The 57,671-nt window shown below is 59.5% G+C and carries 51 protein-coding genes (2 of these 51 running past the window's edge); 38 read left to right on the plus strand and 13 right to left on the minus strand.

From position 1 onward, the window contains the following. The 3 genes from EV660_RS08800 to EV660_RS18615 form a co-directional block, all read right to left on the minus strand. Positions 1–372 carry the 5' portion of a hypothetical protein gene (locus tag EV660_RS08800; protein WP_071479847.1) on the minus strand. Its footprint begins 147 nt before the window's first position, so only the first 372 of its 519 coding nucleotides appear in the window; it begins with the start codon at positions 370–372; its stop codon lies beyond the left edge, outside the window. Then, positions 362–1,126, minus strand: coding sequence for a helix-turn-helix transcriptional regulator (locus tag EV660_RS08805; protein ID WP_071479846.1), 765 nt, complete (start codon positions 1,124–1,126; stop codon positions 362–364). The genes EV660_RS08800 and EV660_RS08805 overlap by 11 nt, the downstream gene beginning before the upstream one ends. Before the next feature lie 240 nt (positions 1,127–1,366). Continuing rightward, positions 1,367–1,513 carry a hypothetical protein gene (locus tag EV660_RS18615; protein WP_168800670.1) on the minus strand — a complete coding sequence of 49 codons (147 nt, stop codon included), beginning with the start codon at positions 1,511–1,513 and terminating at the stop codon, positions 1,367–1,369. 438 nt (positions 1,514–1,951) lie between these two features. On the opposite strand from EV660_RS18615, the gene EV660_RS18620 reads away from it, so the two are divergent. The 26 genes from EV660_RS18620 (at position 1,952) to EV660_RS08935 (ending at position 33,949) form a co-directional block, all read left to right on the plus strand. After that, a complete protein-coding gene (locus tag EV660_RS18620) occupies positions 1,952–4,135 on the plus strand; it encodes a hypothetical protein (RefSeq protein WP_157798895.1) in 2,184 nt (727 codons plus the stop codon). 97 nt (positions 4,136–4,232) lie between these two features. Continuing rightward, entirely contained in the window at positions 4,233–6,230 is a 1,998-nt protein-coding gene (locus EV660_RS08815; protein WP_071479844.1) for a hypothetical protein, read from the plus strand. Positions 6,231–6,259: 29 nt separating this feature from the next. After that, positions 6,260–8,500: a type I secretion system permease/ATPase gene (locus EV660_RS08820; protein WP_232727359.1), complete on the plus strand. Its 2,241-nt coding sequence runs from the start codon at positions 6,260–6,262 to the stop codon at positions 8,498–8,500. Next, positions 8,493–9,833 carry an HlyD family type I secretion periplasmic adaptor subunit gene (locus tag EV660_RS08825; RefSeq protein WP_071479843.1) on the plus strand — a complete coding sequence of 447 codons (1,341 nt, stop codon included), beginning with the start codon at positions 8,493–8,495 and terminating at the stop codon, positions 9,831–9,833. Before EV660_RS08820 ends, EV660_RS08825 begins: the two co-directional genes overlap by 8 nt. 178 nt (positions 9,834–10,011) lie before the next feature. Further along, positions 10,012–10,959, plus strand: a complete 948-nt coding sequence (phnD, locus tag EV660_RS08830; protein ID WP_071479842.1) for a phosphate/phosphite/phosphonate ABC transporter substrate-binding protein — start codon at positions 10,012–10,014, stop codon at positions 10,957–10,959. Between the two features lie 76 nt (positions 10,960–11,035). After that, a complete protein-coding gene (gene phnC, locus EV660_RS08835; protein WP_071479841.1) occupies positions 11,036–11,863 on the plus strand; it encodes a phosphonate ABC transporter ATP-binding protein in 828 nt (275 codons plus the stop codon). A gap of 38 nt (positions 11,864–11,901) precedes the next feature. Then, positions 11,902–12,663 (plus strand): phosphonate ABC transporter, permease protein PhnE, encoded by a 762-nt coding sequence (phnE, locus tag EV660_RS08840; RefSeq protein ID WP_244927323.1) that lies wholly within the window; start codon positions 11,902–11,904, stop codon positions 12,661–12,663. Positions 12,664–12,719: 56 nt separating this feature from the next. Then, positions 12,720–13,472: a phosphonate ABC transporter, permease protein PhnE gene (gene phnE / locus EV660_RS08845; protein WP_375781724.1), complete on the plus strand. Its 753-nt coding sequence runs from the start codon at positions 12,720–12,722 to the stop codon at positions 13,470–13,472. Positions 13,473–13,984: 512 nt separating this feature from the next. Beyond that, the gene (locus EV660_RS08850; RefSeq protein ID WP_071481916.1) at positions 13,985–14,932 is read left to right on the plus strand and encodes a Bug family tripartite tricarboxylate transporter substrate binding protein; all 948 of its coding nucleotides are present in this window, start codon (positions 13,985–13,987) and stop codon (positions 14,930–14,932) included. An 82-nt stretch (positions 14,933–15,014) separates the two neighbouring features. Next, entirely contained in the window at positions 15,015–16,517 is a 1,503-nt protein-coding gene (locus EV660_RS08855; RefSeq protein ID WP_071479838.1) for a tripartite tricarboxylate transporter permease, read from the plus strand. A 3-nt stretch (positions 16,518–16,520) separates the two neighbouring features. Then, positions 16,521–16,973, plus strand: a complete 453-nt coding sequence (locus tag EV660_RS08860) for a tripartite tricarboxylate transporter TctB family protein (RefSeq protein WP_071479837.1) — start codon at positions 16,521–16,523, stop codon at positions 16,971–16,973. A 26-nt stretch (positions 16,974–16,999) separates the two neighbouring features. Further along, the gene (locus tag EV660_RS08865; protein WP_071479836.1) at positions 17,000–17,923 is read left to right on the plus strand and encodes a hydroxyacid dehydrogenase; all 924 of its coding nucleotides are present in this window, start codon (positions 17,000–17,002) and stop codon (positions 17,921–17,923) included. A 78-nt stretch (positions 17,924–18,001) separates the two neighbouring features. Continuing rightward, the gene (locus EV660_RS08870; protein WP_071479835.1) at positions 18,002–19,168 is read left to right on the plus strand and encodes a mandelate racemase/muconate lactonizing enzyme family protein; all 1,167 of its coding nucleotides are present in this window, start codon (positions 18,002–18,004) and stop codon (positions 19,166–19,168) included. 571 nt (positions 19,169–19,739) lie between these two features. Continuing rightward, the gene (locus tag EV660_RS08875; RefSeq protein ID WP_071479834.1) at positions 19,740–20,153 is read left to right on the plus strand and encodes an NADH-quinone oxidoreductase subunit A; all 414 of its coding nucleotides are present in this window, start codon (positions 19,740–19,742) and stop codon (positions 20,151–20,153) included. Next, a complete protein-coding gene (locus EV660_RS08880; RefSeq protein ID WP_071479833.1) occupies positions 20,150–20,752 on the plus strand; it encodes an NADH-quinone oxidoreductase subunit B in 603 nt (200 codons plus the stop codon). Before EV660_RS08875 ends, EV660_RS08880 begins: the two co-directional genes overlap by 4 nt. Continuing rightward, entirely contained in the window at positions 20,749–22,527 is a 1,779-nt protein-coding gene (gene nuoC / locus EV660_RS08885; protein WP_071479832.1) for an NADH-quinone oxidoreductase subunit C/D, read from the plus strand. Before EV660_RS08880 ends, nuoC begins: the two co-directional genes overlap by 4 nt. Beyond that, a complete protein-coding gene (gene nuoE, locus EV660_RS08890; protein ID WP_071479831.1) occupies positions 22,524–23,000 on the plus strand; it encodes an NADH-quinone oxidoreductase subunit NuoE in 477 nt (158 codons plus the stop codon). Before nuoC ends, nuoE begins: the two co-directional genes overlap by 4 nt. Then, on the plus strand, positions 22,997–24,307 hold the full coding sequence (locus EV660_RS08895; protein WP_071479830.1) for a complex I 51 kDa subunit family protein: 1,311 nt from the start codon (positions 22,997–22,999) through the stop codon (positions 24,305–24,307). The genes nuoE and EV660_RS08895 overlap by 4 nt, the downstream gene beginning before the upstream one ends. Next, positions 24,304–26,913 carry an NADH-quinone oxidoreductase subunit NuoG gene (nuoG, locus tag EV660_RS08900; protein WP_071479829.1) on the plus strand — a complete coding sequence of 870 codons (2,610 nt, stop codon included), beginning with the start codon at positions 24,304–24,306 and terminating at the stop codon, positions 26,911–26,913. Before EV660_RS08895 ends, nuoG begins: the two co-directional genes overlap by 4 nt. Beyond that, entirely contained in the window at positions 26,910–27,872 is a 963-nt protein-coding gene (nuoH, locus tag EV660_RS08905; protein WP_071479828.1) for an NADH-quinone oxidoreductase subunit NuoH, read from the plus strand. The genes nuoG and nuoH overlap by 4 nt, the downstream gene beginning before the upstream one ends. Beyond that, on the plus strand, positions 27,869–28,375 hold the full coding sequence (gene nuoI / locus EV660_RS08910) for an NADH-quinone oxidoreductase subunit NuoI (protein ID WP_071479827.1): 507 nt from the start codon (positions 27,869–27,871) through the stop codon (positions 28,373–28,375). The genes nuoH and nuoI overlap by 4 nt, the downstream gene beginning before the upstream one ends. Beyond that, positions 28,372–28,890: an NADH-quinone oxidoreductase subunit J family protein gene (locus tag EV660_RS08915; RefSeq protein ID WP_071479826.1), complete on the plus strand. Its 519-nt coding sequence runs from the start codon at positions 28,372–28,374 to the stop codon at positions 28,888–28,890. The genes nuoI and EV660_RS08915 overlap by 4 nt, the downstream gene beginning before the upstream one ends. After that, a complete protein-coding gene (gene nuoK, locus EV660_RS08920) occupies positions 28,887–29,186 on the plus strand; it encodes an NADH-quinone oxidoreductase subunit NuoK (RefSeq protein WP_071479825.1) in 300 nt (99 codons plus the stop codon). The genes EV660_RS08915 and nuoK overlap by 4 nt, the downstream gene beginning before the upstream one ends. A 4-nt stretch (positions 29,187–29,190) precedes the next feature. Next, the gene (locus EV660_RS08925) at positions 29,191–31,143 is read left to right on the plus strand and encodes an NADH-quinone oxidoreductase subunit 5 family protein (RefSeq protein WP_071479824.1); all 1,953 of its coding nucleotides are present in this window, start codon (positions 29,191–29,193) and stop codon (positions 31,141–31,143) included. Next, a complete protein-coding gene (locus EV660_RS08930) occupies positions 31,134–32,591 on the plus strand; it encodes a complex I subunit 4 family protein (RefSeq protein ID WP_071481915.1) in 1,458 nt (485 codons plus the stop codon). The genes EV660_RS08925 and EV660_RS08930 overlap by 10 nt, the downstream gene beginning before the upstream one ends. Beyond that, on the plus strand, positions 32,588–33,949 hold the full coding sequence (locus EV660_RS08935) for an NADH-quinone oxidoreductase subunit N (RefSeq protein WP_071479823.1): 1,362 nt from the start codon (positions 32,588–32,590) through the stop codon (positions 33,947–33,949). Before EV660_RS08930 ends, EV660_RS08935 begins: the two co-directional genes overlap by 4 nt. A 136-nt stretch (positions 33,950–34,085) precedes the next feature. Here the strand turns inward: EV660_RS08935 and EV660_RS08940 are convergent, their stop codons facing one another. The 8 genes from EV660_RS08940 to EV660_RS08970 all read right to left on the minus strand — a co-directional run bounded on the left by EV660_RS08940 (position 34,086) and on the right by EV660_RS08970 (position 43,727). Then, positions 34,086–34,964 carry a 2-oxo acid dehydrogenase subunit E2 gene (locus EV660_RS08940; protein ID WP_071479822.1) on the minus strand — a complete coding sequence of 293 codons (879 nt, stop codon included), beginning with the start codon at positions 34,962–34,964 and terminating at the stop codon, positions 34,086–34,088. Between the two features lie 12 nt (positions 34,965–34,976). Then, entirely contained in the window at positions 34,977–36,401 is a 1,425-nt protein-coding gene (locus EV660_RS08945; RefSeq protein WP_071479821.1) for an NAD-dependent succinate-semialdehyde dehydrogenase, read from the minus strand. A gap of 15 nt (positions 36,402–36,416) precedes the next feature. Then, positions 36,417–37,721, minus strand: coding sequence for a biotin/lipoyl-containing protein (locus EV660_RS08950; protein WP_071479820.1), 1,305 nt, complete (start codon positions 37,719–37,721; stop codon positions 36,417–36,419). Next, on the minus strand, positions 37,711–38,706 hold the full coding sequence (locus EV660_RS18825; RefSeq protein ID WP_071479819.1) for an alpha-ketoacid dehydrogenase subunit beta: 996 nt from the start codon (positions 38,704–38,706) through the stop codon (positions 37,711–37,713). The genes EV660_RS08950 and EV660_RS18825 overlap by 11 nt, the downstream gene beginning before the upstream one ends. Before the next feature lie 12 nt (positions 38,707–38,718). Next, complete coding sequence (locus EV660_RS18830; RefSeq protein ID WP_071479818.1) at positions 38,719–39,696, minus strand: thiamine pyrophosphate-dependent dehydrogenase E1 component subunit alpha; 978 nt, start codon at positions 39,694–39,696, stop codon at positions 38,719–38,721. A gap of 81 nt (positions 39,697–39,777) precedes the next feature. Then, positions 39,778–41,076 (minus strand): M24 family metallopeptidase, encoded by a 1,299-nt coding sequence (locus EV660_RS08960; RefSeq protein WP_071479817.1) that lies wholly within the window; start codon positions 41,074–41,076, stop codon positions 39,778–39,780. Positions 41,077–41,148: 72 nt separating this feature from the next. Then, positions 41,149–41,955, minus strand: coding sequence for an SDR family NAD(P)-dependent oxidoreductase (locus EV660_RS08965; RefSeq protein WP_071479816.1), 807 nt, complete (start codon positions 41,953–41,955; stop codon positions 41,149–41,151). Between the two features lie 23 nt (positions 41,956–41,978). Then, positions 41,979–43,727 (minus strand): extracellular solute-binding protein, encoded by a 1,749-nt coding sequence (locus EV660_RS08970; protein WP_084635067.1) that lies wholly within the window; start codon positions 43,725–43,727, stop codon positions 41,979–41,981. A 266-nt stretch (positions 43,728–43,993) separates the two neighbouring features. On the opposite strand from EV660_RS08970, the gene EV660_RS08975 reads away from it, so the two are divergent. From EV660_RS08975 to EV660_RS08995, 5 genes are all read left to right on the plus strand, one after another. Then, positions 43,994–44,935: a sugar ABC transporter substrate-binding protein gene (locus EV660_RS08975; RefSeq protein ID WP_071481913.1), complete on the plus strand. Its 942-nt coding sequence runs from the start codon at positions 43,994–43,996 to the stop codon at positions 44,933–44,935. 121 nt (positions 44,936–45,056) lie between these two features. After that, on the plus strand, positions 45,057–46,031 hold the full coding sequence (locus EV660_RS08980; RefSeq protein WP_071479815.1) for an ABC transporter permease: 975 nt from the start codon (positions 45,057–45,059) through the stop codon (positions 46,029–46,031). 8 nt (positions 46,032–46,039) lie between these two features. Next, a complete protein-coding gene (locus EV660_RS08985; RefSeq protein WP_184409754.1) occupies positions 46,040–47,029 on the plus strand; it encodes an ABC transporter permease in 990 nt (329 codons plus the stop codon). Beyond that, a complete protein-coding gene (locus tag EV660_RS08990) occupies positions 47,026–48,540 on the plus strand; it encodes a sugar ABC transporter ATP-binding protein (RefSeq protein WP_071479814.1) in 1,515 nt (504 codons plus the stop codon). The genes EV660_RS08985 and EV660_RS08990 overlap by 4 nt, the downstream gene beginning before the upstream one ends. Positions 48,541–48,711: 171 nt before the next feature. Continuing rightward, positions 48,712–49,317, plus strand: a complete 606-nt coding sequence (locus EV660_RS08995; RefSeq protein ID WP_071479813.1) for a LolA family protein — start codon at positions 48,712–48,714, stop codon at positions 49,315–49,317. A 127-nt stretch (positions 49,318–49,444) separates the two neighbouring features. Here the strand turns inward: EV660_RS08995 and maiA are convergent, their stop codons facing one another. Further along, a complete protein-coding gene (gene maiA / locus EV660_RS09000) occupies positions 49,445–50,089 on the minus strand; it encodes a maleylacetoacetate isomerase (protein ID WP_232727360.1) in 645 nt (214 codons plus the stop codon). Between the two features lie 88 nt (positions 50,090–50,177). On the opposite strand from maiA, the gene hmgA reads away from it, so the two are divergent. Then, the gene (gene hmgA / locus EV660_RS09005) at positions 50,178–51,539 is read left to right on the plus strand and encodes a homogentisate 1,2-dioxygenase (protein ID WP_071481910.1); all 1,362 of its coding nucleotides are present in this window, start codon (positions 50,178–50,180) and stop codon (positions 51,537–51,539) included. Positions 51,540–51,592: 53 nt separating this feature from the next. Here the strand turns inward: hmgA and EV660_RS09010 are convergent, their stop codons facing one another. Continuing rightward, a complete protein-coding gene (locus EV660_RS09010; RefSeq protein ID WP_071479812.1) occupies positions 51,593–52,045 on the minus strand; it encodes a DUF2383 domain-containing protein in 453 nt (150 codons plus the stop codon). A gap of 122 nt (positions 52,046–52,167) precedes the next feature. Between EV660_RS09010 and fahA the strand changes: the two genes are divergently transcribed. The 6 genes from fahA to EV660_RS09040 all read left to right on the plus strand — a co-directional run. Further along, positions 52,168–53,418: a fumarylacetoacetase gene (gene fahA / locus EV660_RS09015; protein ID WP_071481909.1), complete on the plus strand. Its 1,251-nt coding sequence runs from the start codon at positions 52,168–52,170 to the stop codon at positions 53,416–53,418. 74 nt (positions 53,419–53,492) lie between these two features. Then, positions 53,493–54,443: an MBL fold metallo-hydrolase gene (locus EV660_RS09020; protein WP_071479811.1), complete on the plus strand. Its 951-nt coding sequence runs from the start codon at positions 53,493–53,495 to the stop codon at positions 54,441–54,443. An 89-nt stretch (positions 54,444–54,532) separates the two neighbouring features. Then, positions 54,533–56,149: an FAD-dependent oxidoreductase gene (locus tag EV660_RS09025; protein WP_071479810.1), complete on the plus strand. Its 1,617-nt coding sequence runs from the start codon at positions 54,533–54,535 to the stop codon at positions 56,147–56,149. Beyond that, complete coding sequence (locus tag EV660_RS09030) at positions 56,142–56,351, plus strand: DUF2783 domain-containing protein (RefSeq protein ID WP_071479809.1); 210 nt, start codon at positions 56,142–56,144, stop codon at positions 56,349–56,351. Before EV660_RS09025 ends, EV660_RS09030 begins: the two co-directional genes overlap by 8 nt. Before the next feature lie 246 nt (positions 56,352–56,597). Next, positions 56,598–57,242: a 4'-phosphopantetheinyl transferase family protein gene (locus tag EV660_RS09035; RefSeq protein ID WP_134013991.1), complete on the plus strand. Its 645-nt coding sequence runs from the start codon at positions 56,598–56,600 to the stop codon at positions 57,240–57,242. 250 nt (positions 57,243–57,492) lie between these two features. Continuing rightward, on the plus strand, positions 57,493–57,671 hold the 5' portion of the coding sequence (locus tag EV660_RS09040) for a hypothetical protein (RefSeq protein WP_071481908.1). Its footprint extends 139 nt past the window's final position; only the first 179 of its 318 coding nucleotides appear in the window; it begins with the start codon at positions 57,493–57,495; its stop codon lies beyond the right edge, outside the window.

Genomic DNA, 57,671 nt, shown 5'->3' on the forward strand with positions numbered 1-57,671 from the left:
GATGCGCATCAGAATGGATTTTGGCGGCCCGCCATCCGGGTCAAAGGCATAGATGCAATGGTTGAAGCGATTGCGCGCCCCTGACAGACGCATCAGGGCGCGCGTTAATTTCAGAACGGCTTCGCGCTCGGCGGTGTCTTGGGTGTTCATCTTGGCCAGTCTTTCGACAAGATCGACACGCGCCCGCGTGGTATTCAGGGTCAAGAAGATCACCACCGCAACATCTTTGGTTGTTCCCGCAAGCCCCGCGATAAGGTGGAGCAAAAGGCTTTCCGTGTTCGTCCAAGAGTAATTCAGCCGCCCGATCAACAGCAGAATATCGTCGAAATCAGTGGCGCTGAACACCTCCGGGGTAGGTGAGTCAGATTTCATGTCCCCCTCCGATCTGGCGGGACAAGTACCAATTCGCCGCCTCGGTGCGATTGCGCACCCCGATTTTGGTGATCGCGTTATGCAAGTGCAATTTGACCGTATGCTCAGACAGCGACATCTGATGCGCGATGCTCTTGTTGCGCCCCCCTTGCGAGACAAGAGCCAGGACTTCTTTTTCACGGCGGGTCAAGGCAGGCTTGGTGAGCGTTTCGGCATTGATCTCAGGTGCCCGGCGCGCTGAAGGTGCGGGGTCGTGCCGTTCTGGTTGCGTCTGCTCATCCGGTATCGGGCCAATAAGGTCGCCCGGTGCAATAAACTGGCCCGCAAGAACCAGTCGCAGCATCGAAGCCCAGGGGCAGATTGGCAGCGACATCGGCAATAGCAGTATCTGCGCAAGATGCGGCGAACGAGTGCGTTCCGCAAGCAAATGCCGCGCCACGTTCTTGTCACGATATGCGAGGATCCAATCCGCGCCTTTCAGGTTCCGGCATAACTCATCAAAACTATTCAGCGTATCCGCCAGCAGCAGATCATCTATGAAAACTTTCTTGATCGCAGCCGACCGGTTTCTTGCCAGTAAAAATAGGTCAATAACTGAACTGACCCGGACCGCCTGCGCGCGCCCGGCTTCTTGCTCGGCCAGTCGCAAGATCGGGTTGGGGAAAACAAGTGCACTGCCAAGAAACACCAGAAAGTCTGTTGTTTCGGCAGTGACCGCAGGGCCGAGTGTGTTTATACGATCATGTTCCAACATGGAGTCCCTCCAGGAAGTCCAAAGCCGATTATATGATTTCTAAAACGTAGGGTGTCCCCAGCATTACTAACCAAAAGCATATACTCCACTTGGCTAGGTTCGGGGCTAACCTGACGATGGGCGATTGGTTCCAGAGAAAGTGCGGAAATTTTTTTTGTGGTTTTGAACGACCGGCTGAACGCACGGGGTGGTGATGCAAGGCATAATCAAGAAGCGACATGCGAGTGTCAGAGTTCAAACTCAACCAAGCACCTGAATTGTGGTTGTTATGTCGACCATTTCTGGCGTGACTGTCGGTTGGTTCACAGCCACGTCTTGCGGCGAGATAGAGAGAGAATTCCCCGAATGGAGCACCTGATCCTGAATCAGATGGGCGCAGGGGGACATATAATCCCAGTTTTAGTAACTGGAATAATCTACATAAATTGCAAAGGCTTAAGAAAGATCGCTGCGGACCTAAGACCTACCTAACCCTTTGTCCAACTTTCGAATCTTTGATTTCAGTGTGATACTTCGCAAACCGCTCAATTTTTGGGCGGCTTTGCGTAACGACACATCCATCACAATCGGATGTGCCGCTTTGTGAATTCGCAAGAACGGGCAAGCAGCCGCGAACGCCCAAGGCATCCGCCTTGGCCGCATGCGCCTCTGCGCCTGTAGAAAGGGGGGAGCTGACCGATATGCCAATGCGCCGGGACATCCTGCTGAAGAAATCTTCAACATGAAAGCCCGAAGACTTTGAAATCGCAAATCCTGAAACCCGCCTGACAGTTGTCACTTTTGAGATGATTGGTGACCGGACAGGCGTAGCATGAGGAAAGTCCGATGAGTAATAACAGAAACAACAATTTCATGATTGATGACGTCAATATCGACACCATCAACGCTGATTTCGACACCAATATCCTCGTTGCCAAGGCCGATATCGACCTTGACGTCCAAGCCCAGCAACAAGAAACCGATGTCGACAATACGGTTGTAAACGATCTGTCGCAGGGCCAAGGGCAAGGTCAGGATCAGGGCCAAGGGCAAGGCCAAGGTCAGGATCAGGGCCAAGGCCAAGGCCAAGACCAGGGGCAAGGCCAAGGTCAGGATCAGGGGCAAGGTCAGCACCAAGGTCAGGGGCAGTCCGTTGACCAATCCGGCAACAGCGCCAATGACAATTACAACTCTGTGAATATTGACTTTGGCGGCGGCGAGTGGATCCCGCGCGATGATGACTTCATCGACATTGACCTGAGCGGGAATGCCTCGATGGGTGATGTTCTGGGTGTGGGGGGTGACTATTCGCCCGGCAACGACCTGAACATGAGCGATGTGTTGAACAACCTGACCTTCGGGGATGGCAATAGCAACGCTTTCGCGATCGGTCAGGCGAATAATCTGGTCGATAATGACTTCCTTGACAGCCCGGTCGTGGCCAACAACGCCGATTTCGAACAGAAGGGCAATGCCAATGGCGGCAACGCCAGCGCGTCAGAGGGGATCAATGCCTCATCTGATGGTGCTGCAGGCGGCGGTCATGCCGCTGCAAATGGCGGTGGCGCCACTGGTGGAAAAGCCTTTGGTGGCATGGCAATGGCCAGCACCGATGCCGAAAGTGAGGGCGGTGACAGCGATGCCCATTCGGGCGAAGGTGGCGGTGCGCATACAACGGGCGGTAGCGTCATGGGCATGGCCTCTGGCGATGCAGCGACCAACAGCAACAGCGATGGCGGTAACGGTGGCAGTGCCGATGCCGATTCCGATGCCCGCAATGATGGCAATAGCGATCAGGATGGCAGCGCTTCAGGTGGTGACAGCGGCGATGCGCTGGCGGTAGGGGTCGGCCTTGGGGTCGGTCTTGCCGGGTCACAGTCGAATGCCTCGGATGCAGCAGGCGGTGATGCGGGTGCCGATGGCGTCGGTCTGGGCCTTGGCCTGTCCGGTGCGGGTGCGCTGGCTGGCGGCGGCACTGGCGGCGCCTCGGATGCCGAAGCGGATGCGGATGCAAGCGCAGATGCTGAAACCGATTCCAATTCCGGAAATGGTGGCGCGGGCGGTGATGCAGGCGCGCTGGGTCTGGGCGTAGGGCTGGCTGATGCCGATAGCGAGGCTGACAGCGCCGCAAATGGCGGTGGTGCCGGGTCTGCCGCGGGTGCGCTGGGTATTCTTGCCGCAGCGCTGTCCTTTGCCGACGGGGGCGATGCCGGAAGCGGCGCAACCTCGGGCGATCCGATCGCCACTGGCACTGGTAATGGCACTGGCAATTCCACGGCGGGCGATGGTGGCGACACTGGGTCATCTGCGGGCGATGCTGATGCAGCAGCAGATGCTTTGGCCGATGCCACCAGCATTGGCGGCATGGGCACGGGCGGCCTTGCAGATGCCGACTCTGCCGGGACCGGCACTGGGTCGGGTTCAGGTGGCCATGCGTCAGGCGGTCAGGCGTCAAACAGCTCCGGATCGGGCGCAGGTGCGGACGGTGCCGGGCATGGCGGCGCTGGGGCCGGCAGTGGTGACGGCGGTCTGGCACAGGTCTTTGCCACCAGCGATATCGACGGCAGTGCAGACAGCATGGCTGACGCGATTGCAGGCTATGGCGGCAATGGCTGGTCTGATGACGATGCCATCAACAACACCAGCGTTTCCGGCACTGCATCAACAACCGGCGGCGTAGGTGGCAGCTCGGGCTATGCAAATGCGGCCGGCGGCGGCGGCGGTGACATCATGGGCGGCGGCGCGCTTGGTGGGGCCGGAACAGTCGGCGATGCCATCGGCGGTATGGGCGGCAACGCCACCACCGGCGCGGGCGGCATGGGTGGCAATGCCGGGTCCTGGGGCTCGGGCAATGGTGACGACGGTTATGTAACCGGTGAATCCTACGCCTCGGCCGCCGCAGCGGTCAACACCACGGCCTTCAACCAGAATATCGTCATGGGTGCCAATGTACTTGGCAACTCGGTCGATATGACGGTTGTGGGTGGCTCTCTCAGCTCCAGCATCGTTGGCCACGACGATCTGAGCTGATCGCAAACGCTTCGAACCGGGGCTGGTTTCCGGCCCCGGTTTTCAATTTTTCATCACCAACTCAAGTGCGTCGCCGACAAAATCAGGGACAAGCATCATGGCATTGGACCGTATCAGCGAAGAGATCGCACATTTCATTGGCTTGTTTCATCTTGAAACTGAAGCGGCAAAACTGCGCATCGAATACCAGTCCTTTCGGCTTTCGCGCGACAACCCCGAACTGGACCCGCTGTATGAAGACCCGTTTTATGGCCGCGCCTCTTTGCCCGAAAGCAGTGTCAAGACAGGTTTGAAAAGCACCAAGGCACAGGGCGAATCCGGCACCTCTGGCGCTGCGGTGGGCCCTATGAATCTTCCCCCAAAACCCTTGGATACGCCGGAAATCTATCACTCCACCCCTGAACAGACGATCATTCCTATGCCTTGGTTCGGGAGTATTGTCGTCATCGGGCATTCCTTTGAGATTATCCCGAACTCCATTGTTTTGATGGTCAAACAGACCGCGTTTCTAAGTGACAATGATCTTCTGCTCTTTGATGGAAGCGCCAGTTTTACAGACCCTGCCTTGCTGTTGGCGCAGCTTGTTGAACTGGGCGGATTTGCCCGCTCACTCAGCCTTGTTGACCCGTGGGTATGGAGCCCCGAAGACGGGACGGTCTACGACTCTGCGTTGCAGATGACGATGTCCTTGGCCGAGGTCGAGTTGCCCGCCTATGACGGCTTGGACGTGGCCTTTTTGCGCGGCGAAGCTGCCGAGGGCATCTTCATCAATGGCCAGCAGGCTGAAGAGATGCCCATAGTCACGGAACTGATGCCGCAATTCCTGCAACCCAAGGAGGACGACGAGGAGGAGGCGACGATAACTGAACGCGACCTTCCGCCTGATGGCATAACACAGTATGACCCCACCCCATTTGGCGTTGACCCCGGTCACCATGTGGTCACTGGCGGCAATCGGGTCGTCAATGAAACTGTGCTCAAGGCGGTCTGGGTCGATGCGCCAGTGATCGCTGTGTCTCAGAATGTGCTGCGCCTTGATGTGATCTCTCAAGTCAATGTGCGGGTGGAGTCAGCCCTGCTGCCAGATCAGGCCACGGCCGCGCCATCCAAATCCCTGAATGTTGCACAGTTGGAAAATTACAGCTCCTGGGCGGATGAAGAGGGGCAAGCCCATGGCCATAGTGGTGGTTCGGCTGGTCTGCCTGCTTTCTGGAATGTCACCCGGCTGGAAGGCGACCTGGTAATGATGAACTGGGTGCAACAGCATATTTTCGCCACCGATTACGACCGCGTGGAAGTGACCTTCTCGGGCGCGGCGACCTATATCGGCACGGGCGAGAACACTGTTTTCAACGAGACGCTGATCCTGAACCTTGGGTTTCACTATGATCTGATCATGGTCGGCGGCAGCATGGTCACGCTGAACCAGATTTCCCAGATCAATGTAATGCTGGATCAGGACGTCGTGTCTGGCGCGGTCCCCGAAGGCGCCAATCTGCATGCAGGTGATAATCTGCAACTGAACATGGCGACGATCGCGACCACGGGAATAGATAGTCAGGTGGCGCAAAAGGACAATTTTGCCAAAGCGCTGGATGACCTGAAGGCAGGCGGCAAAACCCTGTCCGCTGATGTGGCGCGCGACAACATCTTTGCCGGAAAGGAGATGCTATCGGTCCTGTATATTGATGGCGACCTGATCCAGACCAATGTGATCGAGCAGGTCAATTATCTGGGCGATTCCGATCAGATTCATTTCATCAAGGATATGTTCAGCACTGCTGCAGGGCCTGATGTCACAGTCACCAGCGGTTCCAACGCACAGATCAATGCGGCCAAGATCATTTCAGAGGGCATGGATTCCATCGTCATGGCTGGCGGAGAGGTTTATAGCGACGCGCTGATTTATCAGGTTGGCTTGATAGATGACAGCGCAGCGCCAACCGGCGTGCAATTAGGTGCACTGGCGAACGAGGCCGTGGCCTTTCTGGCTGATGACATGATCTCGCCTGCGCCCGAGCATGATTTTGGAACCGTAAGTCAAAGCGAGGGCAGCCCCGTCCCTGTGGATATTATGCAGACAATGCTTGCCTGAACCGCCATTGATTGGAGCAAAGTTTCACCGTGAACAAATCCAATGACAACTGGAACGACTTCAAATCGGTGCGCACCCGCAAGCGCCCGGATGACGGCACGCAGCCGCTGCGCCTGACATGGGATCAACGGGTTCTAGACACCGCTTCCCCCGATGCACAACCCCAGAGCAACGCGGCCTTGACGGGTCAGGGTGCAGTTTCGGCACCTGAAAGCACAGATAAAGGGACAACTGGGTCCGGGTCTGCGCGCCTGAGACTGGATATTCCGAAAACGCCGCGGGATACTGCCAGACCAGAAGCATCACCCGACAAATCCCCTTCGCCCAATGCCAAAGCGGCCTCGCAACCCCCGCCGCAAACGAGGATGCGCAGCAGCGCCAGCCCGCTTCCGGGCCGGACGATAGAAGGCAAGGCAGGCGGCCCGGAAATGCCCGGCCCCCGCGCGCCAGGGGCGGGAAATGCCGGTGGCGGTGGACGCAATGGCAATGGTTCGGACGGGACGAAGTTTCACAAACGTCTTGGGCCAGAGGATTTTCAGCAAAGCCTGAAAAAAGGGATCCGCGTCGTCTGGCGCAACCTGAGCATGGTCATGCTGATGACTTGCGCCACCAATATCCTGATCCTTGCGATCCCGATCTACCTTTTCCAGATCTCGGACCGGGTGCTGACCAGCCGCTCTATCGACACGCTGATCATGCTGACTGTCGTGATTGTCGGGGCCGTGGTGTTGCAGGCAGTGTTCGACGCGGTGCGCCGCTTCATGCTGATGCGCACGGCGGTCGAGGTTGCAACCCGGCTGGGTGCCCCGGTGCTGAGTGCCGCTGCCGCCGCTTCGCTGAACGGGTCGGGGCGCGAGTATCAGACCCTTGGTGATCTGCAACAGCTGCGCGGATTTCTGGTGTCAGGCACGTTGATTTCCTTCCTGGACGTTCCCTTTGCGCCTTTGTTTATCCTGGTGATTTTTCTGATCCACCCGCATCTTGGTATGATCGTTGTATGCACCGCGCTGGTGTTGCTGGTCGTGGCGCTGATCAACCAGCGCGTGACCGCCAAACCCTTTGCCGAAGCGAATTTGGCACAAGCCAAGGCGAACATGCATCTCGATTCCATGTCGCGCAACAGCCAGATCATCAATGCGATGGCCATGATCCCCGAAGCGGTGACGATCTGGGGCCGCGACACGGCGGCCTCGCTGATCGCGCAGGTGCGCGCGCAGGATCGCAACATTATCAGCGCATCCATCAGCCGGGCTGTACGGATGCTGACGCAGGTGGGAATGCTGGGTTGGGGGGCCTATCTGGCGATTGACGGGCAGATCACAGGCGGCATGGTCATTGCGGCCTCTATCATCGCGGGGCGCGCGCTGGCCCCGATCGAAGGGTCTATCGAGGGGTGGAACGGGTTCATTCTCTCGCGTGCGGCATATGGACGGGTTGCGGCTTTGCTGCGCAATTCCCGGCTGCAATTCGAACGTCTGTGGCTGCCCGAACCCAAGGGGCAGTTGAATGTAGAGCGGCTGCTATATGTTCCCGGCGGCACCAAGCAGGTCATCCTGAACGGAATATCTTTTGCTCTGAACCCCGGCGATTCACTCGCCGTGATCGGAAACTCTGGCGCTGGCAAGACCACGCTGGGCAAGATGCTGGTCGGCTCTATCCTGCCCACATCTGGCAATGTTCGGCTGGACCTGATGGACCTGCGCAACTGGGACCCGCGGCAACTGGGCGAGAATATTGGCTATCTGCCGCAGGACGTGCAGCTTTTCCCCGGCACCATCAAGGAAAACATTGGCCGAATGCGCGATGACGCAACCGATGAACAGATTCACCATGCGGCCGTTCTGGCCGATGTGCACGAAATGATCGCCAGCCTGCCGCAAGGGTATGAGACGATGGTTGCGGCCGACGGCTCCCCTTTGTCGGGCGGGCAAAAGCAACGGATCGCCCTGGCGCGGGCCTTTTTCGGCAATCCGCGTCTGGTCGTGCTGGACGAGCCGAATTCCAACCTCGATACGGCGGGCGACAAGGCGCTGGCGCGCGCCATAGAACACGCGCGGAAGGAAAGAATTACGGTCGTCGTGATCACGCAGAAACCATCACTGCTGAGCGTGGTCGACAAGATCATGTTGCTGGCCAATGGCGGGATCGCTCTGTTCGGGCATCGTGACCACGTCATGGCGCAGCTTCACCCGGCTTCGAAGCAGCCATCTGGTACCGGCCCCGCAAGCCTAGGAAAAAACGCGCAGGGAGGCGCTCTCGGACATGTCTGATCTCATCGCCACCCCCCGAAATAGCGACTGGTATCAAGAGGTGCCCCGCTCAATCGGCAAACAGGCCGTCTTTGGGATTATCCTGCTATTCGTGACATTCGGTGGTTTTGGTGCCTGGGCCATGCTGGCCCCGCTGGCGGCGGCTGTCATCGCGCAGGGCAGTTTCGTTGCAACCGGGCAGAACAAGATTGTCCAGCATCTGGAAGGGGGCATCATTTCGGACATTCTGGTGCAGGAAGGCGACCGTGTTACCGAAGGTCAGATCATGCTGACATTGGACCAGACGCTTGCGCTTGCGACCAATCGTGAACTGGCGCTGCGTCGTATCCGGCTGGAAGCGACACAGGCGCGGCTTGTGGCCGAACATGAACACCACGACAGCCTGACCTTCCCTGCGCATCTTGAATCTGACAGTGCCGACCCTGAAGTGGCGATGATCCTTCATGGGCAATCTCTGGCCTTTCAGGCGGCAGTGGCCAGCCTTGCCAATGATGTCAGCGTAATCAGCCGCAATCTGGAGGCGCTGGATATCCGCATGACGGGCTATGGAATCCAACTGAACGCGACCCGCAGTCAGCTTGCCTTGCTGAGCGAAGAACTGAAAACGAAGTCTCGGTTGCTTGAAAGCGGACTGTCGCGGCGTAGCGAAACACTGGCTTTGCGCCGCGCCATCTTGGAGGCTGAAGGCCAGATCGGACGGCTGGAAGCCGAAATTGCCGAACTGACCGAAATGCGCGCTAAGTTTGAAGCGCAAGTTACCAAAACCCGCGATGAATACAGCCGCAATGCGTTGACACACTTGCAGACCATCGAGAGTGAGCTTGAAAGCGTGCGCGAACATCAGCGTAAATCTTCAAATATTCTGGACCGCACGCATGTGATTGCCCCTGTCGCGGGCACTGTGGTGCGCCTGTATTACCACACGACCGGCGGTGTTGTTGAATCCGGGCGCCCAATCGTGGAGATACTGCCAGCCGATGCCCCGCTGATCATCGAATTGCTGGTCCCGCGCACCAATATCGACAGTGTCAGCATTGGGCAGCACGCAACGGTTCGGATGACAGGGCTGAACCAGCGGACCACCCCGGTACTGAACGGAACGGTCGAACATGTCTCGGCCGACGCGATTTCAGACGCCCCGAATGGCGCGCGCCGCGAAGTCTATCTTGCGCGTGTCACAGTCCCTCTGGAAGAGATGCAGCGCATTCAGGGCTTCACTCCGACACCGGGCATGCCAGCCGAGGTCATGATTCAGACAGAAAAACGGACATTTGCCCAATATCTGGCAAAACCGGTCATGGACAGCATGACACGCGCCTTCAGAGAGGAATAGGCGGCTAGGGTCGTCTGTCGTCCGATTGTAACGGAAAGGTGCTGCATGCGCTGTTCTGTAAACTGAAATGTCATGTTCGCAGCGCGCTTCGTCATCAAACCTTCGCGCAAATGTCACCTCGCTGTCATGCAAAGTAACTAGGCCCACGGTCATGCAAGTTACCTGAAAGGAACACGACATGACTGCAAGGCTTCTTTCGACAGTGGCGCTTGGTGTTGCGCTGGCCCTTCCGGCGGGCGCGTTCAATCTTGACCCGCGCTTTACCGATGCAGACGGCGATCTGATTGCCGATATTCCTACAGATGAAAGCGAATGGGTCGATCCGGCGGTTCTGGTTTTCGCCTATACTCCGGTTGAAGATCCGGCGGTGTATGAAGATGTCTGGGCCGAATTTCTGGACCATATGTCAGACGTCACCGGCAAGCCCATCCAGTTTTTCCCTGTCCAGTCGAATGCAGCCCAGCTTGAGGCGATGCGCGCAGGACGCCTGCATGTTGCGGCTGTAAACACTGGCGGCAATCCTATTGCCGTGGCCTGTGCAGGGTTCCGCCCCTTCGCCATGATGGCGGCAGAAGATGGCTCCTTCGGGTATGAGATGGAGATCATCACCTATCCCGGATCGGGCATTGAAACACTGGAAGACCTTGACGGCCGCCAGCTTGCCTTCACATCCGAGACGTCGAATTCCGGCTTTAAGGCCCCGCAGGCTTTGCTGGAATCCGAATTCGGTCTGCTGGTTGACGAAAACTACACCCCGGCCTTCTCGGGTGGTCATGACAACTCTATCCTTGGTGTGGCAAATCAGGACTATGACGCGGCTGCCATCGCAAATTCGGTCCTGACACGGATGGAAGCGCGCGGTGTCGTCAGCCGCGATGATCTGGTGACAATCTACAAATCCGACACATTCCCGACCTCGGGCTACGGCACGGTGTATAACCTTCACCCCGAGTTGCAGGAAAAGATTCAGGACGCTTTCTTCAGCTTTGAATGGGAAGGCACAGGGCTGGAACGTGAATTTGGCGCGCAGAATGAAAGCCAGTTCATCCCCATCACCTTTCAGGAAAACTGGGCAGTCATCCGCCAGATCGATGCAGCAATGGGTGTGACCTATACCTGCAACTAAGTTTTCCAATGACTGCAAGGATGGCAGGCAGAACCCTTGGTCTGCCTGCCAAACCGTGAACCGGAAAGGGCTGGACATGCTTCGGATCGAAGGTCTGACAAAGACCTACAAGACAGGGGACAGGGCGCTGTCAGATGTGTCTTTTGAGGTTCCACAGGGGCAGGTTGTCGGGCTGATCGGCCCGTCAGGGGCAGGGAAGTCCACACTGATCCGTTGCATCAACCGGCTGGTTGAACCCACGTCCGGCAATGTGCTGCTGAATGACATGAACCTGCCGATGATGCGCACGGCGGAACTGCGCCGCGCACGCCGTCGCATTGGTATGATCTTTCAGGAATATGCGCTGGTTGAGCGGTTGACCGTTATGGAGAATGTTCTGTCCGGGCGGTTGGGCTATGTCGGCTTCTGGCGCAGCTTCATGCGCCGCTATCCTGCCGCCGATATTGCAAATGCGTTCCGTCTGCTGGACCGCGTTGGCCTGCTGCAACATGCGGACAAGCGCGCCGATGCACTGTCGGGCGGGCAGCGGCAGCGGGTGGGAATTGCACGCGCGCTGGCGCAGGACCCCGAATTGCTGCTGATCGACGAACCGACCGCCAGCCTTGACCCCAAAACCAGCCGCCAGATCATGCGGCTTATTGTCGAAATCTGCCGCGAACGCGGGTTGCCTGCGATCATCAATATCCATGACGTTGTTCTGGCACAGCAATTCTCGGACCGGATCATCGGGTTGCAAGCCGGGCGCGTGGTGTTTGACGGCCCGCCCTCTGGCCTGACCGAAGGGGTGCTGACTCAGATTTATGGGGAAGAGGATTGGACCGCCATGCGCAACGGCGCGGCCGAGGATGCCGAGGCAGAGGCGGAAGATAAAGCACAGGCTGAAAAGATGCTGAGGGCATTATGAGCGCAGCCTATCCAACAATATGGCGCAAGCCACCGCAGATGATCCAGGCGCGCGGGTTGCGCATTGCGCTGGCCGTGGGTGCGGTTGTCTATCTGGTGCTGGCCATCGGCACGATTGACGTGAACTGGACGCGCGTCATCGCCGGGATGGAGCGCGCGCAGCGCTTTGTTGCGGGCTTTCTGCAACCCGATTTCACCACCCGCTGGCGCGACATTTCTAACGGGCTGATGGAAAGCCTGACCATGACCTTCACCTCGACAGTGGTGGGGGTTGCGATCTCCATTCCCATCGGCGTAGGGGCTGCGCGCAATGTGGCCCCGCGTGCGGTGTATCTGGTCTGTCGCAGTATTATCGCCATCAGCCGCGCGTTGCAGGAAATTATCGTGGCTATCTTCTTCGTTGCCCTGTTCGGCTTTGGGGCGTTTGCAGGGTTCCTGACGCTGACCTTTGCCACCATTGGCTTCATCGGCAAACTGCTGGCTGAAGACATTGAGGATATTGACGAAGCACAGGCCGAAGCAATCCGCGCGACTGGCGCAAGCTGGGTGCAACTGATCAATTACGCCATTCAGCCGCAGGTCATGCCGCGCCTGATCGGGCTGTCACTGTACCGTCTGGATATCAATTTCCGCGAATCCGCAGTGATCGGGATCGTTGGCGCGGGTGGGATTGGCGCGGCGCTGAACACCTCGCTGTCGCGCTACGAGTATTCCAGCGCGGGCGCGATCCTGCTGATCATCATCGCCATTGTGATGATGGCCGAATACTCCTCAGGCTATTTGCGAAAGTGGGTAAAATGAGCGTGGCATCTGTTGAAGCGCCCGTATGGGCACACCGCACGCCAAGGAAACGCCTGATGCTTTGGGCCGGCTGGCTGGCCTGCGTGGCCCTGTTCGTGTGGTGTTGGGAACGCATGACGCAACGCACAATCTGGGCCTTTGTCTGGGACGCGCCGAATGCCGCCGCCGATATTGCCAGCCGCGCCTTCCCCCCGCGCTGGTCCTATATGGAACGACTTTGGGCGCCGCTGTGGGATACAATTAATATCGCCACACTGGGCACGCTTCTGGGCATAGCAATGGCGGTTCCGCTGGCATTTCTTGCCGCCAGCAACACCACACCATCGCGCTTGGTCCTGCGCCCTGCTGCGTTGTTTGTGATCGTGGCCACGCGGTCGATCAATTCGCTGATCTGGGCGCTTTTGCTGGTGTCCATTCTTGGGCCGGGCATACTGGCAGGTATTCTGGCCATTGCGCTGCGGTCCATCGGGTTCATTGGAAAGCTTCTGTATGAAGCGATTGAGGAAACCGATATCCGCCAAGTCGAGGCGGTTACCGCGACAGGGGCCTCTCAGGGCCAGATCCTGACCTATGGGATTGTGCCTCAGGTGCTGCCCAGTTTCTATGGCATCAGCGTGTTTCGGTGGGATATCAACATCCGTGAAAGCGCCATTCTTGGATTGGTAGGCGCAGGCGGGATAGGGGCGCAGTTGAATTCGAGCCTGAACATGCTGGCCTGGCCACAGGTGATGCTGATCATACTGGTCATTCTTGGCACGGTTGTTGTCAGCGAATGGGTTTCGGCCAAGGTGCGGCACGCGATTATCTGACGGGGTTATCGGCACGAAACAGGGCTAAAACCATCGGGATTTCGGACGGTTGGCAGCGTTGCAAGTCTGCGACAGGTCCGACTCCGCCTGGTGTTTGCCGCTCGACACAAGATACCCGACGACTGCTTGGAGGGCGTTGCAGTCTTTGAGCAGCGCGGTATCGAGGCCGAAGGCCGCCGCGACTCAAAGGGCCGCCCCCACGGCACGGCGATTGGGCTGCCACCAGCGCAACGATCTGATCTTTCAAGGGCTTGGCCAGCATAAAGCGCTACAGATTCAATCGCGCATCGCCGCACCGCGGCCCGACGCTACGCGGCTTTTCATCCGGCCTCGCAATGTCTGCAAAGTCCCGCATAGCCGCCTCTCGTGAAAGCACCGCATGTGGCGCGAGAACCATTCGTCAGGTGGCGAACGCTAAGGTGATTCAGCTTCCCAGAAATATATTGAAACTATAAACTTTATATGTTTCACTTCGCATCATGGGGGTTTCCCCATTCATGGGAGGAGAAATCATGTCACTTAAATCGGCATCGTCGAAAGGATTGTTCGTTGGGGTGGTCGCGGCTTTTGCAGCCAGCGCACCTGTGCTTGCACAGGATTTCCCAAGCCGTGCGATCGAATACATCATTCCATTTGACCCAGGCGGGGAATCAGATATCACCGCGCGCCTGCAAGAGCCGCTGATGCAGGAAGCACTTGGCGTGAACGTCAATGTCCGCCACCAACCCGGCGGCGGCGGTGCGGTGGCATGGAGTGATTTTCAATCCAATGCCGAACCAGACGGGCATGAGATTATCGGTATCAATACTCCGCATATCGTGGCGCAGCCCATCCAGCGTGCAGATGCAGGCTACACGACCGATGGATTCGACATCATTACATGGTTCCACCTGACACCCCATGTGGTGGTGGTGCGGGCCGATAGCCCGTTTGAAACCCTTGAAGACCTGATTGAATTCGCGGGCGAAAACCCGCAATCGCTGACCATGGGCGGAAGCGGCACCTTCACGGGCAATCATCTTGAAACACTGCGCCTGATGGAGCTTGCCGATATCCGTGTCACCTACATTCCCTTTACCGGAACGGGCCCGCTTCCTGCGGCAATCCTTGGCGGGCATGTTGGTGCCGTGATGTCCAACGCGACGCTGGCCGTTGAAATGGGTGACAATGTTCGCGTGCTGGCCGTTGCATCGGAAGAACGCCTTGAGACATTGCCAGATGTCCCGACCTTCCTTGAATTGGGCTATGATGTGGTCGGGGGCACCTATCGCGGTGTGGCTGTGCCAAACGGCACACCCGCAGACCGCGTGGAAATGCTTGCAGATCTTTTCGCCCAGATGAATGAAACACTTGGCGAGCGTCAGATCCCGATGGGCTATCAGATGACAGATATTCGCGGGCAGGACGCAATCGACCTGATGACCCGTATGCGCGAGCAGTATGGCGACTTTCTGAACTAAGCTACGTGCCGCCCCATCCGGCAACGCCGGGTGGGGCGGCTTTGCGCTTTCCGGGCGTTCCCATACCCAAAAGGTGACTCCAATGGAGATTCTGATCGCAGCGGCGGCGGCCGTTTTGCAACCGCATATGCTTGTCATTATTCTGCTTGGCGTGACCGCTGGCCTGTTTGTGGGTGCCCTGCCGGGGCTGACGGCCACAATGGCGCTGGCCCTGATGCTGCCCTTCACCTTTTCGCTTGAAGCGCTGGAAGGGCTTGTTGCCCTCGGTGCCGTGTATATGGGCACGATATACGGAGGTGCCTTTACTGCGATCCTGATCAATACGCCCGGCACACCGTCTTCAATTGCGACCACATTTGACGGCCATCCGATGGCCAAGCAAGGCCGCGCTTTGGAAGCTATCAGCGTTGCGACAATTGCATCTGTGATTGGCGGTGTGGTTGGGGTTGCCTTTTTGCTGATTGCCGCGCCACCGCTGGCGCAACTGGCGCTTAGATTCGGGCCTGCCGAAATGTTCTGGGTGGCAATCCTTGGGCTGACTCTGATCGGGTCGCTTGCAACCGGGTCATTGCTCAAGGGCCTGCTGGGCGGCGCGATCGGCCTGCTGATCGGGACAATCGGCATCTCGCCTGTTGGCGGTGAAAGCCGCTTCACCTTTGGCTGGCCGCCGCTTCAGGGCGGAATTTCCTTGATCGTCGCGTTGATCGGGCTGTTTGTCATTCCCGAACTCTTGCTGATGATCCGGCGCGGACATGCCACACTTGAAACCCCGGCGGATCTGGGGCGATCGCGGTTTCAATTCGGTGCCGCCCTGCGCACCGTTCTGGCCAAGCCGGGCAACCTGATCCGCTCTTGCGCGATCGGGCAGGTCATCGCAATCATACCGGGGGCAGGCGGTTCGATCACATCACTGGTTGCATATAACGAAGCAAAGCGCTGGTCGAAATCGCCCGAGACATTCGGAAAGGGCAACCCGGAGGGGGTGGTTGCCTCTGAATCCAGTAACAATGTCATGGTCGCGGGGTCTATGGTGCCATTGCTGACGCTGGGGATTCCCGGTGCCCCGCCAGATGCCATCATTCTGGGGGTTATGCTGCTGCATGGCCTGCGGCCGGGCTTGGATCTCTTTACGCAGACAGGTGTGCTTGCAAACGGGTTCATCATTTCTATGGGTCTGGCGGCGCTTATGCTTATTCCCGTGGGGCTTCTGGGTGGGCGATTGATCTACAAGACAATCCTGCGCACGCCGCATTATTATCTGGTGCCCACAATTCTCATCATCACCATTCTCGGCACCTATGCGCTGCGCAACAACATCATTGATGTTGCCCTGATGCTTGGGCTTGGGGTTGTCGGCTTCGTTATTCGAGGCTTGGGGTTAGGGGCTGCACCCATTGTTCTTGGCCTGATCCTGGGGACCATCGCGGAACAGGGGTATGTGCAATCCATTCTTGGGGGTATGGCGCTGGATTTTCCGCAAATGCGGCTGTTCGTGAACCCGCTCAGTCAAGTGTTGATTGCCATAATCGTGTTGGTGATCGGCTGGGCCGCCTGGCCTCAGAACCTGCGGCGCAAGAAGGATTAAGCCATGCAAATCCGTATCAACACAGAACTCTACGGTGGCCTGTTCGGCATGGCCCTGGCGGCGATTTTCTGGTTCAACAAGGGCAATATGGGCTTTCTCAGCGCGGTCTTTCCGGATGCTGTGCTGATCATTCTGGCCACAGTATCAGGGCTTTTAATCTTGCGCGGCCTGATCGCTGGGGAACCCACATTGCTCGATGTTAGTGGGGCCGGGCATGTGATTTCGGGGGTTGCGATCATGGCGCTTTGGTGGCTGGGCATTCGGTATGTGGGCTTTGTAACCACGTCTGTCCCGCTCTTCGTGGCGCTGGCCCTGATGATGAAGCGGCGCGAAGGCCCCCTTAGCTGGCGTGATGTCATAATCACTGTAATCGTTGCCACAGTCGTCGCGGGGGGCTTTTTCTGGGTATTCACCGAAGTGCTGGGCATCCGTCCGTTCCGCGCACCGCTTCTGTGACAGCTTTCAAAACATAAGGAAAAACTATGGCCCATGTGGTGATTTCAGAATTCATGGACGAGCCTGCGGTAAACTGGCTGCGCGAGCGTCACACTGTGACCTATGACCCCAGCCTTGTAGATGATCCTGCGCGCCTGCGGCAGGTTTGCGCTGAAGCACATGGTTTGATTGTGCGAAACCGCACGCAGGTGGACCGTGCCTTGTTTGACGCCGCGCCGGCCTTGCGCGTTGTCGGGCGGCTGGGTGTCGGGCTTGATAACATCGACACATCTTTCGCAGAGGCGCGCCAGATTGCAGTCTTCCCCGCAACCGGAGGCAATGTCGTGTCAGTGGCGGAATATGTCATCACGGCCATTCTTGTCCTGCGCCGCGCGGCGTGGATGGGCACATCAGATGTTCTGGCCGGAAAATGGCCGCGCCAGTCCATGATCGGGCTTGAATGTGATGGTGCCAGCCTTGGGCTTGTCGGATACGGCGCCATTGCGCAAGCAACCGCAGAGCGTGCGCGCGCATTCGGAATGAAGATCCTTGCCTATGACCCTTTTCTGCCCGCCGATCACCCGGCTTGGGAAACGGCCGAACGGCATGAATCGCTCTCAACGCTTCTGCCCGTTGCAGATGCCGTCAGCCTGCACGTGCCCCTGACCGATGCGACACGCGGGCTTCTTGATGACGCGGGCATCGCGGCCATGAAGCCGGGGGCAGTGCTGATCAATACCTCGCGCGGGAATATCGTGGATGAAGGCGCATTGGCCAAGGCGCTGCATTCAGGGCATCTGCGTGGGGCCGCGATGGATGTTTTTGCACAAGAACCCCTGCCTGCCGATACTGCGCTTGCCGGTGCGCCTAATCTTATTGCGACCCCCCATGTTGCGGGTGTCACAGTGGAATCGAACACCCGCATAAGCTGGATCACTGTGAAGAATGTCGCGCAACATCTGGAGTCGTGAGCGACCCACTGCGCGATCTGCAATCTTGTGTCGTGCCAGCGGTCGGGCCTGCGACCGGACTTTCAAAAGGAAATACCCATGCGCATTGTTGAAATCCGCCAGAATGTGGCGTCCATCTCATCCAACATTGCCAATGCCTATATCGACTTCTCAAAGATGACCTGTTCGGTTGTCGCCGTCATCACTGATGTCATGCGCGATGGTAAACCGGTTATCGGATACGGGTATCACTCCAATGGCCGATACGATGTCGAGGGGCTATTGACCAAGCGGTTCCTGCCTCGCCTGAGCGAAGCCGACCCCGATAGCCTGCTGGATGAGACGGGGCAGAACCTTGACCCGTTCCGCATTTGGGACACGCTGATGAAAAACGAGAAACCCGGCGGCCATGGCGAGCGGTCTGTGGCGGTTGGGGCCATTGATATGGCGGTTTGGGACGCTGTGGCAAAGATTGCAGATGTCCCCCTCTGGAAGCTTTTGGCAGATCGGTATCGTGGTGGCGTGGCGGATGAAAAGGTGTGGATCTATGCTGCGGGCGGCTATTACTATCCGGGCAAGGATAACCGCGCGCTGCAAGACGAAATGCGCAGCTATCTTGACCGTGGCTACCGGGTAGTGAAAATGAAAATAGGGGGTGCCTCTCTCGATACCGACATTGCCCGGATAGAATCCGTTCTTGAAGTTGTCGGCACGGGCCGCAACCTTTGCGTTGATGCAAATGGTCGCTTCGACCTGGAGACGGCAATTGCGTATGGCGAGGCGTTCCAGCAATATGATTTATTCTGGTACGAAGAGGCCGGAGATCCGCTGGACTATGCCTTGCAGGCCGAGGTCTCGCGCCATTATTCCAATCCTATGGCAACAGGGGAAAACCTGTTCTCGCATCAGGACGCGCGCAATCTGTTGCGCCACGGCGGCATGAACCCGGATCGTGACTGGCTGCAATTCGACTGTTCCCTCAGCTATGGGCTGGTCGAATATCTGCGCACGCTTGATGTGGCCCAAAGCCTTGGCTGGTCTTCGCGCCGGGTCGTGCCGCATGGCGGGCACCAACTCTCGCTCAACATGGCCGCGGGGCTGCATCTGGGGGGCAATGAAAGCTACCCGGATGTTTTCCGGCCCTATAACGGCTTTGCCGATGATATACCAATCGAGGATGGCTATGTTCGCCTGCCGGACACGCCCGGCATAGGGTTTGAACGGCGCGCCGAGTTGCTTGCCGATCTCAGGCGGTTGCTGGAGTGAAAATGACCAATGCCTAGCCGTGCAACCGACATAGCGGCGCTTCCGGGCTGGGGCTCTCGTCCCGCCCATGATTGAGGCGCGGACTATCCTCGGAAACCGATCTTGAGCACGACACAGCGCAACTCGCTGAATGCACCCGGTAGGCTTTGGGGCGCTATCATTTATTCAACGTAACCTTGGCGGAGCTTTTGTAGCGGCAACGCATTTCACATGCGGGGCAAGCGTAGCAATTTCTGCAAGCCATTCATGTCGTTTCAGACACGGCAAGTTTTCTGCCAGATCAGGTTCCGTTCTCTTGTCGTTTTCAGTCCGTCCCGGTCACCCGGGCGATCTGGCGCGCACATCTTTGAAGCACTGTGATACCACCCAAAAATCAACTGAAAGCAGAACGCCAAAACGCCGCGAATGCGCTTCTGGTATACCTTTGTGTGCCAAATTTTACCAAAGTTTCAGTAACTTAATTTGATCTGGGTCAACGTGCGGCCATTGGAGACCTGTCATTCAAGCCAAGCTGACCTCGCGGAGAGCGCAAGTCTTTTCCCCGTGAGACTTCTCGAAAAAGGAGCGCGAAGTGACGGAGGCATTGTTTGGTTTGGACCCACGAACCGCGCTCGCGATTCATGTGGTGGCCGCGATTCTGACAGTGGCTGCGGTGATGGGCGTGGCGAAGCTGCTGCGAACTCCGGGGCGGGCAAAAGACCGCTGGGGCGTCTATGAAAGCGGTGCGCCAGCTGACGCTGCCGCCAATGCGCCGGTTCCTGCGTCATACTTCCAGATCGCAGCCTTTTTCGTCATTTTCGATTTTGAAGCGGCACTTCTTTACACTTGGGCGCTGACCGCTGTGGAGGCAGGCACAGCCGGGCTGGTCGCGGCTGGGATCTTCATCGGCGCGTTGTTGTTGGCGTTGCTTTATCTGTGGCTCGACGGGGCGCTGGATGTGGGTGCGCGGCCAGAAGGGTCTGCAAAGCCGGAGGGCGCAGGATGACCACGCCACGTTTTGAATTGCCGCCCGGTGTAGCGATGGCGCAGGGGCAGATGTTCGCGCGTCTTGATGATCTGGTTGCATGGTCGCGCAAAAACAGCCTATGGCCGTTCAATTTCGGCCTGTCATGCTGCTATGTGGAAATGGCCACAGCGCTCACGCCGGTTTTCGATCAGGCGCGTTTCGGGGCAGAGGTCATCCGTTCCACCCCGCGTCAGGCCGATCTGCTGATCGTGTCGGGAACTGTGTTCACCAAGATGGCCGCCCCGCTGAAGCGCCTTTATGAACAGATGCGAGAGCCGCGCTGGGTGATCTCGATGGGGGCCTGCGCCAATTCGGGGGGGATGTATGACATCTATTCCGTGGTGCAGGGTGTCGACAGCTTTCTTCCCGTCGATGTCTATATCCCCGGCTGCCCGCCGCGCCCCGAACAGCTGCTTGATGCCATGATCCTGCTGCAACAAAAGGCAGGAACGCAGCGCCGCCCGCTTGGCATTACATTGGGGGATGCGTCCGCAGCCTTTGACCCGCAACCGCGCAAGACGATCCGGCATCTGGACCGCACCTCTATCACCCGCCTTGATGATCCGGAGGCCCCATGACCAGCGCCGCCCCGCATGTCAAGGCCGCCCCGGCGGCCGACGATCCCGTTGCCAGCCTGCGCGCGCGCTTCGGAGATGCGATCGTGACCGAACAGGGCACGGGCGAAGGCTTCCCCGTGCTTTGGGTCACGCCAGAGGCATGGCTTCGTGTGCATGCCCATCTGCGCGATACGGTGCCGCAGCCCTATACGCTGCTGGCCGATCTTTGGGGCATTGACGAGACCGCGCGCCAGCATCGCGGCGGGCAGCCCGCTTCGGGGGTGACGCTGGCGAGTCATCTGATCTCAATAGAGCGTAACAGCGATATACGGCTGAAATGTGCTTGTGACACTGATGCGCCACGCGCACCCACGCTGACGGGGGTCTACCCCGGTGCGGACTGGTACGAGCGCGAGGCCTGGGACATGTTCGGCATCCGCTTCGACGGGCGCGACAGCCATCGCCGCATCCTGATGCCGCAGGATTGGCAGGGCCACCCGCTGCGCAAGTCCCATCATGCCCGCGCAACCGAAAAAGACCCGTTCGTGATGACGCGCGAAAGCTTCAACGCGACCGAAGCCGCGAACCAGCTTGACCCCGAAGCGCTTGGCCTGCCGCTACAGCGCGACGGCGTGGAATTGATGGTGCTGAATTTCGGCCCGCATCACCCGTCCACACATGGGGTATTCCGCATCCTGCTGGGGCTGGATGGCGAGGAAATCGTCTGGGCCTATCCCGATATCGGGTATCACCATCGCGGCGCCGAGAAGATGGCCGAACGCCAGACGTGGCATGGCTTCATCCCCTATACTGACCGGATCGACTATCTGGGCGGCGTAATCTCGGAAATGCCCTATCTTCTGGCGGTCGAGCAGCTTTGCGGGATCGAGGTGCCAGCGCGGGCGCAATGTATCCGCGTGATGCTGTCGGAATTCTTCCGCATCACCTCGCACCTATTGTTTTACGGCACATTGGCGCAGGACACGGGCGCGATGTCGCCGGTCTTTTATATGTTCGTTGACCGCGAACGCGCCTATAAGGTCATTCAGGCGATCACCGGCGCACGCATGCATCCGGCGTTTTTCCGCATCGGTGGCGTGGCAATGGACCTTCCTGCCGGCTGGCAAGGACTGGTGCGCGACTTCCTCGACTGGATGCCCGCACGGCTGGATGATTACGAGCGGCAGGCGATGAATTCCGAACTGTTCCGCATCCGCACGCAAGGCGTGGCGCGCTACGGGGTCGAGACCTGTCTGAAATACTCCGTCACCGGACCGCATCTGCGCGCGGCAGGGCTGGCGTGGGACATGCGCAAGCTGCGGCCCTATTCGGGCTATGAAAATTATGATTTTGATGTGCCGACGCGGACCGAGGGCGATTGCTATGCGCGCACATGGGTGCGCGCGCAGGAAATGCGCGAGAGCCTCAAGATCATTCGCCAATGCCTCGAAAATATGCCTACAGGTCCGATCAAGGCCGATCATCCGCTGGCCTTTCCGCCACCGCGCGGCAACACGCTGCAAGATATCGAAACGCTGATCCACCATTTCAGCGGTACGGCTTACGGCACGCACGTACCCGTGGGCGAGGCAACAGGGCAGGTCGAATCTGCGCGTGGTTTCACGCAGTATTCCATCATCTCGGACGGGGATGGGCGCAGCTATCGCACCCGTATCCGCACGCCGAGTTTCGCCAATCTCCAACCCATCGCCGAGGTGGCACCGGGCATGACGGTCGCCGATTTCGTTATCTACCTCGCTTCAATCGATCATGTCATGTCGGATGTGGACAAATGACCCTTTCAGCCGATCTTCGTTCCGAGATTACCCATGCGATGGATCATCATGGCGGCCCGCGCGCCGCGATGCTTGAATCGCTGCGCATGATCCAGCAGGCTCATGGTTGGGTCTGTGATGCGCATCTGGAAGAAGCGGCGGCCCTGCTGGGCGTGACGACCGCCGAGATGGAAGATATCGCGACCTTCTACAGCCTGATCTTTCGTCAGCCCGTGGGTGAGCGGCTGATCCTGCTTTGCGACGGTGCGTCCTGCTATCTGAACGGTGGCGAAGACGTGCGCGATGCAGTCATGGCGCGGCTGGGCATCGGCTTTGGCCAGACCACGCCGGACGGAAAATACACGCTGATCAATATCTGCTGTGTGGGGGGCTGTGACCACGCGCCTGCGGCCGTGATCGGGCGCGACCGCAAGCTGGTCGGTCCCCTGACGCCCGAAACCATCGACGAGATATTGGGGGAGGCCGCGCTATGAATGAGCACAAACCCCTGACCGGGCGTGCGCGCCCTGACCGTAGTCCCCACACGCTGGAAGAATGGCGCAAGCTTGGGGGCTATGCGGCAGTGGAGCGCGGGCTGAAGGCACTCAGCCCCGAACAAGTGCTCGACATGGTTGATGACGCCAATCTCAACGGGCGCGGCGGCGCAGGGTTTCCGGCGGCGAAGAAATGGCGATTCATGCCCAAGCCCGGCCAGTCGCCCGGCGATGGGCCGTCCTACTTCATCGTCAATGGCGACGAGATGGAGCCGGGTGCCTTCAAGGACCGTATCTTGCTTGAAGCGGTGCCGCATCAGCTGATCGAAGGTGCGATCCTTGCGGCCTATGCGACCCACTCCAGCGAGATCATCGTGTTGATCCGCGACGCATATCGCGACGCAATCGCCAATGTCACTCGCGCCATCGCCGAGGCGGAAGCAGCCGGCTATTTGGGCCGCAACGTTCTGGGCTCGGGCTTTGACGTAAAGATGTGGGTCCACCCCTCGGCGGGCCGCTATATTGTGGGCGAGGAAACCGCGCTGATCGAGGCGCTGGAAGGTAAGCGCGCCGTGCCGCGCAAACGCCCGCCCTTTCCGGCGCAATCGGGGCTGTGGGGGCGACCGACGACGGTCAACAATGTCGAAACCGTGTCCTGCGTGTCGCATATCGTGGCCAATGGCGCGCAGTGGTTCCGCGCCCTGTCGCGCACCGAGGAGGGCGGCACGAAGGTTTTCGGCGTGTCGGGCCGTGTCAATCGCCCCGGCATTATCGAGGCCCCGATGGGCACCCCGGCGGGTGAGTTGATCGAACAGGCGGGCGGGGTGTCAGGCACTGGCGTCTTGCGGTGTTTCCAGCCCGGTGGCGGCGCCTCGGGCTTTCTGGAGCCTGACGCGCTCGATGTGCCGCTGGATTTCGGCAATGTCGCGAAGGCGGGCAGCATGTTCGGCACCGGCACAATGATCGTGCTGGATCAATCCGCCTGCCCGCTGGCAGTGATCGCGCGGCATATGGCGTTTTATGCGCGTGAAAGCTGTGGCTGGTGCACGCCCTGCCGCGATGGTCTGCCCTGGGTGGCGCAGATCATGATGCGTCTGGAGCGCGGCGAGGGCCGGATGGAAGACCTCGATGTGCTGCGCGAGACGGTCGCTATCGCTGGCCCGCGCGGACGGACCTTCTGCGACCTGATGGGCGGCGCGATGGCCCCACTCGGTTCGGGTCTGGCCCGGTTTGGCGATCTGTTCGAGGCCCATGTGCGCGAAGGGTGCTGCCCCATCGCACGCGAATATGGAAGGAGCGCCGCATGACCCGCATCCGCATAGAGGTTGATGGCAAGGCGCTTGAGGTGGCACCGGGGCAGGATCTGCTGTCGGCCTGTACGCACGAAGGCGTGCAGATCCCGCATTTCTGCTGGCATGACGCGCTTGGCTCGGTCGGCGCGTGCAGGCTGTGCGCGGTGCGTGTCCATGACGGCCCGGAAGACCGCGAAGGCCGCATCGAGATGGCCTGCATGACCCCTGCGACCGAGGGCCAGCGCGTCAGTATTGCCGACCCGGAAGCCGCCGAGATGCGCGCGCATGTCATCGAATGGCTGATGCGCAGCCACCCCCATGATTGCGCCGTGTGCGAAGAGGGTGGCGCGTGTCATCTGCAAGATATGACCGTGGCCAGCGGCCATCACAAACGCCGCTATGACGGCCCCAAGCGCACGCATAGCAATCAGGATCTGGGGCCGCTGCTGACGCATGAGATGAATCGCTGCATCGCCTGCTATCGCTGCACGCGGTTCTATCGCGGCTATGCGGGTGGGCGTGATCTGGATGTGATGGGCGCGCATGACCGGGTGTATTTCGGGCGCTATGAGGATGGCCCGCTTGACAGCCCCTTCGCGGGCAATCTGGCCGAGGTCTGCCCGACTGGCGTGTTCAATGACAAGGGCTGGTCGCGCGACTATGCGCGCAAATGGGACATGGCGGCAACACCGTCGATCTGCACACAATGTTCGGTCGGCTGCAATATCTTTGCCGCTGAACGTGGCGGGCGCCTGCGGCGGTTGCAAAACCGCTATAACGGTGCGGTCAACGGGCATTTCCTGTGTGACCGAGGCCGGTTTGGCGCGCTGCATCTGCCCGAAGGCGCGCGTCTGCACGCGCCGCAGATCAGCGCAGAACCTGTGGCGCAGGACGCCGCGATTGAAGCAGCACGCCGCGCGATCAAGGCTGGCGCGGTTGCCATCGCCTCGCCCCGCGCGACATTGGAGACGGTCTTTGCCCTGCGCCATCTGGTCGGCGCGGAGCGGCTTTTCGCCGCGGTCCCGCAGGTCGAGATGGGCAGTGTCGCGCGCATGGCGGGGCTTTTGGCGCAGCACGGCGCACAGCCGCTGCATACGCTGGAGCATTGCGACGCGGCGTTGGTTCTGGGTGAGGATCTGACCGGCACGGCCCCGCGCGCAGCCCTTGAGCTGCGCCAGATGGCGCGGAATGCCGCCCTTGCGCTGGCGGGGGAGAAGGGCGTGCCAGACTGGCTCGACAATGCCGCGCGGGTGGCGGGCGAGGGGCGGCGCAGCCCCATTGCGCTGGTCACGGTGCTGCCCGATGCGCTGGATGACATCGCCGCATGGCCCCTGCGCCGCGCCCCGGACGAGATCGCGGCGTTCGGCCATGCCATCGCGGCCGCGCTGCGCGGCGAAGATGCCGCATCCGAGGCGCAGGCCATAGCCGATGCGCTGGCGCAGGCCAAGGCCCCGGCGCTGATCGCGGGCTTTGGCGCTGGGCGGCCCGAGATACTGGAGGCGATTGCCGCGATTGCGGCGGCCCTGACCGGGCGCGCGCGCTTGTTCCTGTTCCCGCCCGAGGTCAATTCTATGGGCCTTGCGCTAAGCGGTCTTGACGGGCTGGAAGGCGCGCTGGCCGCAGTTGAAAGTGGCGCAGCCCGCACTTTAATCATCGCCGAGGCGGATCTGGCCGAACGCGCCGACCCGACGTTGGTGGACCGTCTGCTGGACACCGCAGATACTGTCATCGTTCTGGACAGCCACGCCACGCGGTTGACGGAGCGCGCAACGATCCTTCTGCCAGTGGCCGATTGGGCGGAAGCGGCGGGAACGGTCGTCAACCATGAGGGCCGCGCGCAGCGTCGCTTCGCGGCCTATCCGACTGCGCTACTGCCTGCATGGCGGGTGACTACCGCGCTCGCGCCGATTGCGCCGGACTGGCAGAACCTTGATGATGTGTTGTCCGCTATGGCACTGGCGCTGCCGCAACTGGCGGGCGCACGCGACGCGGCCCCGGATGCAGCGAGCCGCCTGCCGCTGGGCGCTGTGGCGCGGGCCGGATGGCGACAGGCAGGGCGCACGGCGCATGACCAGACCGGCGGCGTGATCCGCCATGCCCCGCAAACCGATGGCGACAGCGCGCTGGCCTTTTCGATGGAAGGGGTGCAGGGCGCAGAGGTGCCGCCTGCGCTGCGCACGAGTTATGCCGTTGCCGGGCTGCATTCAGCCTCTGCCGCGCCGTTTGTTACTGTGGCCAATGGTGGCGCGCTGAAAGCGGGCGATCCGGGCGTTGATGTTCTGACGGGTTTTGTCGGGCCGGATGCCGCGCCTGCCTTTGCCCTGACAGGCGAGGGGCTGATCCCGCTGGCGCTGCACGATCCCTTTGTCGGGGATGAGGTTGGTCGCCGCGCGGAATTTCTCGCGCAGCGTTACGAGGAGGCGCAGATCGTCCTGCACCCAGAGGACGCGCAGCGCCTGCATCTGAACGAAAACATGGCGTTAACCCTTGACGGGCAAGCTGTTGGCACGGCCCTGCGCATAGATACCGCAATCCCGCGCGGTCATGTCGGCCTGTCGGCAGGCCGGGTCGCGCCGCGCAATCTTGGCCGCCGTATCAAGATCGGGAGGCAGCAAGAATGAGCATCGCCCTCATAACCCTTTTTTCGGTCATTCTGATCATGGCGCTTCTGGTGGCAGCCGGGGTCTTTACCTGGGTCGAGCGTCGGGGGCTTGGCTTCTTGCAAGAACGCCTTGGCCCCAACCGGGTCGGGCCTTTCGGCTTCCTGCAATGGGTGGCCGATACGGTCAAACTGCTGACCAAGGAAGACGAAGTGCCCCCGGGGGGCGATGCGATCACTTTCCGGCTGGCCCCGGCGCTGGCCGCGATCCCGGTGCTGGCAGGCTTCGGCGTGGTGGCTTTTGGCCCGAACCTGAGCCTTGCCGCGCTGGATATGGGTGTGATTTTCATCCTCGCGATGCTGGCGCTGACGGTCTATGCGATGGTGCTGGGGGCCTGGGCGTCACACAATCGCTATGCACTCTTGGGCGGCTTGCGCGCGGCGGCGCAGATGCTGTCCTATGAGGCGTTTTTCGGCCTGTCGCTGATGGGCGTGGTGATGCTGGCCGGATCCCTGAGCCTTGGCCAGATCGTCGAGGCGCAAAGCGGGGTGTGGTTCTTCATCTTGCAACCGGTCGGCTGCGCGCTGTTCCTGCTGGCCGGGATTGCGGCAGCGCACCGTCTGCCTTTTGATTTGCAGGAATCCGAGCAAGATCTGGTTGCGGGTTTCATGACCGAATATTCCGGCATGAGTTTCGCGCTGTTTTTCCTTGGCGAATATCTGGCGGTCATTCTGGTTTCCGCGTTGGCGGTGACGCTGTTCTTCGGTGGCTGGCTGGGGCCGGTGCTGCCGGGGCCGATCTGGTTCGGGCTGAAGGTCGGGGCGCTGGCGCTGGCCTTTATCTGGATACGGGCGATCCTGCCGCGCCCGCGCTATGACCAACTGGTTGGCTTTGCGTGGAAATGGGGCCTGCCGCTGGCGCTGGTCAATCTGCTGCTGACCGGTGCGCTGGTCGTGATGATCGGAGGGCGTCCGGGATGAAGGGACTTTTCGACAGCCTTTGGCGCGTTGGCCGCAAGCTGACTGCCCCGAAATACACAGAGCAATACCCGGAGGTGAAGCCGGACTTGCCCGCGCGCTACCGCGCCCGGATCGTGCTGACGCGCGACCCTGACGGGCAGGAACGTTGCGTGGCCTGCAACCTGTGTTCGGTGGCCTGCCCGGTCGATTGCATTGACGTGGTCAAGGCCGAAACTGAAGAAGGGCGCTGGTATCCCGAGACCTTCCGCATCAATTTCGCGCGCTGCATCTTTTGCGGCTATTGCGAGGAAGCCTGCCCGACGCAGGCAATCCAGCTTACCCCCGATTTCGAGACTGCCGATTACACCCGCGAAGGGCTGATCCACGACAAGGAAGATCTGCTGATCGCGGGGCAGGGCAAGCAGGCGGGCTACAGCTATTGGGCGGTCGCAGGCAAGGCGGCAGAGGCCGACCAAACCGGCGCGCGAAACGCCCCCGTCAACCTGAAGGATCTGACACCATGAGTTGGGGATTTGCGATATGGGCGGCAACGCTGGCCTTAGCGGCAGCGGTTCTGTCGGTCACACGGGCCTCGGCGGTGCATGCGCTGTTGTTGCTGCTGGCCTCACTTCTGGCGCTGGGGGCCGCGTTCTTTGCCATGTCGGCGAATTTCGCGGGTGTTATCCAGCTGCTGATCTATGCGGGCGCGGTCGTGGCCGTATTCGTCTTTGTGGTGATGACCGTAGACGCAAGCGAGACGGCGATGGCGCATGAACGCAAGCTTTTGCGCAGCGCGTGGCGCTGGCCCGCGCTCTTTGTCGGGTTAAGCGTGATTCCGATCCTGTTTGGCATTGGCGGGGGGGCTATGGACGCGGGCGCACCCGCTGCCGCTGATACCAGAGAATTGGGTCTGTTGCTGTTTGGCGATTGGGGGGTGGCCACCGAACTGGTCGCGCTGATGCTTATTGCAGGCATGATCGGTGTGCGCCATCTGGGCCGCAGCCTTGGCCCACGCTTGCGCGAAAGGGGGCGGGAATGACACCACTCAATATTCTGCTGGTGCTCTCGGCGGGGTTGTTCTTTGCGGGCCTCTTCGGGGTCGCGGCGCGGCGCACCATTCTGATGCAGCTTATTTCGCTGGAAATCATGCTGTCAGGCCCGGCATTGGGCTTTGTTGCTGTCGGGGCCTATCACGGTTCGGTCGAAGGCACAGGCATGTTCCTGATGGTGCTGGGGCTGGCCGCAGCCGAAGTCGCGCTGGGTCTGGCGATCTATCTGCACATGCGCCGCGCGACAGGCGGCGATAGCGATCTTGCACACAGGTTGAGGGGGTAGACACATGCTTGCTTACTTCCTTTTGCTGGTGCCGTTGCCACCGCTGGGCGGGTTCTTGTTACTGGCGCTGGACCCGTATCGACTGGAACGCCGGGCGGTTATGGCTGTGGCCTTGGCCGCAGGCATTGCGCCCTTGGTTTTGTTTCTGCCTGTCGCGCTGGGCTATTTCGCGGGCAGTATTGGCGATACGATCGCCCCTGCCTTCACCCTGAATTTCGGCCAGTTCGAGGTCGCGCTGGCGATGCAGCTTGACGCGCTTAGCGCCATTGCAGCACTGACAGTGACTGTAGTCGCCAGTTGCGTGATGATCTATGCGGCGGATTACATGGCTTCGGCGCGTGTCGCTGACCTGCGCCGCTTCTTTGCGCTGATGAACCTCTTTCTGGCGGGCATGTTGTCAGTGGTCATGGCAGCGGACAGCATCGTGTTCTTCCTTGGGTGGGAGTTGATGGGGCTGTGTTCGTTCTTCCTGATCTCCTACAACATGAATTCGCCACGTGCCTTTGCCGCCGGTCGCAAGGCCTTCGTGATGACACGTATCGCGGATGCCGCGTTGCTGGCGGGTTTGCTTTTGCTTTTCCTCGAAGCGACCTCAGTGCGGATTGCCGATCTGATCCCGGCGGGTCTGGCGGCACCTGAACAGCGCGCGGTAGTGATCGCAGTGTTGCTGCTGGTGGGCGCGCTGGGCAAATCCGCTCAGCTGCCGTTTCAGACATGGTTGCCCACGGCAATGGCCGGGCCAACACCGGTTTCCGCACTTTTGCACTCGGCGACGATGGTGGCCGCAGGCGCGATTCTGCTGATCCGCTTTGCCCCGCTGATAGAGGCGCATCCCGGCGTTGCTGCCGCAACCGCCATCGCAGGCGTTGCAACGGCGGTGTTTGGCGCGCTTTGCGCTGTGGCGCAGACCGATATCAAGCGGCTGTTGGCCTATTCCTCGATCAGTCAGATCGGCTTCATGCTGCTGGCGGTGGGCATGGGCGCACCGGGTGTTGCGATGGCGCATTTCGTGGTGCACGCATTGTTCAAGTCACTGCTGTTCATGTCGGCAGGCGTGTTGTCCCATGCCAGCGGTGGCACAACCGAGATCCGGCGCTTGCGCGGAAGCGCCTATGCTGCGCCGATCAGCTTTGCCACCTATGTGGTGGGCGCGGCCGCACTTGCGGGCTTTCCGATCCTGTCGGCGGGCTGGTGGTCGAAAGAGGCCGTCCTTGGCGCGGCAGTCATGGCAGGCCCGTTTGGCCAATTCCTGTGGCTGGTCGCACTTGGGTCAGCAGCACTGACCGGGGTTTACGCCTACCGTCCTGTCTGGTCTGCGCTGCGCAGCCCTGTCGAACCCCTGCCCGCAATCAAGGAAAACTGGCTGGCCGTGGGCCCCCTGATCTTTCTGGCCACAGCTTCGGTCCTTGGCAGCTTTCTTGTCGGCCCGATCGTGCGGACAATGGGCGGAACGGTCCCACATGCCGGCCTTGGGGTCGAGGTGATGGGCGCTTTGGCCGCGATAGCCGGTCTGATCGGGTCCGTGGTGGTGTCGTTCAGCCCGGTCTGGTCGGCGCGGATCAAGCGCGCCCGCCGTTTGCGCGCAGGGATGCAGATGGATGCAATCTATTATGCCTTCCTCGTGCGGCCCTATCGTCGCGTGGTGCACAAGCTGAGCGGGCGAAATGCCCGGAAAGACACAAGCCACGAGGCTGAAACCGACAGGACAGATGGTGGCATGGGCGACCCGGTGGGCACCGCCACGGTCAATCTGGGGCTGTGGCTGGCGCGTGTCGTAACTGCGCCTTTCGTGCCCGACCGCTTTGATCTGGTGACCATGCGCAGCACGCGCGAGGTGCGCCGCGCAGGCGTCTGGGCCAGACGGTTACAGACGGGTCGGCTCAGGACATATGTGATGGCGATCGCCTTTGGGCTTGGCGTTCTCGTAATTTTGGGATGGGGGATGACATGGGGTTGAGCTTACAGATACTGCTGCCCTTCTTTGGTGGCCTTGCGGTACTCTTTGCGCCCCGTTTCGGGCGCGACATGGAGCGCTGGGGAACAGTCGCAGTCATGGCGCTGACGCTTGTCGTGCTGCTTTATTCCGTCGTGAACGGTGACTCAGGCCGCTGGCTGGCCTTCACCCGGATAGACTGGGCGCCCTCTTTCGGTATTCAGGTATTGCTGGCGATGGACGGGCTGTCGGCGGCGATGCTGGCAATTTCGGCGGGGCTGGGCATCGTATGTGTCTTTGTCTCGTGGCATGTGACGCATCGCTCGGCGATGTATCACGCGGTCATCTGCTGGACCATCGCCACGGCCAATGGGGTGTTCCTGTCCTTTGACCTGCTGGTTTTCGCTTTCTTCTGGGAGTTGATGATTGTCCCCGCCTTTCTGTTGATCGGCCTTTGGGGCCACGGCCAGCGGGAAAGCGCGGCAATGAAGTTTCTGGTCTTTAACGCGGTGGCAGGGCTTGGCCTGTTGGCGGCAGTGTTCTGGATGGGGGCAACCGCGCCCGAGATCACCTTTGACGCTTTCGTACTGGCAGAATCAGACTATGCGACATGGGTGCAGGTGCTGTTGCTTCTGGGCTTTGCACTGGCCTTTATGGTCAAGCTGCCTGTGCCGCCCTTCCATGCCTGGCTGCCTGATGCGCATACGCAGGCCCCTACAGCCGGTTCGATCCTGCTGGCGGGGCTGCTGCTGAAGACCGGGGCCTACGGGCTGTTCCGCTTTCCGCCGCTGCTGTTCCCGGATGGGCTGATGGCGCTTGCGCCCTATGGCATGGCGCTGGGCGCGTTCGGTGTGCTTTATGGGGCGATCCTTGCATGTGGGCAGTTCGACGCGAAGCGCCTGATCGCCTATACCTCGATCTCTCACATGAGCATTGTGTTGATGGGGGTTTGCGGGGGCGTACATTTCGCTCTGGCAGGGGCCGGGGTTGAAATGGTGGCGCATGCCTTCTCGTCCTCGGCGTTGTTCCTGCTGATCGGGGCTTTGCAACAACGCACCGGTACGCGCGACTTGCGCGATCTTGGCGGGCTGCAAAAGACGGCCCCAGCCTTTGCCACATCCTTCGCAGTGTTCTTCGCTGCGGCTCTTGCAATGCCGGGCACTGCAAACTTCTTGGGCGAAGCCTTGGTCATCACCGGCATGTTCCAGGTCAACTGGGCATTCGCGGCCATCGCGCTGCTGTCGCTGATCGTTTCGGTCCTTTATGCGACGCGGCTGATCGGCGCGATTGTCTTTGGCAAACCAAAAGCAGCCACCGCAACCTTCGAAGACCTGAAACCGCATGAATTGTGGCCGATCATCGCATTGGGGGCTGGCACATTGTTTTTCGGCCTGTTCCCCCAGACGCTGGTGGGCTGGCTAAGGCCCGCTGTTGACGCAGCATTGTTGCCACTGGGAGTAGGTGCGCCATGACCGACGGCACAATCTGGTCCATCGCGCCCCTTGCGCTTCTGGGGCTGGCGGCGCTGCTGGCAATGGTCCTGGCCCCGATCCAACCAATGCCACGCGTGCGCCTTGCCGCAGCGATACCGATGGCGATGGCGGTTGTCATCGTGCTGGCCCGGATGCATGGCCCCGAAGCGCCGTTCAGCGTGCTGCTGGCCGATGATGTGCTTGCGCGGCTGGGCACACTTCTTGCGGCCTCAGCGGGGCTTGGGATCGTGGCCTTCACCCGCAGCTTTTGCACAGGGCGCGAAGGGCCTGCGCTGGTGGCCATCGCGGCGGCAGGCGGTGCTGCCCTGGCTTCGGCCAATCATGGTGTGACGTTGTTTCTGGGGCTGGAGCTGACAACCATTCCAATGGTCGCATTGGCGCTGATGCCACGTACCGAAACGGCGGTCGAGGCCGCATACAAGCTGTTTCTTCTTGCCGGTGTCGGGGCGGCGGCGCTGTTGATGGGGCTGGTCTTTGGCTTCGCGGCTTCTGGCAGCCTGCGATTTGATGCTTGGTCGGTTGGGGGACCAGTGGCCGCCATTGGTCTGGCGTTCCTGCTTGTGGGGCTGGCGGTCAAATTCGCGCTGGTGCCGTTTCACATGTGGTCACCTGACCTTTTCGCAGGCGCACCCGCGCCGGTTGGTGCACTGGCAGGGGCAATTTCCAAGGTTGCTGTCGCCATTGCCGCGCTTAGAATTGGGCTGACCATTCCCGCGCCCGAGATATGGGGGCTTGGGTTGTTGTTGGCGGGGGCCGCGGCGGTAGTCTGGGGCAATCTGGCCGCGCTGCGCCAGACCAACCTGATGCGCATGCTTGGCTATTCCAGTGTGGCCCATTCCGGCTATCTGGCGCTGGTGCTTTCTGTCGGTGGCCCGCTTATGGGCGAGACGGTGCTGATCTATGCCGCCAGCTACGCGCCCGCCATTGTCGCAGGCTTTGCTGTGGCCGCGCTGCTTGGCTCGGCCACCCGGCTGGAGGATTTGCGCGGCCTTGTCTGGTCGCATCCGCTTGCAGGCGTCGCGCTTGGGATCGCGCTTTTGTCACTGGCAGGGTTGCCGCCAAGCCTTGGGTTTATCGCGAAGCTCTATCTCTTCTCCAGCCTCGCAGGGGAAGCGGCGTGGGGCGCGCTGATCATTGCCGTCATCGGCTCTACGCTGGGGTTTGCCTATTATATGAGGTTTGCAATCCGTATCTTCACATCGCCGCAGAAGCCCGTTGAGCAAATACCACTAAGCCGCGTGGACGGCACAGCAATGGTTGCATCGGTTGCTCTGATCATTTTGCTTGGCGTCTATCCAGAGCCATTGACCGGCCTTGCAGCGGCGGCACTTCGATAGTCAACGCGGCAGGAAACGCAGACGAACCCGCCCGAATGCCCGCCCGAGGACCGGCGGCGCTTTCGGGCTTGGTTTCCGTGCATCCAGCAGACAATTGCCGCCTTCCCTGAAATTGTGGCCTGAAGCCCTGCGCCCCTTAGACCATCATCTGGCGCGGGTCTTTGATGATCTGTGTAAGGTGGTTCATGAATCTTGCGGCATCTGCGCCATTGAGGGCGCGGTGATCGTAGCTCAGGTCCAGCGGGGCCATGGGAACGGGTTGCGGGGTGGTGCCATCCCATTGGGTGACGATCTCGGTCCGGGTGATGCCAAGGATGGCCAGTTCGGGCGGGTTGACGATCGGGGTAAAGCCAATGCCACCAATGCCGCCAAGATTGCTGATGGTCATGGACGCGCCGCCCATCTCGTCGGGTTTGATCTTGCGTGCCTGCGCGCGGGCAGCCAAATCTGCCAGGTCGGCAGCGATCTCCCACAATCCTTTGGTGTCTGCATTGCGGATGACAGGCACCATAAGCCCGTGGGGTGTGTCCACCGCGATGCCGATATGGACATAGTCCTTCAGGATCAGGGTTTTCCCATCTGCGGACAGGGATGCATTGAAGCGCGGAAAAGCGCGCAGGCAATGTGCCAGCGCCGCAATCTGGAAGACCAGCGTTGTCAGTTTCAATCCGCGCGCCTGTGCCTCGGGCTTCAGCGTCTCGCGCAATGTATTGACCGCGCGCAGATCGGCGCGGTCGTGATGGGTCACTTGCGGAATCAGCGCATTGGCCGCGCCAAGATTGGTGGCGGCGACTTGTGCAAAGCGGCTCATCGGCTCGTGGGTTACAGGGCCATAGGCGGCATGGTCCACATCCCAGTAGCTGGTATCGCCCGCGGGCGCGCTGGCGGGTGCGGATGCGCCCAGATCTTCCGGTCCCATTGTCTTGCGCCCCAACGCGCGGGCGCGGGCGACAATATCGACGCCCTGCTCAAGGGCTTTGCGCCGCGTGCTGGGGCTTGCGATAACCTCTGACATGTCTGCGCCCCCTTACCAACTGGCCGAGATATATTGTGTTTCCATGAATTCCAGCATCCCCTCATGCCCGCCTTCGCGCCCAAGCCCCGATTGCTTGGTCCCGCCAAAGGGGGCTGCCGGGTCGCTGACAAGGCCACGGTTCAGCCCCACCATGCCGTAGTCCAGCCGTTCACACGCTTGCAGCGCGCGCTTGAAGTCGCCCGAGAAGACATAGGCCACCAGCCCGTATTCGGTGGCATTGGCGCGGGTGATGACATCTTCCTGATCGGTAAAGGTCTGGATGGCCGCGACTGGCCCGAAGATTTCGTCATGCACGCAATCGGCATCCTCCGGCACATTCGACAGCACTGTGGGCGGGTAGAAATACCCTGTGACATCCGGCACCACACCGCCGCATTCCAGCCTTGCGCCCTTGGCAAGTGCATCGGCCACGAATTCGGCCACCTTGTCGCGCGTGGCGGCATTGACCAGCGGCCCGACATCAACACTCGGGTCCGTGCCATCGCCCACCATCAAGGCCGACATGGCTGCTGTCAGGCGGCGGGTGAATTCTGGCGCGATCTTCTCATGCACATAAATCCGGTTTGCGGCGGTGCAGGCCTCGCCCAGATTGCGCATCTTGGCCAGCATGGTGCCTTCAATGGCCACATCCATATTGGCATCATCAAACACGATCACGGGCGCATTGCCGCCCAGTTCCATTGCCGGTTTCAAGACCTGATCGGCAGCCCCTTTCAGCAATGTGCGGCCCACGCCGGTCGATCCGGTAAAACTGACCACGCGCACGCGGGGATCATGCAGCATATGGTCCACCAATGCGCCGGTTTTCTTGGAGGGCAGCACATTGACCAGCCCCGCAGGCACGCCCGCTTCTTCCAGAAGCGGCATCAGCGCCAGCATCGTCAGCGGCGTTTCCGACGCAGGCTTGATGATGACCGCGCAGCCTGCCGCCAAGGCTGGCGCAATCTTGCGCGTGCCCATCGCCGCAGGATAATTCCACGGCGTGATCAGCACCGCCAGCCCCGCTGGCTTGTGCTGCACCATGATGCGCGCGCCGGAACTGGGCGCATGCGTGATCAGCCCGTCGGCGCGCACGGCCTCTTCGGCAAACCAGCGGAAGAATTCGGCAGCGTAAGTCGCCTCGCCCATCGCATCCGCGCGGGCCTTGCCGTTTTCCAGCGTGATCAGCCGGGCGAAATGGTCCAGTCGCGCGGTCATCAACTCCCAAGCGCGGCGCAACACTTCTGAGCGCTGGCGGGGCGTGCGTGCGGCCCATTCCACCATTGCAGCCTGTGCTGCATCCAGCGCCTTGTCCGCATCGGAAATGTCAGCAGAGGCGACCGAGGCCAGCACTTGCTCAGTGGCGGGGTTGATCACATCAAACCGCTCCGCCGTTTTGTGCCATGCGCCGTTGATGTAAAGATCGGTGTAATCCATGGGGTCCTCGAAGGGTTAAAGCAGGTGGCGCAGCGGGTCGCGCATCCGCCCTGCAAATTCGGAAAGAAGGGCGATGGCCTGATCGGGTGCCAGTTGATCTGGTGCGCATTCCATCACCAGCGCCAACCCCGCGCCCTTTGGCAGCAGCGTCAGCACTGGAATGGCTTCGGCACCCAGAGAGAGGGCACTCAGCGCGCTCATACGCAGATCGCGTACGCGCAGGTCGGGCGCGGCGTCTGACGGGGCGACTGCCGACAGATTGCGGCCGGCGGGCACATTATAGGCGCGACTTGCACCAAAGCGGTCGATGGCGACAGTTGCCGCGCGGCCCAGACTGGCCCCGGCAAGCCCCGCCAGCAGCGCGTCCGCATCGCTTAGGCCCCGTGCTCCGGCGGCCCAGATGGCGAAGGGGGCAAAGCCGTCTTGCGCGCATTCTGCCTCCAGACGGATGGTTTGCACGCTCATGGCCGCTTGTGGGGCAGAGGCCTGCGTCGGCAGGTTCTTCAACACCTCAAGATCGCGCATATGATAGGGCTGGGGGTGGCCTGCCTGTACCAGCCGCGCCAGATCCAGTCCTTTTTCCAGTGCCACTCGCCGCAGCTTGGGCGAAGCCAGAATCCGCCCGCCGGTCGGCTGTGGGGCGGGCGCTGTCGCAGCTTGCGCGGGTGGTGTAGGATTTGCAATGGATGTGTCCTCCTTGGTAGCTTCCGACGGTGGAGCGGCATCTGGCATCGGTCCGGCCGCCACCAGCCCGCGCGCCACAGGCGCATCTGGCTTGCTGGCAGAGATCACGGCCACCGCATGCCCGACCGGCACCGTATCGCCGGCCTGTGCGAGTGTCGCCGCCAGATAGCCCCCGACCCCTGCGGGCACTTCCATTGTTGCCTTGTCCGTCTCCACCTCAAACAGCAGATCGTCTGCGCCGACCTTTGCCCCCAGTTCCACCAGCCAGCCGACCAGCACACCGCTGTCTTGCGCCATGCCAAGCTGTGGCATGGTGATCTCGCGGCCCTCTGGCAGGGTGTCGGGTGCGGGGCTTTCTGTTGCGGTTCGGCCTTCGGGACCTGCATCTGCGGCATCGGCACTATCGGATATGCGCGCGATGGCCTGACCCACAGGCACATCCTCGCCTTCCCGTGCCGTCACATGGGTCAGAAAGCCGCTGGCCTGTGCCTCAACCTCCATCGTGGCCTTGTCGGTTTCGACCTCGAACAGCGCATCGCCCTTGGCCACCTTGTCGCCCGGCGCTTTCAGCCAAGACACGATCTTGCCCGCATCCTGTGCCATGCCCAGTTGAGGCATTGTCACCTCATGCGGCATGGATCAACTCCCCCGCGCAGAGCTTGCGCGCATTGGCGACCACCTGTTCGGGCGTGGGCACTGTCAAATCCTCCAGCGCGGGGCTGAAGGGTACCGGCACATCCATCGCGCCCATGCGCAGAATGGGGGCGTCCAGATGGTAAAAGGCTTTTTCATTAAGGCGGCTGGCGATTTCAGCTGTCACCCCATAGCTCTGGTGCCCCTCATCAATGACAATCGCGCGGCTGGTCTTGCGCACACTCTCCAGCAAGGTCGCTTCATCCAGCGGCACAATCGTGCGCGGGTCGATCACTTCGGCGCTGATCCCTTCGGCTGCCAGAAGCTCCGCCGCCTTCTCGGCCACCTGCACCATAGACGATGTGCCGATCAGGGTAATGTCCGTCCCCTCGCGCTTCACATTGGCCACACCGAATGGGATCAGGAACTCTTCCTCTGGCACAGGGGCCTTGTCCTGATACATCAGCTTGTCTTCGAATATCACGACAGGGTTGTTGTCGCGGATGGCGGTCTTCATCAGCCCTTTGGCCTCATAGGCCGAAGACGGCATCGCCACTTTCAGCCCCGGAATATGCGCTACCAGCGCTTGCAAGGACTGGCTGTGCTGCGCGGCCGACCGCCGTGTGGCGCCCATATTGGTGCGCAGCACCATCGGCACGGTCAGTTTGCCGCCTGACATGTAGTGCTGTTTGGCCGCCTGATTGCACAGCTGGTCCATGACCAGATAGATGAAATCGCCGAACATCAGGTCCACAATGGGGCGCGCGCCGGTCATCGCCGCGCCCACCGCAAGCCCGACGAAGCCGGGTTCCGATATGGGCGTGTCGATCACGCGGTCTGTGCCGAATTCCTCGACCAGACCGGACAGCACCTTGAACGGCGTGCCAGCTTCGGCGACATCCTCGCCCATCAGGAAAACTGTTGGGTCGCGGCGCATTTCCTCGGCAATGGCTTCATTCACAGCCTGCGACAGGGTTATCTCGCGCATTGTCTTTCCTCCTCAGGCCGCAAAAACATGCTGATCGACTTCCGATGCATCCGGATAGGCCGCGTCCAGTGCGTAAGCCACGGCTTCAGCGGCGTCCTTCTCGACCTCGGCATTCATCGCATCAAGGTCTTCTTCCGTGGCAATACCTTCGCTGACCAGATGGGCGCGAAACCGGATGATCGGGTCGCGGTTTTCCTTCCAGTCCTTTTCTTCTTCCTTGGAGCGGTAGTATTCGCGGTTAATGTCGCCGACATGGTGGCCGTGATAGCGATAGGTCATCAATTCCATGAAGAACGGACCCTCGCCCTTGCGCGCACGTGCCACCAGTTTGCGTGTCAGGTCATTGACCGCCAGCACATCCTGCCCGTCCACCTGATGCGCCTCGATCCCAAATGCCTCGGCCCGTGCAGTGATGGACCCTGCTGCGATTTCCTCGGTCTTGGTGTATTCCGAATAGCCATTATTCTCGCAGGCATAGATGACCGGCAAGCTCCACAGCGCAGCCATGTTCATGACCTCATACATCAGCCCCTGCGCGGTTGCCCCGTCGCCGAAGAAGCACACGGTCACATCATCCGAGCCCTGCAGCTTCGCGCGCAGCGCAGACCCGGTCGCAATCCCCATCGACCCGCCGACAATCGCATTGGCCCCCAAGTTGCCGTGGCTTTGATCGGCAATATGCATGGACCCGCCCTTGCCGCGGCAATAGCCTTCCGCTTTGCCCAGAAGCTCGCAGAACATCTGTTTGAACTCCGCCCCCTTGGCCACGCAATGCCCGTGGCCCCGGTGGGTCGAGGTGATGCGGTCCGCGTCCGTCAGCGCCTCGCAGATCCCCACGGCGACCGCCTCCTCGCCCGAATACATATGTGTCAGGCCGGGCATCTTGGCGGACAGATACAACTGGTTTGCATTGTCCTCGAATGTGCGAATGCGCACCATCTGGCGATACATCCGCAGGTAATCTTCTGTATTCGACTTGGCCTTGGCCATGCTCTCATCCTTTCAAGGCGACTGCCCGTCATTTTCTTGCCGAAAATACTCCCGCCGGAGGCCACGCCCCGGCAGGGGCGTTCAGTAGCGGTTTGCGATCGGCAGTTCTTCTGCCGGAAACAGGCTGATAACTTCGCAGCCTGTCTCGGTTACGACCACCTCTTCCTCGATCCGCGCCGCCGAATAGCCGTCTGTGGCGGGGCAATATGTCTCCAGTGCAAAGACCATACCGGTCTTGATCTCCATCGGGTGATCGAGGCTGACCGCGCGGCTGATGATGGGTCTCTCATGCAGGGCAAGGCCCAGACCGTGCCCGAATTGCAGACCGAAGGCGGCGTCCTCATTCGGGAAGCCCAGCGATTCCGCTGTGGGCCAGACTTCGGCCACCTTATCCGTGGTTACACCCGGTTTGATCATCGCAATGGAGGCGTCAATCCACTCGCGCGCCTTGACATAAGCGTCATTCTGCGACGGCGTGGCACGGCCCACATTGAAGGTCCGGTAGTAGCAGGTGCGATAGCCCTGATAGCTTTGCAAAATGTCGAAAAACGCTTGATCGCCGGGGCGGATCAGCCGATCGGTGAAGTTATGCGGGTGCGGGTTACAGCGTTCGCCGGAAATCGCGTTGATCGCTTCCACATCGTCCGAGCCCATTTCATAGAGCATCTTGTTTGATAGCGCGACGATGTCATTCTCGCGCACGCCGGGTTTCAGTTCCTCATAGATCATGTGATAGACGCCATCGACCATCGCGGCGGCTTGCGTCAGAAGCTGGATTTCATCCCAGTTCTTGATCTCGCGTGCGGCCAGCATGATCTGCTGGCCATCGACGACCTTGATGCCCTCTTCCTGAAGCGCGTGGAACATCGCCGTTTCGGCGTAATCCACACCCACTGGCATATCGGCCATGCCCGCATCCTTGATAAGCTGCGCGATCATCTTGGCGTATTTGCGCATCAGGCCGAATTCCGGCGGGATCGTGCCGCGCATGCCGACCACACCGGCAAGGCAATGATCTGGTTCCAGCCAGTCGGAATGACGCTGGTGGTGCACAGCGGCCGAGCCGAAATCCCACACATAGGGGCTGTCGTCACCCGTCAGCAGGCAGAAACGGCACATCTTGTCGCGTTCCCACTCGCCGATCTTGGTCGCGGTGACATAGCGAATGTTGTTCACATCGAAGAGCAGCAACGACCCGGCCTGCGAGTTTTGTAGCGATTGGCGCGTACGCGCCAACCTGTAGCGGCGCAGACGGTCATGGTCGATCCGGCGCTCAAAATCGACGGATGTGTGGCCCCATGCGGGCAGGCGGTCGCGCCATTCCCAGTTGGGTTCAAGATCCTGCGGTGTCAGCAGGTTGGGCATCAAGGCACGTGACATAAGAATGCTCCTTCGGGTGCGTCGCTCAACGCACCTCTGTCTAGGGATGAAAGAGGGTGAAGGCTGGGGCCGTTACTGGATGCACCAGCCGCCATCGATATGGATCATCTGACCCGTCATGTAGTCGCTGTCGGAACTGCACAGAAACGCGGCTGTGCCTTTCACGTCATCCGGGTAGGAGACACGTTTGATCTGAAGTGCGTCGCGCACAATATCGTCATAAGCCTGCCCCTCGCGTTCCTTGAAACCGATATCGACAAGATCCTTGTCCAACTGTTCCCATAGCGGGGTTACAACCACGCCGGGCGCATAACCGTTGACGGTGATTCCGTGTTCTGCCAGCCCGATTGCCCCGCAATGTGTCAGTGCAAGGCAGCCGTATTTTGATGTGCAATAGACTGTCACATCCACAAGCGGCTTGCGCGAGGCGATAGAGCCCACATTGATCAGCTTGTAAGGATAGTCCTGCTTGCCCTGCGCGATCATCTGGCGCGCGGTTTCCTGCATCCCCAGCCACATGGCCTTGGTGTTGACATTCATGATCATGTCCCAATTGTCTTCATCTATATCCATGAAGAACCGGGGCTTGTTCAGGCCCGCATTAAACAGGCCCACATTGATCATGCCAAAGGCTTCGACGGTGGCGGCGACGGCGGCGGCGTTGTCTTCGCGTTTGGTGACATCCATCCGCACGGCGATAGCGCGGCCATTGCCTTTCGCGTTGATCTGATCTGCCAGCGCTTGTGCTGCGTCAAGGTCCAGATCGCCCAGACAGACATTGGCGCCAAGTTCGGCGAAATGCTCTGCGTTGCAGGCCCCCATACCGCGCGCGGCACCGGTAATCAGTATATTCTTGCCTTGCAGGCGGGTGGTGTCCATGGCGTCCTCCTCAGCGCTTTAGGTTATTTCAAGGCGTCCTCTGCCCGGGACTGGGCGCGCCTTAATGCATCGCGCGGGGACAGTATTCCGCGCAGCATGTCGTGAAGTTCCTGGCCGCAAATCTCTATGATCTCGGCAATTTGCGGGATTGGCGGGCGGGGCCAGTATTGCAATTCGTCACGCAGGGACATGGCATCCACCGCCTCGAAAATGGGCGAGATGCGGCGCACCTCTGGATCGGCCCCGACCGAATAGCGTGGCGCGGTACGGCTGCCGTTCAGGATGTATAGTTTCTGTGCCTCGGGCGAGGTGAAGGCAATCAGCGCCTCGGCGGCCGCTGCGCGGCGTTCGGGCGCGATGTTTGCCGGAATGCCCATCACATAGCCGCCTACAGTTGCAACCGGCTGCCCCTTTGGCCCTGCCGGATGGGGCAGGTAGCCGGTGTTTCCATTGGCGGGCGAGGAGGGGTCACGTTCAAAATAAGGGGCAAGTAATGTATAGCCGTAGGCCATTGCAATCTTGCCCGCGGCATAGGGGCGGACGCGTTCATACCAGGACATTGACAAAATATCCGGGGGCGAGAATTCCATCAGCGAAAGCAGGAATTCGCACGCGTCAAGGGCCAGCGGCGTGTTGATCGTGGGGACAATGTCGCTGCGATGCGCCGTATCGGCGGCGAATCCGCCGGCAATCCTGTCCAGATTGACGATAGGCTGACCGAAATCTGCGCAGGTCATCAGGAACTGGTGCCCCAGTGCCGTGCCGCGGGCCGCATTCCACGCAATCCCGAAACGGCCCTTCTGAGGCGCGTGAAAATGGCGCGCGGCGTCAATCAGCTTGTCGGTTGTGTCGGGCGGTTCCAGTCCGGCCTCGGCAAACAGGTCCTTGCGGTAGAATAGCAACTCTGGCGTGGTCTGGCTGGGCACGCCATACGCCCGCCCGCCCCAATGTGCCGCCATCCAGCCGGCAGTGTGAAAATCTGGCGGGTCAAGCCGGTCTGTGTCCAGACATGTGTCCAGCGGGGCCAGAACGCCCTTTTCGGCAAATTCCCCGATCCAGGGCAGATCGACCGCGATGATATCATATTTGCTGATCCGGCGTTCGGCGTTGCGCAAGGCTTCTGTGCGAAGTCGGTCGATGGAGAAGGCGCGCTGGCTGATATTCGTGCCGATGATCTGCTCAAACTGTCGCTTGAGGTTCTCCATCACCATGAAGGTTGGATCGCCATGCACCAGAATGCGCAGCCCACCCCCAAGTTGCAACGGTTCTGGCAAGACTTGTGGTGGTGCGATTGTCTGGCTGGCGGGCACATAGGACGCGCCGAAATAGTATTCGCGTGCATCCTTTTCGGTGATTCCACCCGCCTCGGTGCATAGGCGCAAGATGCGGTCTGCAAGCTGACGCCAGTTGGTCATCAGCCGCTCGGTCGGGTGCAGGGAAAAGGATCGTCCCGACCTTGTGCGCGCGCGCTGTTCGATAAAGCCACATTCTTGCAACTGCTGCAATTTACGCCGCGCCGTTGCATAGGGAACACCAGAAGCCGAGATCAGCATCGTGGCGGTAATGATCTTGCCGCTAAGATGTGCTTTGAGCAAAGCAGACACCATGTTGAAATGGGCGTTGGGGTCCGAAATCTCCAATGCGGTGTCGAGTTCTGCACAAAGCGTATCTACAAAAGCCAGCGCGGCAGGAAGCGCGGCTTGCTCTGCCACCACCCCCTTCCGGATCATGCCAGAAGGGCTGGAGAAATTTTCTTTTTGAATATTTCCCATCTTCACGTCTGCGGTCTTTCCGGATTGGGGGCCAGATTTGGCAAAGTTGCTTCGAACGCTCATTCGCTCTACCTTCAATTTGTTCAGATTGGCTTTGTGATCATAGCGCATAAATGTTCAAAATGGCGCTTCATATGTTCATTCTGAACATTTTAGTTGTGTTGCGATGGTCCATTTGCGGACAGCATGAAATGACCGCAAAACGGCCCGAGTGGCGGAAGAATCCACCAAGGCAAGCGGCGATTTTCACTTATGGGAGGAATACCATGAACAAGACCATGCGCATTTTGCTTGCCAGTTGCGGGACGCTGGCTTTGGCAACAGCAGCTTCGGCTGACACTGTTCGGATCGGGATTACACAAAACAATGTCGGGATCGACAGCTACCAGACAACATATGAGCGCGCTTTCATCGCCGCAGCCGAAGCGAACCCCGATGTCGAGGTGATCGTGCTGGATGCGGGCGGTGACGTCGCGCGCCAGATCAGCCAGATGCAAGACCTGATTCAGCAGCAGGTTGACGCGATTATCATCTGGCCCACAGACGGCCAGGCACTGGTCCCCGCTGTTCGCAATGCGCACAATGCGGGTATTCCCGTTGTGGTCACAAATTCCAATATCGCCGAAGCGGGCATGGATTTCATCGCAGCCTTCTCGGGGCCCAACAATATCCAGCAGGGGATCTATTCGGCTGAGATGATGTGCGATGCACTGGGTGGCGAAGGGCAGATCGTGCAGATTACCGGGATGCCAGGCTATACAACCGCGATCGAGCGCCAGCAGGGCTTTGACGAACGGCTTGCAGAAATGTGCCCCGATGTCACACAGCTGGACATACAGCCCGGTGACTGGAACCGCGAACGCGCGCAGCGCACAATGGAAACCTTCCTGACCCGCTTCGACACTATCGATGGGGTCTATTCCGGCGATGACAACATGGGCGTCGGCGCATTGAATGCCGCTATTGATGCGGGCCGCGCAGAGGGCATGGTATTCATCGGCGCGACCAACTTTGCCGTTGGATATGACGCGATGGCGCGGGGCGAATACTGGGGTTCGGTCTATCAATCGCCGGTCGATGACGCAGAAGCCGCGCTGCAAACTGCCCTTGACGTTCTGGCAGGCGAGGATGTGCCGAAGCTGAACTATTTCGACACACCCAAGATCACCCAGGAAAACATGGACGAATTCGACCGCCCTGTTTTCTAAGGGAATTTCAGGGTGAACCGGGGCGGGCCAAAGCGTGGCTGCCCCGGTTTTGGCTGATGTCACAGCCATGACCTTCGCGCTGGGGAGAGCGCGTCGCAAGTCGATTCACGGGAGGAACCAGATGCTTTTGAACCGCCTCAAGGCAGGTGGCCCCGCGATTGCCAAACAGGGCATTCTCGTGGCCTTTATCCTGTTCATGATCGTGTTTTCGTTCATGTCCGACAGGTTCCTGACCCCTGACAACATCATGTCGGTGTTTCGTCAATCCGCGATCATCGGGGTCATGGCGCTCGGCGTTACAATTGTCGTGATTGGCGGCAATCTGGATCTGTCCGTTGGCTCCATGCTGTCCTTTGCGACAGTGCTTGTGGTGGATCTGCATGACAAGGTCGGGCCGGAACTGGCCATCCCGATCATGGTGCTGGCAACGCTGTGTCTGGGGGCGATAAACGGGTTTCTGATCGGGATACTCAGGCTCAATTCCCTGATTGTGACATTGGGCATGTTATCGGCCATTCAGGGGCTGGTGCTGATCTATAGCGGTGGGCAGAATGTCGACATTGTCGACCAGCGCGGCACATGGTTTGCCATTTTCGGGCGCGGGTCGGTCCTTGGAATTGCTGCGCCCATAATCATATTCGGGCTTCTTGCGATCCTGTTTCATGTGATCATGACAACGACACCATTTGGCCGCAAGGTCTATGCCGTGGGCGGAAATCCGACTGCGTCAGTATTCTCGGGCATCCCGCGCTCGCGGATCGTGTTTACAACCTATCTGATCTCGGCGCTTTGTGTGGCGGTGGCTGCGATCATTCTGGGCAGTCGGGTGATGGGGTCGCAAAACAATGTGGGCCAGGGCTATGAACTGCAGGTTCTGGCGGCGGTTATTCTGGGCGGCACATCGCTGCTTGGGGGGGCAGGCAGCATTCTGAAAACTGTCCTTGGCGTGTTGATGCTGGCCTTTATCCAGAATGGCCTGATTCTGATGGGGCAGCCCTATTACACGCAATGGCTGGTCACATGGGTCGTGATTATCGTGGCCGTCTGGCTGGATGTCGCAGCCAAGCGCGGCCGCCTGTTTTCACCCATAGCATGAGGCACACCATGTCGAACCTGACCGATATCACACCTTTGCGCTGGCTGATGCGCAACCCGATCTGGGGCTTCGTGCTGCTTGTCTTCATCTTCTTCAGCCTGATGTCCGATCACTTCTTCGACTATCGTAATTTCCAGAATATTCTGGTGCAGACTTCCACCATAGGCCTGATCGCGCTGGGCATGACACTGGTCATGATCAACGGCAATATTGACCTGTCAGTGGGGGCAACACTTGCGCTTGCAGCCGCCTTCGCTGTGGATGTTCAAAGCTGGGCCATGTTCGCAACATGGGGCAACTGGCAGATCTTGCCTGCTGTCTGCCTTGCATTGCTGGTGGGCCTGTTGATGGGGGCGATAAACGGTTTCATTGTCTGGAAAACCGGGGTCGATGCTTTCATCGTGACACTTGGCGCAATGCTGGGCATTCGCGGGCTGGTATTTGTCTATACTGGCGAATCCTCATTCTACGCGATGAATTTTGCCTATTCGGATTTCAGTGCGTTGTCTGTTGGCCCCTTACCGGTGCTGGCTGTGATCTTTCTGGTTTGCACGCTGATCGTGCATCTGGTGCTGTCGCGCACGGTTCACGGACGCAACACCTACGCTGTCGGCGGCAACCGCGAAGCTGCGGTGAATGCGGGTATTCGGGTCGGCCCGCATATGATGGTCAATTTCATGATCATCGGGTTTCTTGCAGCCCTGTCCGGCGTGCTGCTGTCCACGCAGATGGGCGCGGCAACCCCCAATCTGGGCCGAGACTACGAGCTGTGGGTGATTACCGCAGTGGTGTTGGGCGGCACCAAACTGACAGGCGGCAAGGGCGACATTATCGGCACGCTTGGGGGCGTGCTGGCAATCGGTATCCTGCGCAATGGGATGAACCTGATGCAGGTGCCCGCCTTCTATGTATATGTCATCCTTGGCAGCATCCTGATCGCCGTCCTGTTTCTGGACAAACGTTTCAACCGGACTGAAGATGGGGGTCTGCGCCTATGAATGAGAAACTGGAACCGGCCCTGCGCCTGAAGGGTATCGTCAAGACTTTTCCGGGCGTGCGTGCCTTGGACGGCGTAGATTTCGAGGTCATGCCCGGCGAGGTTCACGCCCTGTTGGGTGAGAATGGCGCAGGAAAATCGACACTGATGAAAGTGTTGGCAGGGATGTACCAGCCCGACGAGGGGCAGATCATCATCGCAGGACAGCCCGTGCGCATGACCACCCCGATCGAGGCCAAGGCGCAGGGCGTTGTGCTTATCCATCAGGAACTCAGCCTGGTGCCGGAAATGTCTGCGGCCGAAAATATCTATCTGGGCGAGTTGCCGCTAAAGTCTTTTGGGCGGGTGGACTGGACCACTTTGTATGAGCGTTCCAACGCAATTCTTGAACGGCTGAATTGCAATTTCCGCGGCGAGGTGACGGTCGTTAACCTGTCAATCGCCAATCAGCAAATGGTCGAGATTGCGCGCGCCTTGACCGTTGATGCGCGTGTCGTTGTTTTTGATGAACCGACCGCCTCGCTGACGGATGCTGAAAAAGTCGTGCTGTTCGAGATCATCAATGACCTGAAGGCACGCGGCGTGGGAATCGTCTATATCTCGCACCGGATGGATGAGATATTCACCCTGTCAGACCGCATTACCGTTTTGCGCGATGGCAGTTATCGCGGCACGCTGACCACAGCCGACACGAATGAAGATGAAGTCACGCGCCTGATGATCGGGCGCAGTCTGGACCTGTCGCGTGATACCGCCACACCAACGCTGGGCGAAACCGTGCTTGAAGTTCGCAACCTGACTTGCGCGCCGCTCTATCGGGATATCAGTTTCTCTGTACGCGCGGGCGAAGTGGTTGGGTTTTACGGTCTGGTTGGCGCGGGCAGGACCGAGATTGCAGAGACACTCTTCGGATTGCGCAGCGCCGATAGTGGCGAGATTCTGATAGATGGCGAAAAGGTGCAAATCGGCTCACCGCCGGACGCAATTGCGCTGGGCATCTCATTGGTGCCTGAGAACCGCAAAGAGCAGGGTTTGGTCTTGTCCATGAATTGCCGCGACAACATGACCTTGCCGCAGGTCCAGAACCTGGCCTCTGGCCCATTCGTGTCGTCCAGTGCTGAAAATGAGATTTTCGACAAGTATCGGGAGAAGCTGGAGATCAAGACGCCAAGCTGGCGGCAAACTGTCCGCGTCTTGTCTGGTGGCAACCAGCAAAAGATCGTCATCGGCAAATGGCTGTCGATGCAACCGCGCGTGCTGATCGTGGATGAACCGACGCGCGGCATTGATGTCGGGTCGAAATCCGAGATTCACGCCCTGCTGCGCGCGCTTGCCGCACAAGGTTATGCTGTGATCGTCATCAGCTCGGAAATGCCAGAAGTGCTGCGCGTTTCCGACCGTATTGTTGCAATGTATAATGGGCGGATCATGCGTGAATTCACGGCAGATCTGGTGACAGAGGATTCACTTGTTCAGGCTATTTCCGGCATCAAGGCAACCGAGGTCGCCTGACTGCTCCGGTCTTTGCCCTTTCGTGGCGGCGACACGTCAGCGACAGCGCGACACTGCCTTTGTCCAAATGCCTGCGCTGGTCTTGGGCGTCATCGGCAACTCTCTGCCTTGTGTTGAAAGCGTGAGCAGATCGCATCTTCCGCTTTGCTGCAAATGCGATATCTAGGGCGTATGAACATAAAACGCCGCTCCCTTTTGTTATCGCTGCCAGCGCTTGCGCTGGTGTTCCCTGCTTATGCACAGGCGATCCCGCTGTCTGAAATATCGCGTTATTTCAACAGCTTTTCGACTGCACAGGGTGAATTCACCCAGATCAACCCGGATGGCAGCCTTGCAACCGGTCGCATTTATATCAGGCGGCCCGGTCGTGTGCGGTTTGAATATGACCCGCCAGAACAATCACTTGTCATGGCAGGGGGCGGGCAGGTTGCGGTGTTTGATGGCCGCTCCAACCAAGGGCCAAACCAATACCCCTTGCGCCAGACGCCACTAAACCTCATTCTTGAACAGAATGTCGATTTCGAAAATCGGCGCATGGTGGTTGGACATAGTCATGATGGTGATACGACAAATGTCGTCGCCCAAGACCCCGAAAACCCCCAATACGGCTCGATCCGGCTTGTTTTCTCGGCCAATCCGACTGAATTGCGTCAGTGGGTGATCCGAGATGACACCGGCGCGGAAACCACAGTCATTCTGGGAAGCATGGAATTCGGCGGCACCCTGTCCGCGCGCTTGTTCAGCATATCTGCCGAAGCTGACTCGCGCCGCCGCTAGTGTTTGCCACCTGATATAAGATGCTAGTTGACGGCGTTGCTGGATTTTGCAGATCAAACGGCGCTGGGTGGCCCCGCAAAGCTAAGCCTTGTCAGTTATGCCGGGACTTTGTGTCAGGGGCAGAGGGTTAGGCAAGAGTGTATGTGTCCGGGTGTGCCATCCTGACGGCATCCAAAGCCAGCATTTCTGCTTCGATTCTGCTGATCTGTGTGAATTGGTTCATATCCACGCCCCAGCGCCGGGCATTATACACCTGCGGCAGCAGGCAGATATCGGCCAGTGACACCGCGTCACCATGGCAGAAACGGCCTGTCTGCGGATGATCCAGCATTGTTTCCACCGCGGCCAGACCCGGTCCTATATGGTCGCGCATCCAGCTTTCCAGCGAATACGTGCCACCTGATGCCGAGACAGCGTCTTTCGCCACACGCAAGTTACACACCGGCTGGATCTCCATCGCGATTGCCATGGCAATCGCCCTGACCCTTGCGCGGTCCCGCGCGTTTCCGGGCAACCAACCGGCAGCATATTGTTCGTCAAGGTATTCCAGTATCGCCAAGGATTGTGTCAGGCGAAGACCTTCAATCTCCAACGTTGGAACGATGCCTTGCGGATTACGCGCCAGGTTCTCTGCGGTGCTTTGCTGACCACCCGCAAGATCAATTTGCACGCTTTCATAGGCCAGACCCAGCAGGTTCAGCCCTATGCGAACACGGTAGGATGACGATGACCGCCAATATTCATAAAGCCGGATCATGCCTCTCTCCTCCATGCGCCCGGGTCACGATAACCTTGACATAGTTGCAAATGCAACCAATAAGGGGTGGCAAAGCTGTTCAAGTTGCACAAAGGGGGCTGCCATGACACGCCATGATCTGCCGCAGGGAATGGTCCGTGCGCCATCTCATTCCGGCCCGCATGAGGGCTATATGCCCGGATTTGGGAACGACTTTGAGACCGAGGCCCTGCCCGGCGCGCTGCCACAGGGCATGAACAGCCCCCAGAAATGCAATTACGGGCTGTATGGCGAACAGTTGTCGGGAACAGCATTCACGGCCCCCAGCCACCAGAACGAGCGGACATGGTGTTACCGAATCCGCCCCTCGGTCAAGCATTCGGGGCGTTTCACCAAGATTGACATGCCCTACTGGAAATCCGCGCCCTATGTGGACCCGGATGTGATCAGCCTTGGACAGTATCGTTGGGACCCTGTGCCCCATAGCGACCAGCCCCTGACATGGCTGACCGGTATGCGCACCATGACCACTGCAGGCGATGTGAACACACAGGTTGGCATGGCCAGCCATATCTATCTTGTCACGGAATCGATGAAAGACGCCTATTTCTTCTCGGCCGACAGCGAATTGCTGGTTGTCCCACAAGAAGGACGGCTGCGTTTCTGCACGGAATTGGGTGTGATCGATCTTGAACCCAAGGAAATCGCCATAATCCCGCGTGGTCTGGTCTACCGTGTCGAAGTACTTGAAGGTCCTTGCCGTGGTTTCGTCTGCGAAAACTATGGCCAGAAATTCGAACTGCCGGGCCGTGGGCCGATTGGTGCGAATTGCATGGCCAACAGGCGCGACTTCAAGGCCCCGGTTGCCGCATTTGAGGACCGCGAAACCCCTTCGACGCTGACAATAAAATGGTGTGGCCAGTTTCACGAATGCCAGATCGGGCATTCACCGCTGGATGTGGTGGCCTGGCATGGCAATTATGCGCCGGTCAAATACGACCTGCGCACCTATTGCCCGGTTGGCGCGATCCTGTTCGATCACCCCGACCCGTCAATTTTTACCGTTCTGACGGCGCCTTCGGGCGTTCCGGGGACTGCAAATATTGACTTCGTATTGTTCCGTGAACGTTGGATGGTGGCCGAAAACACTTTCCGTCCGCCGTGGTATCACAAGAACATCATGTCCGAATTGATGGGCAATATTTACGGACAGTACGACGCCAAGCCTCAGGGTTTTGTGCCCGGCGGGATGTCGCTGCACAACATGATGCTGCCACATGGCCCCGATAACAATGCGTTTGAGGGTGCCTCAAACGCTACGCTGCAAGCCGAGAAGCTGGACAACACAATGTCCTTCATGTTCGAGACCCGTTTCCCGCAGCACCTGACGCCTTTCGCCGCAAATGAAGCGCCGCTTCAGGACGACTATATCGACTGCTGGGACAGTCTTGAAAAGAAATTTGACGGCACGCCGGGGGTAAAGTGACGCCGCACATCCCCTTCCCCACCCCCCTTATTCCACAGGGAAGGGGGGCGGCTTCAGGCCGCCGTCTGCATATGCGTATCAATCTTGCCGATATTCTCAAGAATGTGCGTTCGGTGCGCTTTCAAGACATCAATCTCGGCCTTCTGAAAGGCATCCGCCGCAATTTCAGCCTCGCGCAGGGTATCGTCATAGACTTCAAGCAAACGCTTTTCGCCGTCGCGCAGGCCGGGCAGCAGGCTTTCCTCATCTGCCGTAATCATAAAGCGCGCGTTCAGGACAAGCTTGTGCACAACGCTCATGTAGGATCCGTCTGCATCGGGGCGCTCTCCACGTTCCAGCAGCAGACCGGCGATGTCATGCGCATGGCCCATATGGGTCTTCTTCAACCCTGCGCACAAAGTTCCAATCTGGTCGCGCTTGGTAATCTTCGCAGCTTCGTCATAGCCCTTAACGGCATCGACAACAGTCGTATGAAGGGCCGAAAGTGTTTCAACAGGCGTTGGCATTGGGTTCTCCTCACATATGCAAAAGGTATGTTGAATAAATGTGCAAGGCAGGTTTGGGTTCCCTTGCCACACAGGCGGCGGCCAAGTCCGACGCCACGTTTCCATCTGAAAGGAGCCGCATGATGCCCTTGATCCGCGCATGGCTTGACGCCGCAAATCAGCCTGAATGCGACTTTCCGCTGAACAACCTGCCCCTTGGCGTGTTCTCGACTGATGGTGCGCGCAGGTGCGGCGTCGCAATCGGTGACCAGATCCTTGATGCGACAGGTTTGGAACAGGCAGGAATGCTGCACCTTGGTGACATGCCCGTGCTCGATCAGCCCGGCTGGAACAAGCTGATGGAGCTTGGCCCCTCAGCCTGGGCGGACTTGCGCGCTCGCCTGACAGAACTGTTGCGCGAAGCCGCGCCAGAACAGGACCAGATCGCGCCGTTCCTGCACCCGATGACAGGGGCACAGATGCATATGCCCTTCACAGTCGCCGAATTCACCGACTTCTATGCCGGTCGCCATCATGCCACCAATGTCGGCACCATGTTTCGCGGGGCTGACAATGCGCTGCCGCCAAACTGGCTTCATATTCCCATCGGCTATAATGGCCGCGCGTCGTCGGTGGTCGTGTCCGGCACATCGGTCCGCCGCCCTTGGGGGCAGATCAAAGGCCCGGATGACGCAATGCCCCGTTTCGCCCCTTCGGCCCGGTTTGATCTGGAACTGGAACTTGGCGCGATTGTCGGTCAGCCCAGCGATGGGCCGGTCTCTGTTGCCGATGCAGATAACATGATCTTTGGCTATGTGCTGCTCAACGACTGGTCCGCGCGCGATATTCAGGCATGGGAATACCAACCCCTTGGCCCGTTTCAGGCCAAGGCAACGGCCACCAGCATCAGCCCCTGGATCATCATGCGCGCCGCGTTGGACCCGTTCCGCACCACCACACCCGCGCGCGAGGTGCCGCTTTTGCCGCATTTGCAAGAGCCCGGCCCGATGCTCTATGATATTGCCTTGGAGGTTGATCTGACCCCGCCTGATGGCCAGTCCTTGACCATCGCGCGCACCAATTATCGCGAAATGTATTATTCCAGCGCGCAGCAACTTGCCCATCACACCACCAGCGGCTGCCCGATGCGCGTGGGCGATCTGCTCGGCTCGGGCACCATTTCCGGGCCGACCAAAGACAGCCGTGGCAGCTTGCTGGAACTTAGTTGGGGCGGCAAAGAGCTTTTCCAAGCGGGCAACATCACCCGCAGCTTTCTGGAAGATGGCGATACAATCACCCTGAGGGGGAGTGCGCAGGGCGATGGCTACCGTATCGGTTTTGGTGCTTGCGAGGGTACGGTTTTACCTGCCCTGAAAGACCCGTATGCAAGCTGACATTTTCTTGCTCCAAATACTCCCGCCGGAGGCACCCGCCCTTTCAACCGGCGCAACAGACAAAGGAAAGACTCATGGCCAAAGCTTTTGCCTCTCAAGGCGACATGACTGAAAAGAAAACCAGCTTCACCGAAATCGGGCGCGGATTATATGCCTTCACGGCCGAAGGTGACCCAAATTCCGGCGTCATTATTGGCGATGACAGCGTCATGGTGATCGAGGCGCAGGCCACCCCTCGTCTTGCGCAAAAGGTGATCGACTGTATTCGCGGCGTCACGGACAAGCCGATCAGCCATCTGGCGCTCACCCATTATCATGCCGTGCGTGTGCTGGGCGCATCGGCCTATGAGGCCCCCCAAATCCTGATGTCCGATACGGCGCGCGGTATGGTTGTCGAGCGCGGGCAGGAAGACTGGGATAGCGAGTTTCAGCGCTTTCCCCGCCTGTTTCAGGGCCATGAAAGCATTCCGGGCCTGACTTGGCCCACCACCACCTTTCGGGACCGGATGAGCGTCTATCTGGGCAACCGCCGCGTGGATCTGATGCATCTTGGTCGTGCCCATACGGCGGGTGATATCGTGATCCATCTGCCAGATGAAAATGTCATGTTTACAGGCGACATCGTCGAATACCATTCTGCCTGTTATTGCGGCGACGGGCATTTCAGTGACTGGGGCAGCACGCTTGATGCGATCAAGGGCTATGGCGTCGATGCCATCGCACCGGGGCGGGGCGATGCGCTGATCGGCCGCGACATGGTCGATACCGCGATCGAGAATACGCGCGATTTCGTCGCTTCGACCTATGCGCCAGCCGCAAAAGTGGCGGCGCGGGGTGGCAGCCTGAAAGATGCCTGGGATGCTGTGCGCGCCGAATGTGACCCGAAATTCGCAGATTATGCGATTTATGAGCATTGCCTGCCGTTCAATGTTGCCCGCGCCTATGACGAGGCGCGCGGCATCGACACGCCCCGCATCTGGACAGCCGCGCGCGATCTGGAAATGTGGCAGGCCCTTCAGGACTGAAAATAATGCGGGGCGACAGGTTGACCTGCATCATTGCCCTGCATCCGCAGTCGGTGTTCAGCTTGCACCGCATTCGACAGTGAGGGATCATGACCAAGATTTTCGAGACGCCGTTATACCCTTATTCCCGCCACCCGGATCAGGACGCAACTTCACCCGTGCATCACAAGGTCATTGTTCTGGGCGCGGGGCCGGTGGGGCTGGCGGCTGCGATTGATCTTGCGCAACGGGGCGTGCCAGTTGTGGTGCTGGACGAGAATGACCGCGTCAGTTCCGGCTCTCGTGCGATCTGCTTTTCCAAGCGCACGTTGGAAATTCTGGACAGGCTGGGCTGTGGGGATATTGCTGTCGAAACCGGCGTCACATGGAACAAGGGGCGGGTTTTCTTTGACGAACGTGATATCTTTGAATTCGACTTGCTGCCTGACGAAGGGCACAAACGCCCCGCCTTCATAAACCTGCAACAATACTATCTGGAACAGTTTCTGGTCGAACGCGTGCAGGTACTGGCCGCTGAAGGAAAACCCATCGAGATACGCGGGCGCAACCGTGTCGAGGCGATTGGCCGCCATCGGGATCATGTCCGGCTACAGGTTGAAACCCCCGAAGGCCCCTATGAATTGCAGGCCGAGTGGCTGATTGCCTGTGATGGTGCAAATTCGCCCACGCGCCGCATGATGGGGCTGGATTTCGTAGGCCGCGTGTTCGAGGATAATTTCCTGATCGCCGATGTGGTCATGAAGGCTGACTTTCCAACCGAACGCTGGTTCTGGTTCGACCCGCCCTTCAATCGCGGCCAATCCGCGCTGCTGCACCGCCAGCCCGACAATGTCTGGCGGATCGACCTGCAACTGGGCTGGGACATAGACCGAGAGGCCGAGAAACAGCCTGAACGTGTGATCCCAAGGCTGAAAGCAATGCTGGGCGAGGATGTGGAGTTCGAGTTGGAATGGGTCTCTATCTACACATTCCAATGCCGCCGGATGGAGAAGTTTCGCCATGGCCGCGTGATCTTTGCGGGGGATGCCGCGCATCAGGTATCGCCCTTTGGCGCACGCGGGGCCAATTCCGGGCTACAGGATACTGACAATCTGTGCTGGAAGCTTGCGCGGGTTCTGGATGGTGCTGCACCCGAAACCCTGCTGGACAGCTATGATTGGGAACGCGTTTATGGCGCGGATGAAAACATCATGAATTCAACCCGCTCGACCGAATTTATCACACCCAAATCAGAGATCAGTCATCTGTTCCGCGATGCAGTGTTGGACCTTGCCGCGCGTCATGATTTCGCGCGCCCTATCGTGAATTCAGGGCGGCTATCTGTTCCCTGTACCTATGATGACGGCCCGCTGAACAGCGAAGATTGCGCTGACATGCCTGTATGTACCCGCCCCGGTTCACCCCTGCCAGACGCCCCGCTCGGTGATGGCTGGTTGCTCGACGCACTTGGCCCTGATTTTACCTTGCTCGCCATTAACACGCCCTGCCCGGAGCCTGCCAATCTGGCCGGGATACAGGTTCTGGAGATCAGCGCCAAGGATAACCCAATACTTGCCAAGCGGTATCTCGGCGATCTATCCGGCGCGCTGTATCTGGTCCGCCCCGACCATCATGTTGCGGCGCGTTGGCCAAGCCATGATGAAATGGCGGTCAAAACTGCATTTCGGCGCGCCATCGCTGTGCAACTTGGAGGGTGGAATGCCTGATCTGAATCTCAAACGCAATCTGGCCGACCCGGATAGGTTTTATGCCAATCTGATGGCTATTCATGATGGTTTGTCCAAGGCAGAGAGTGATGCGCTGAATGCACGTCTGATCTTGATCATGGCAAATCATATTGGCGATGAATCAGTTTTGGAACAAGCACTTAGCGCCGCTGCCGAGGTGTTGCGAAAACCTGAAATTTGAAGCTGAGTGATGCGGGTGCCCATCCGCATGAACCGCACCCCCGGGTTTCCAAAAAAGGCCCAGCAGCGCCACATTTTTTCCCTTATCGCATGTCATCAAGGTCAGGCTTGGGCATGTGGCAGACGGCAAACCGCTGTCTTTCAACCGTGCTCAAGCTGTTTGGTTGAGAAGGTACGGCATGTCATGATGCTTCAGCGTTTTGCGTATTCAGAATTTGCAAATCCGCTTTTTGGGGACAGGGTTCTGATGGCGTGGGCGGACCCGCGCGCGCCCATGGCACGCCTGATCGGTGATGAAGTTCTGGCGATCGAACATGAAGGGGCTGTGCGCGCGCGTCAGTTTGGCGCAGGCCGCGCCGCAGCCCATGCCGCGATGGAACAGTTGGGTCATGTGCCCCGCCCGGTCCTGCAAGGCACGGCACAGGCGCCTATCTGGCCACCGGGCATGACGGGGTCAATTTCACATACTGACCGCGATTCCCTTGCAGTCGTTTCAGATGAGCCTGACATTCTGGCGCTTGGCCTGAAAATTGGCACTGCGACTGGGCTGGAACCGGCGCGCTGGCCTGAAGTGTCCAGAATCGCGGAAATGCACTGGCTGGCCAGTCTCGGTCCCTCTCAGCGTGGCCATTTTGCAATGCTTCTGAAATGCATCAAAGAGGCGGCCTACAAGGCGCAATTCCAGATCACCGAGACTGCAATTACCTATCAGGATATTGAAGTGACCATTGATCTGGGCAGAAATTTCTTCAAGGGCTTTCTTCTACCGGATCTGCCTGGAATTGGCGCGAATAGGCCCTTTGCCGGACGGTTTGCGCTGTTGTCAGATTGCTTCGTTGCGGGAGTTGAGTGGCGCAACCAGGCTGAATCGAATCACGTTCTGGCGCGATAGGGCAGGGGCCAGCATAGATCCGGCACGCCACAGATTGTGGCCCTGCGGGAGGCTGTCGCAAGATTTGCCCCGCGCATGTGAAGCATTTGGACAAATCGTCTCAAGGTTCAGAATCTATTAGCGAGAACTGGTGTATCTCTGCTATTATCCGACCTGCATAATCGAGGCAGTTTTGTTGTTACTCGTAACGAGCCGGGCACAATAACGATCCGGGACAACATGACAGGATATGAAACCTGATGAGGGCTTTATGAAACAGACACTTCTCGCAGCTACGTTGGTCATACTGGCCGCTCCACTTGTTCCTGCACCTGCAAGCGCTGGACCGCTGGAAACAGCATGTCTGCGGTCGGACCGCGCGCAGGCCACACGGTCAATGTGCCGCTGTATCGATTCAGTCGCGCAGCGCACGCTTACCCGTGCCGAGCA

The organism is Roseinatronobacter bogoriensis DSM 18756, from assembly GCF_004366635.1.
Lineage (GTDB): Bacteria > Pseudomonadota > Alphaproteobacteria > Rhodobacterales > Rhodobacteraceae > Roseinatronobacter > Roseinatronobacter bogoriensis.

Excerpts from the sequence above, each read along its gene's own strand:
- EV660_RS08805 (WP_071479846.1), bottom strand. The coding sequence starts at position 1,126 with ATGTTGGAACATGATCGTATAAACACACTCGGCCCTGCGGTCACTGCC.
- EV660_RS18615 (WP_168800670.1), bottom strand. The coding sequence starts at position 1,513 with ATGTCCCCCTGCGCCCATCTGATTCAGGATCAGGTGCTCCATTCGGGG.
- EV660_RS18620 (WP_157798895.1), top strand. The coding sequence starts at position 1,952 with ATGAGTAATAACAGAAACAACAATTTCATGATTGATGACGTCAATATC.
- EV660_RS08815 (WP_071479844.1), top strand. The coding sequence starts at position 4,233 with ATGGCATTGGACCGTATCAGCGAAGAGATCGCACATTTCATTGGCTTG.
- EV660_RS08825 (WP_071479843.1), top strand. The coding sequence starts at position 8,493 with ATGTCTGATCTCATCGCCACCCCCCGAAATAGCGACTGGTATCAAGAG.
- phnD (WP_071479842.1), top strand. The coding sequence starts at position 10,012 with ATGACTGCAAGGCTTCTTTCGACAGTGGCGCTTGGTGTTGCGCTGGCC.
- phnC (WP_071479841.1), top strand. The coding sequence starts at position 11,036 with ATGCTTCGGATCGAAGGTCTGACAAAGACCTACAAGACAGGGGACAGG.
- phnE (WP_244927323.1), top strand. The coding sequence starts at position 11,902 with ATGATCCAGGCGCGCGGGTTGCGCATTGCGCTGGCCGTGGGTGCGGTT.
- phnE (WP_375781724.1), top strand. The coding sequence starts at position 12,720 with ATGCTTTGGGCCGGCTGGCTGGCCTGCGTGGCCCTGTTCGTGTGGTGT.
- EV660_RS08850 (WP_071481916.1), top strand. The coding sequence starts at position 13,985 with ATGTCACTTAAATCGGCATCGTCGAAAGGATTGTTCGTTGGGGTGGTC.
- EV660_RS08855 (WP_071479838.1), top strand. The coding sequence starts at position 15,015 with ATGGAGATTCTGATCGCAGCGGCGGCGGCCGTTTTGCAACCGCATATG.
- EV660_RS08860 (WP_071479837.1), top strand. The coding sequence starts at position 16,521 with ATGCAAATCCGTATCAACACAGAACTCTACGGTGGCCTGTTCGGCATG.
- EV660_RS08865 (WP_071479836.1), top strand. The coding sequence starts at position 17,000 with ATGGCCCATGTGGTGATTTCAGAATTCATGGACGAGCCTGCGGTAAAC.
- EV660_RS08870 (WP_071479835.1), top strand. The coding sequence starts at position 18,002 with ATGCGCATTGTTGAAATCCGCCAGAATGTGGCGTCCATCTCATCCAAC.
- EV660_RS08880 (WP_071479833.1), top strand. The coding sequence starts at position 20,150 with ATGACCACGCCACGTTTTGAATTGCCGCCCGGTGTAGCGATGGCGCAG.
- nuoC (WP_071479832.1), top strand. The coding sequence starts at position 20,749 with ATGACCAGCGCCGCCCCGCATGTCAAGGCCGCCCCGGCGGCCGACGAT.
- nuoE (WP_071479831.1), top strand. The coding sequence starts at position 22,524 with ATGACCCTTTCAGCCGATCTTCGTTCCGAGATTACCCATGCGATGGAT.
- EV660_RS08895 (WP_071479830.1), top strand. The coding sequence starts at position 22,997 with ATGAATGAGCACAAACCCCTGACCGGGCGTGCGCGCCCTGACCGTAGT.
- nuoG (WP_071479829.1), top strand. The coding sequence starts at position 24,304 with ATGACCCGCATCCGCATAGAGGTTGATGGCAAGGCGCTTGAGGTGGCA.
- nuoH (WP_071479828.1), top strand. The coding sequence starts at position 26,910 with ATGAGCATCGCCCTCATAACCCTTTTTTCGGTCATTCTGATCATGGCG.
- nuoI (WP_071479827.1), top strand. The coding sequence starts at position 27,869 with ATGAAGGGACTTTTCGACAGCCTTTGGCGCGTTGGCCGCAAGCTGACT.
- EV660_RS08915 (WP_071479826.1), top strand. The coding sequence starts at position 28,372 with ATGAGTTGGGGATTTGCGATATGGGCGGCAACGCTGGCCTTAGCGGCA.
- nuoK (WP_071479825.1), top strand. The coding sequence starts at position 28,887 with ATGACACCACTCAATATTCTGCTGGTGCTCTCGGCGGGGTTGTTCTTT.
- EV660_RS08925 (WP_071479824.1), top strand. The coding sequence starts at position 29,191 with ATGCTTGCTTACTTCCTTTTGCTGGTGCCGTTGCCACCGCTGGGCGGG.
- EV660_RS08930 (WP_071481915.1), top strand. The coding sequence starts at position 31,134 with ATGGGGTTGAGCTTACAGATACTGCTGCCCTTCTTTGGTGGCCTTGCG.
- EV660_RS08935 (WP_071479823.1), top strand. The coding sequence starts at position 32,588 with ATGACCGACGGCACAATCTGGTCCATCGCGCCCCTTGCGCTTCTGGGG.
- EV660_RS08940 (WP_071479822.1), bottom strand. The coding sequence starts at position 34,964 with ATGTCAGAGGTTATCGCAAGCCCCAGCACGCGGCGCAAAGCCCTTGAG.
- EV660_RS08945 (WP_071479821.1), bottom strand. The coding sequence starts at position 36,401 with ATGGATTACACCGATCTTTACATCAACGGCGCATGGCACAAAACGGCG.
- EV660_RS08950 (WP_071479820.1), bottom strand. The coding sequence starts at position 37,721 with ATGCCGCATGAGGTGACAATGCCTCAACTGGGCATGGCACAGGATGCG.
- EV660_RS18825 (WP_071479819.1), bottom strand. The coding sequence starts at position 38,706 with ATGCGCGAGATAACCCTGTCGCAGGCTGTGAATGAAGCCATTGCCGAG.
- EV660_RS18830 (WP_071479818.1), bottom strand. The coding sequence starts at position 39,696 with ATGGCCAAGGCCAAGTCGAATACAGAAGATTACCTGCGGATGTATCGC.
- EV660_RS08960 (WP_071479817.1), bottom strand. The coding sequence starts at position 41,076 with ATGTCACGTGCCTTGATGCCCAACCTGCTGACACCGCAGGATCTTGAA.
- EV660_RS08965 (WP_071479816.1), bottom strand. The coding sequence starts at position 41,955 with ATGGACACCACCCGCCTGCAAGGCAAGAATATACTGATTACCGGTGCC.
- EV660_RS08970 (WP_084635067.1), bottom strand. The coding sequence starts at position 43,727 with ATGGGAAATATTCAAAAAGAAAATTTCTCCAGCCCTTCTGGCATGATC.
- EV660_RS08975 (WP_071481913.1), top strand. The coding sequence starts at position 43,994 with ATGAACAAGACCATGCGCATTTTGCTTGCCAGTTGCGGGACGCTGGCT.
- EV660_RS08980 (WP_071479815.1), top strand. The coding sequence starts at position 45,057 with ATGCTTTTGAACCGCCTCAAGGCAGGTGGCCCCGCGATTGCCAAACAG.
- EV660_RS08985 (WP_184409754.1), top strand. The coding sequence starts at position 46,040 with ATGTCGAACCTGACCGATATCACACCTTTGCGCTGGCTGATGCGCAAC.
- EV660_RS08990 (WP_071479814.1), top strand. The coding sequence starts at position 47,026 with ATGAATGAGAAACTGGAACCGGCCCTGCGCCTGAAGGGTATCGTCAAG.
- EV660_RS08995 (WP_071479813.1), top strand. The coding sequence starts at position 48,712 with ATGAACATAAAACGCCGCTCCCTTTTGTTATCGCTGCCAGCGCTTGCG.
- maiA (WP_232727360.1), bottom strand. The coding sequence starts at position 50,089 with ATGGAGGAGAGAGGCATGATCCGGCTTTATGAATATTGGCGGTCATCG.
- hmgA (WP_071481910.1), top strand. The coding sequence starts at position 50,178 with ATGACACGCCATGATCTGCCGCAGGGAATGGTCCGTGCGCCATCTCAT.
- EV660_RS09010 (WP_071479812.1), bottom strand. The coding sequence starts at position 52,045 with ATGCCAACGCCTGTTGAAACACTTTCGGCCCTTCATACGACTGTTGTC.
- fahA (WP_071481909.1), top strand. The coding sequence starts at position 52,168 with ATGCCCTTGATCCGCGCATGGCTTGACGCCGCAAATCAGCCTGAATGC.
- EV660_RS09020 (WP_071479811.1), top strand. The coding sequence starts at position 53,493 with ATGGCCAAAGCTTTTGCCTCTCAAGGCGACATGACTGAAAAGAAAACC.
- EV660_RS09025 (WP_071479810.1), top strand. The coding sequence starts at position 54,533 with ATGACCAAGATTTTCGAGACGCCGTTATACCCTTATTCCCGCCACCCG.
- EV660_RS09030 (WP_071479809.1), top strand. The coding sequence starts at position 56,142 with ATGCCTGATCTGAATCTCAAACGCAATCTGGCCGACCCGGATAGGTTT.
- EV660_RS09035 (WP_134013991.1), top strand. The coding sequence starts at position 56,598 with ATGGCGTGGGCGGACCCGCGCGCGCCCATGGCACGCCTGATCGGTGAT.